Annotated in this window: 40 protein-coding genes and 1 pseudogene; 23 read left to right on the top strand and 18 right to left on the bottom strand. The window is 72.0% G+C overall.

The features are described from left to right. Positions 1-318 precede the first annotated feature (318 nt). Genes Air01nite_RS32340 through Air01nite_RS32325 form a run of 4 tightly spaced genes read right to left on the bottom strand, consistent with a single transcriptional unit; the run spans position 319 to position 4,145 of the window. On the bottom strand, positions 319-1,392 hold the full coding sequence (locus tag Air01nite_RS32340; protein WP_203707149.1) for a zinc-dependent alcohol dehydrogenase family protein: 1,074 nt from the start codon (positions 1,390-1,392) through the stop codon (positions 319-321). Positions 1,393-1,442: 50 nt separating this feature from the next. Then, positions 1,443-2,018: a TIGR03086 family metal-binding protein gene (locus Air01nite_RS32335; protein ID WP_203707148.1), complete on the bottom strand. Its 576-nt coding sequence runs from the start codon at positions 2,016-2,018 to the stop codon at positions 1,443-1,445. 45 nt (positions 2,019-2,063) lie between these two features. Then, positions 2,064-3,266 (bottom strand): MFS transporter, encoded by a 1,203-nt coding sequence (locus tag Air01nite_RS32330; protein WP_203707147.1) that lies wholly within the window; start codon positions 3,264-3,266, stop codon positions 2,064-2,066. A 15-nt stretch (positions 3,267-3,281) separates the two neighbouring features. Next, positions 3,282-4,145, bottom strand: coding sequence for a hypothetical protein (locus Air01nite_RS32325; protein WP_203707146.1), 864 nt, complete (start codon positions 4,143-4,145; stop codon positions 3,282-3,284). Between the two features lie 279 nt (positions 4,146-4,424). On the opposite strand from Air01nite_RS32325, the gene Air01nite_RS32320 reads away from it, so the two are divergent. Further along, entirely contained in the window at positions 4,425-4,709 is a 285-nt protein-coding gene (locus Air01nite_RS32320) for a helix-turn-helix domain-containing protein (RefSeq protein ID WP_203707145.1), read from the top strand. A gap of 61 nt (positions 4,710-4,770) precedes the next feature. Then, on the top strand, positions 4,771-5,604 hold the full coding sequence (locus Air01nite_RS32315) for a metal-dependent hydrolase (protein ID WP_203707144.1): 834 nt from the start codon (positions 4,771-4,773) through the stop codon (positions 5,602-5,604). Here the strand turns inward: Air01nite_RS32315 and Air01nite_RS32310 are convergent. Then, positions 5,592-6,521 carry an SMP-30/gluconolactonase/LRE family protein gene (locus tag Air01nite_RS32310; protein ID WP_203707143.1) on the bottom strand — a complete coding sequence of 310 codons (930 nt, stop codon included), beginning with the start codon at positions 6,519-6,521 and terminating at the stop codon, positions 5,592-5,594. The two genes, Air01nite_RS32315 and Air01nite_RS32310, sit on opposite strands and share 13 nt — an antisense overlap. A gap of 59 nt (positions 6,522-6,580) precedes the next feature. Between Air01nite_RS32310 and Air01nite_RS32305 the strand changes: the two genes are divergently transcribed. Next, the gene (locus Air01nite_RS32305) at positions 6,581-7,021 is read left to right on the top strand and encodes an Lrp/AsnC family transcriptional regulator (RefSeq protein ID WP_203707142.1); all 441 of its coding nucleotides are present in this window, start codon (positions 6,581-6,583) and stop codon (positions 7,019-7,021) included. 50 nt (positions 7,022-7,071) lie between these two features. After that, on the top strand, positions 7,072-7,764 hold the full coding sequence (locus tag Air01nite_RS32300; protein ID WP_203707141.1) for a hypothetical protein: 693 nt from the start codon (positions 7,072-7,074) through the stop codon (positions 7,762-7,764). Here the strand turns inward: Air01nite_RS32300 and Air01nite_RS32295 are convergent, their stop codons facing one another. Both Air01nite_RS32295 and Air01nite_RS32290 read right to left on the bottom strand, forming a co-directional pair. Further along, the gene (locus Air01nite_RS32295) at positions 7,765-8,655 is read right to left on the bottom strand and encodes an SRPBCC family protein (protein WP_239091110.1); all 891 of its coding nucleotides are present in this window, start codon (positions 8,653-8,655) and stop codon (positions 7,765-7,767) included. Then, positions 8,652-8,987 carry a hypothetical protein gene (locus Air01nite_RS32290; protein WP_203707140.1) on the bottom strand — a complete coding sequence of 112 codons (336 nt, stop codon included), beginning with the start codon at positions 8,985-8,987 and terminating at the stop codon, positions 8,652-8,654. The genes Air01nite_RS32295 and Air01nite_RS32290 overlap by 4 nt, the downstream gene beginning before the upstream one ends. A 133-nt stretch (positions 8,988-9,120) precedes the next feature. On the opposite strand from Air01nite_RS32290, the gene Air01nite_RS32285 reads away from it, so the two are divergent. Continuing rightward, positions 9,121-9,780 carry an HAD family hydrolase gene (locus Air01nite_RS32285; protein ID WP_203707139.1) on the top strand — a complete coding sequence of 220 codons (660 nt, stop codon included), beginning with the start codon at positions 9,121-9,123 and terminating at the stop codon, positions 9,778-9,780. Here Air01nite_RS32285 and Air01nite_RS32280 read toward each other — a convergent pair. Beyond that, complete coding sequence (locus Air01nite_RS32280; RefSeq protein WP_203707138.1) at positions 9,752-10,228, bottom strand: NUDIX domain-containing protein; 477 nt, start codon at positions 10,226-10,228, stop codon at positions 9,752-9,754. The two genes, Air01nite_RS32285 and Air01nite_RS32280, sit on opposite strands and share 29 nt — an antisense overlap. Before the next feature lie 119 nt (positions 10,229-10,347). On the opposite strand from Air01nite_RS32280, the gene Air01nite_RS32270 reads away from it, so the two are divergent. From Air01nite_RS32270 to Air01nite_RS32240, 7 genes and pseudogenes are all read left to right on the top strand, one after another. Then, positions 10,348-12,105 (top strand): chitinase, encoded by a 1,758-nt coding sequence (locus tag Air01nite_RS32270; RefSeq protein WP_239091109.1) that lies wholly within the window; start codon positions 10,348-10,350, stop codon positions 12,103-12,105. 103 nt (positions 12,106-12,208) lie between these two features. Next, on the top strand, positions 12,209-13,927 hold the full coding sequence (locus Air01nite_RS32265) for a PHP domain-containing protein (protein ID WP_203707137.1): 1,719 nt from the start codon (positions 12,209-12,211) through the stop codon (positions 13,925-13,927). A 1-nt stretch (position 13,928) separates the two neighbouring features. Beyond that, positions 13,929-14,438: a hypothetical protein gene (locus tag Air01nite_RS32260; protein ID WP_203707136.1), complete on the top strand. Its 510-nt coding sequence runs from the start codon at positions 13,929-13,931 to the stop codon at positions 14,436-14,438. A 114-nt stretch (positions 14,439-14,552) separates the two neighbouring features. Continuing rightward, a pseudogene (locus Air01nite_RS32255) lies at positions 14,553-15,218 on the top strand (ABC transporter ATP-binding protein); the annotation flags it as partial. A 67-nt stretch (positions 15,219-15,285) separates the two neighbouring features. Continuing rightward, positions 15,286-16,032: an ABC transporter permease gene (locus Air01nite_RS32250; protein ID WP_203707134.1), complete on the top strand. Its 747-nt coding sequence runs from the start codon at positions 15,286-15,288 to the stop codon at positions 16,030-16,032. 9 nt (positions 16,033-16,041) lie between these two features. Continuing rightward, entirely contained in the window at positions 16,042-17,280 is a 1,239-nt protein-coding gene (locus Air01nite_RS32245; protein WP_239091108.1) for a sensor histidine kinase, read from the top strand. Further along, positions 17,277-17,906, top strand: coding sequence for a response regulator (locus Air01nite_RS32240; protein ID WP_203707133.1), 630 nt, complete (start codon positions 17,277-17,279; stop codon positions 17,904-17,906). The genes Air01nite_RS32245 and Air01nite_RS32240 overlap by 4 nt, the downstream gene beginning before the upstream one ends. Before the next feature lie 99 nt (positions 17,907-18,005). On the opposite strand, the gene Air01nite_RS32235 is transcribed toward Air01nite_RS32240, so the two are convergent. The 3 genes from Air01nite_RS32235 to Air01nite_RS32225 are packed head-to-tail and all read right to left on the bottom strand — an operon-like array spanning position 18,006 to position 21,731. After that, on the bottom strand, positions 18,006-18,371 hold the full coding sequence (locus Air01nite_RS32235) for a DsrE family protein (protein WP_203707132.1): 366 nt from the start codon (positions 18,369-18,371) through the stop codon (positions 18,006-18,008). Positions 18,372-18,405: 34 nt separating this feature from the next. After that, a complete protein-coding gene (locus Air01nite_RS32230) occupies positions 18,406-20,976 on the bottom strand; it encodes an AAA family ATPase (protein WP_203707131.1) in 2,571 nt (856 codons plus the stop codon). Positions 20,977-21,020: 44 nt separating this feature from the next. Further along, positions 21,021-21,731: an aldo/keto reductase gene (locus tag Air01nite_RS32225; RefSeq protein ID WP_203707130.1), complete on the bottom strand. Its 711-nt coding sequence runs from the start codon at positions 21,729-21,731 to the stop codon at positions 21,021-21,023. A 76-nt stretch (positions 21,732-21,807) separates the two neighbouring features. Between Air01nite_RS32225 and Air01nite_RS32220 the strand changes: the two genes are divergently transcribed. Then, on the top strand, positions 21,808-22,806 hold the full coding sequence (locus Air01nite_RS32220; protein WP_203707129.1) for a LysR family transcriptional regulator: 999 nt from the start codon (positions 21,808-21,810) through the stop codon (positions 22,804-22,806). A 407-nt stretch (positions 22,807-23,213) separates the two neighbouring features. Here Air01nite_RS32220 and Air01nite_RS32215 read toward each other — a convergent pair whose 3' ends face one another. Beyond that, positions 23,214-23,564, bottom strand: a complete 351-nt coding sequence (locus Air01nite_RS32215) for a VOC family protein (RefSeq protein ID WP_203707128.1) — start codon at positions 23,562-23,564, stop codon at positions 23,214-23,216. A gap of 75 nt (positions 23,565-23,639) precedes the next feature. On the opposite strand from Air01nite_RS32215, the gene Air01nite_RS32210 reads away from it, so the two are divergent. Beyond that, on the top strand, positions 23,640-24,443 hold the full coding sequence (locus Air01nite_RS32210; protein WP_203707127.1) for a helix-turn-helix domain-containing protein: 804 nt from the start codon (positions 23,640-23,642) through the stop codon (positions 24,441-24,443). Positions 24,444-24,795: 352 nt separating this feature from the next. Here the strand turns inward: Air01nite_RS32210 and Air01nite_RS32205 are convergent, their stop codons facing one another. From Air01nite_RS32205 to Air01nite_RS32180, 6 genes are all read right to left on the bottom strand, one after another. Further along, entirely contained in the window at positions 24,796-24,936 is a 141-nt protein-coding gene (locus Air01nite_RS32205) for a hypothetical protein (protein ID WP_203707126.1), read from the bottom strand. 37 nt (positions 24,937-24,973) lie between these two features. Continuing rightward, on the bottom strand, positions 24,974-25,771 hold the full coding sequence (locus Air01nite_RS32200; RefSeq protein WP_203707125.1) for a hypothetical protein: 798 nt from the start codon (positions 25,769-25,771) through the stop codon (positions 24,974-24,976). Then, positions 25,768-26,529, bottom strand: coding sequence for a carbohydrate ABC transporter permease (locus Air01nite_RS32195; protein WP_239091111.1), 762 nt, complete (start codon positions 26,527-26,529; stop codon positions 25,768-25,770). Before Air01nite_RS32195 ends, Air01nite_RS32200 begins: the two co-directional genes overlap by 4 nt. An 80-nt stretch (positions 26,530-26,609) precedes the next feature. Then, positions 26,610-27,593: a carbohydrate ABC transporter permease gene (locus tag Air01nite_RS32190; RefSeq protein ID WP_239091107.1), complete on the bottom strand. Its 984-nt coding sequence runs from the start codon at positions 27,591-27,593 to the stop codon at positions 26,610-26,612. Positions 27,594-27,596: 3 nt separating this feature from the next. Then, the gene (locus Air01nite_RS32185) at positions 27,597-28,955 is read right to left on the bottom strand and encodes an ABC transporter substrate-binding protein (protein WP_203707123.1); all 1,359 of its coding nucleotides are present in this window, start codon (positions 28,953-28,955) and stop codon (positions 27,597-27,599) included. A gap of 6 nt (positions 28,956-28,961) precedes the next feature. Next, a complete protein-coding gene (locus Air01nite_RS32180) occupies positions 28,962-30,014 on the bottom strand; it encodes a LacI family DNA-binding transcriptional regulator (protein WP_203707122.1) in 1,053 nt (350 codons plus the stop codon). A gap of 240 nt (positions 30,015-30,254) precedes the next feature. On the opposite strand from Air01nite_RS32180, the gene Air01nite_RS32175 reads away from it, so the two are divergent. The 9 genes from Air01nite_RS32175 (at position 30,255) to Air01nite_RS32135 (ending at position 44,762) form a co-directional block, all read left to right on the top strand. Further along, positions 30,255-31,568 carry a Gfo/Idh/MocA family protein gene (locus Air01nite_RS32175; protein ID WP_203707121.1) on the top strand — a complete coding sequence of 438 codons (1,314 nt, stop codon included), beginning with the start codon at positions 30,255-30,257 and terminating at the stop codon, positions 31,566-31,568. 14 nt (positions 31,569-31,582) lie between these two features. Beyond that, on the top strand, positions 31,583-32,992 hold the full coding sequence (gene uxaC, locus Air01nite_RS32170; RefSeq protein WP_203707120.1) for a glucuronate isomerase: 1,410 nt from the start codon (positions 31,583-31,585) through the stop codon (positions 32,990-32,992). Continuing rightward, the gene (locus tag Air01nite_RS32165) at positions 32,989-34,275 is read left to right on the top strand and encodes an enolase C-terminal domain-like protein (protein ID WP_203707119.1); all 1,287 of its coding nucleotides are present in this window, start codon (positions 32,989-32,991) and stop codon (positions 34,273-34,275) included. Before uxaC ends, Air01nite_RS32165 begins: the two co-directional genes overlap by 4 nt. Beyond that, the gene (locus tag Air01nite_RS32160; protein WP_203707118.1) at positions 34,272-35,735 is read left to right on the top strand and encodes a mannitol dehydrogenase family protein; all 1,464 of its coding nucleotides are present in this window, start codon (positions 34,272-34,274) and stop codon (positions 35,733-35,735) included. The genes Air01nite_RS32165 and Air01nite_RS32160 overlap by 4 nt, the downstream gene beginning before the upstream one ends. Continuing rightward, entirely contained in the window at positions 35,732-36,949 is a 1,218-nt protein-coding gene (locus tag Air01nite_RS32155; protein WP_203707117.1) for a Gfo/Idh/MocA family protein, read from the top strand. Before Air01nite_RS32160 ends, Air01nite_RS32155 begins: the two co-directional genes overlap by 4 nt. 154 nt (positions 36,950-37,103) lie before the next feature. Beyond that, entirely contained in the window at positions 37,104-38,414 is a 1,311-nt protein-coding gene (locus tag Air01nite_RS32150) for a pectate lyase family protein (protein ID WP_203707116.1), read from the top strand. Between the two features lie 76 nt (positions 38,415-38,490). After that, on the top strand, positions 38,491-40,092 hold the full coding sequence (locus Air01nite_RS32145; protein ID WP_239091106.1) for a pectate lyase family protein: 1,602 nt from the start codon (positions 38,491-38,493) through the stop codon (positions 40,090-40,092). A gap of 11 nt (positions 40,093-40,103) precedes the next feature. After that, positions 40,104-41,654, top strand: a complete 1,551-nt coding sequence (locus tag Air01nite_RS32140) for a pectate lyase family protein (RefSeq protein ID WP_203707115.1) — start codon at positions 40,104-40,106, stop codon at positions 41,652-41,654. A gap of 117 nt (positions 41,655-41,771) precedes the next feature. Next, positions 41,772-44,762, top strand: a complete 2,991-nt coding sequence (locus Air01nite_RS32135; protein ID WP_203707114.1) for an AfsR/SARP family transcriptional regulator — start codon at positions 41,772-41,774, stop codon at positions 44,760-44,762.

Genomic DNA, 44,762 nt, shown 5'->3' with positions numbered 1-44,762 from the left:
GGGTGCGGGCGACCGCCGGGGTCGAGGCGCTCGCGAGTGATCGTGTGCGGCGGGTCGGGTCGGTTGGACGCGCGAGGCGTGATCGTGTGCGGCTGGTCGTGTTTCCGCGCGGCGAGTCGAGCAGACCCGGTGCACACGATCATCGGTGTGGCCCCCGACCTTCTAGATGAGCCACACATGATCATGGTCTGGATCGCGGCCCGTCTGATAGCACCGATCTTTGGAATGGATCGTCCAGGTGCCACGACGGACCTGGCAGCGCAGCGGAGCGGAGCGGTGTCTCGCGGGAGGAGCGGTCCGGACCGACGCGGACCCGAGTCAGGAACCAGAACTTGACCTTGACGTCGGTCTGATGAGGCGGATGCCGTTGACCGGGGCGCGGACCATCGACATCAGTGCCGCCGGGGCCTCGTCCAGGGTCAGGTGGTCGGTGACCAGCTCGTCGGGGCGCAGGGTGCCGGCCTCGATGAGGCGGAGCATCTCCGGGAACGCGTGTGCCGGCATGCCGTGGCTGCCGAGCAGTTCCAGCTCGTACGCGATCACCCGGTCCATCGGCAGCGCGGGCCGGCCCGTGACCGCGGGCAGCAGGCCGACCTGGACGTGGCGGCCCCGGCGGCGCAGGCACTCGATCGAGGTGACGCAGGTGACCGAGGAGCCCAGCGCGTCCAGCGACAGGTGGGCGCCGCCGCCCGTGCGGTCGCGGATGGCCGCCGCCACGTCGGCCGGGCCGCCCGGGATCGCGGAGGCGTCGACGATCTCGCTGGCGCCCGCGAGGCGGGCCAGCTCCAGGGCGCGCGGGGCGATGTCCACCGCGACCACCCGGGCGCCGGCGGCCGCGGCGACCATCACCGCGGACAGGCCCACGCCGCCGCAGCCATGCACGGCCACCCACTCGCCCGGCGCGACCCGGCCCTGGTGGACCACCGCCCGGAACGCCGTGCCGAACCGGCAGCCGAGGCTGACCGCCGCTTCGTCGCTGACCGTGTCCGGCAGGCCGACCAGGTTGACGTCGGCGTGCTCGATGGCGACCAGCTCGGCGAACGAGCCCCACCGGGTGAAACCCGGCTGGCTCTGGTTTTCGCAGACCTGCTGGTCGCCGGCCAGGCAGCTCGGGCAGCTGCCGCAGGCGCAGATGAACGGCACCGTGATCCGGTCGCCTGGCCGCCACCGCGTGACGCCCGAGCCGATCTCGGTGATCACACCGGCGAACTCGTGGCCGGGCACGTGCGGCGGCACGATGTCGGGGTCGTGGCCGCGCCAGCCGTGCCAGTCGCTGCGGCACAGGCCCGTCACCGACACGCTCACCACCGCGCCACCGGGCGGCGGTGTCGGGTCGGGAAGGTCGCTGACCTGGGGAGGAGAGCCGAAGGCCTCGTAGTAGACGGCACGCACCGCGTCAGGTTACGCCGTGCGCGAGCCGTCCTCAGCTATGGCGGGACGTGTCAGGTGGTCCACCGCGGGTCGCGGCCGAACGCGGCGATCAGCCGGTCCTGCGTGCCGGCGCCGGCGGGCACCTCGACCGCCGCCGCGATCGCGCCGCCGGCCCGGTAGCCGGCCTCGTTGGCCGGGAACCACTCGGCCACCTCGCGGACCAGGTCCGCGTCGAGGTCGCGGTCGGCGCCGGTCGCCGCGGCCAGGTCCCAGCCGTGCACGACGTGGTCCGCGAGCAGTTGGCGCAGGTACTCCTCGGTCGGTGTCATGCCGAACGACAGCTCCACGGTCCGGTTGAGCGCACCCGGCGCGCTCGCCGCGGCCACCGACTCGGCGGCCGCGTCCCGGGCCGAGGTGACCGGGTCGGCGCCCAGCAGGTCGCCCTCGAACCGGTCGCCGATCGAGCCCAGGCTCGCCCCGTTGATCAGCGGCACCGACCAGCGGTCCTCGTAGACCAGGTGGTTGACCAGCTCCCGCACGGTCCAGTCGGTGCACGGGGTCGGGTCGTCCCACTGGTCGGGGCGGATCCGGGCCACCTGGTCACCGAATTCGCCCAGCGCGCGGCGGTAGGCGGCGATGAGCTCCATAAGCCCGATTCTGCTCCGTCGCGCGCCGCGGGTGTGCCGATCGCCTCAATCGGGGGACACGCGCAGCGCGCCGCGGGCGCTCCAGGCGAGCAGGGCGCCGAGCGCTACCGCGCCGACCGCGCAGGCGCCGGCGATGGTCAGGCCGTCGGGGGTGCCGAGCACCGGGGCGAGGGCGGTGCCGGCCAGCGCCGACCCGGCCGCGAAGCCGAGATAGACCGAGGTGTTGGCCCAGGTGAACGCCTCGGCCCGGGACTCGTCGGGCACGAGCTGCGCGACCAGCGTGAACTCCAGCGTGGTGGTCGGCGCGATGAACAGGCCGGCGAACAGCAGCAGCAGGGCCAGCGACCACAGGTTCTGCTGGAGCAGGATCACGCCGAAGCCGGCGACGTTGCCGAGCATGAGGATCCCGTACTGGCGCCACGGCGGGGTGCGGAACGTCCGGCTGGCGTACCAGAGGCCGCCGGCGATCGAGCCCGCGCTCCACACCGCGATCAGCAGCCCGGCCTGGTGGGCGTGCCCCTCCAGCGCCGCGTGCGCCGGGATGGCCACCTCCAGCAGGCCGTACGCGATCGAGGCCAGGCCCGCGACCGCGAGCACGACCAGCATTCCGGCGGACCGCAACGGACTCACCCGCCGCCGGTTCGGCGGGGGAGCGGGCCAGCCCCGGCGGACAGGGCCGGCGGTGGCCAGGCCGATCGAGCCGACGACGGTCACCGCGGCCGCCACGAGCGTCGCCACGTACGCGTCGGCGACCGCGGTGATCAGCCCGACCACCGCCGGCCCGACCACGTAGGTCAGGTCGACGGCGATCGCGTCCAGGGCGTACGCGGTGCGCATCTGTTCGGGGCCCCTGGTGATGCGGGGCAGCACCGCGCGGGTGACCGGGTCGATCGGCGGGTTGACCGCGCCGGCCAGCCCGGCCAGCAGGATCGCGAGCCAGGCCGGGCCGCCGCCCCGCAACGCCAGCACCAGGCCGACCAGCAGCCCCGCCTGGGCAAGGCCGCACCAGACGAGCACGCCCACCGCCCGGCCACGGTCGGCCAGCCGGCCCAGCACGGGGCCGACGAAGGCGGTCAGCGCCGAGTTGGCCGCCGTGGCCAGGCCGGCGGCGCCGTACGAGCCGGTGCCGGCCGCGACCACCAGCACGAACAGCAGCGTCAGCATCCCGATCGGCAGGCGGCCGACCAGCGAGGGCACGGCGATCCGGAGGACACCCGGGGTGCGCAGCAGGTCGCGGTAGCGACGCAAGCCCTCGCGCAAGGCTCAGCCGGCGAGGTTGCGCAGCTGGAGCAGCTCGTCGGCGGCGTGGTCGAGCAGGTCGGCGGGGTGGTCGCGGAGGATGCGCGGGGTGGCCAGCAACGTGTCGTGCCGGCCCGGCGGGCCGGCCAGCACCGGCCAGAGCCCGACGTTGGCGCAGTTCTCCACGGCCTCCGCCGCCCAGCCGGGCGGGTCCACCATGGACACGAAACCGCCGCCCTCGATCGAGAGGATCAGGTGGGTGGCGACCAGCGCGGTGGTCAGCGCCACCTCGTCGCCGTCGGCGCCGGCCCGGGTGCGGTTCTCCACCCAGACCCGCAGCCGCAGCGCCGGGCGGGGCGCCGGCACGGGCTGGGCGCTCACGTTGAGCATCGCGCACAGCGGCCGGCGGTGGCGGACCACCTGGCCGACCAGGCGGCCGCGGGTGTCGTGCAGTTCGGTGCGGGCGAAGCCGCCCGAGACCCGCACGGTCTGCCGGGTGCCGGCGGCGGGCAGCGTCGCGTCGTCGACCTCGACGAGTTGCTCGTGCTCGACCGGCTCGTCGCAGGAGACGAGCGCGACGCCGTCGACGTCGAGCGAGCCGACCGGCTTGAACCGGCCCAGGTCGGGCAGCCAACGGTAGACACTGCGGCGCTGGACCTGCAGGAACCGCAGCAGCACCCGCAGCCGGACCGGCCCGCCGCCCTCGACCAGGCACTCGGTCTGCGCGACGGCCGACAGCGACTCGTCGGCGGCGGCGAGGTCGGCCGGCATCAGCATGCCGAACTGCCACCGGCCCGGGTCCCGGTGGCCGGCGGCCCGGTAGGGCCGCAGCACCGGTCCCGCGCAGAGGACGGTGTCGGCGATGGCCCGGGCCGCGTCGATGTCCATGTGCGCTGCTGCACCTCTGCTTCTGTGGCGCGATCAATGGATCCGGCGGAGATCCCACGGGGCAGCGCGGTGGTGGTGCGGGGTTTGTTTGGGCAAAAGCGATCATGTCGGCTGTTTCGGCCAGCATAGGCCGGGCGCGGGTCGTCGCTCAAGAGCGGTCCACTGTGTTGCCCGGACGCCCGTTCACCCGCACGGATGACCAGCGCGGTCACCGCTTGCGGCACTCCCCGATGCCGCGAAAACTAGGCCGCGTTCCGTAGTGGGAAGGCGGCGATCGTCGTGAACGCGCCGGACGACCTGGCGAGTGACCGCACCGCCGAGCGGGCGTGGATCTGCGCCCGCCGCATCCGTGAGCGGCGACGGCAGCTCGACCTCACGCAGTCCGACCTCGCCGACCTGCTGGCCCGGCGGGGCCTGGCGCTGACCAACCGCACGGTGAGCGCGATGGAGAACGGCCGCCGGCTCGACCTGGGCAAGCTGCCCGACCTCGCGGAAGCGCTGACCTGCTCGGTCACCTACCTGCTGGGCCTGACCCGGGATCCCGCGCGCTGGGAGCCGGACTGAGAGAGATTCTCGCGTGTGTCGTGGCGGGGCCGGCTGGCGGGCGCCGCTGATACTTGGCTCCATGATGGGCAAGTCGCACGCGCTCTCCGGAGCCGTTGGTTGGTTGGGTGGTTGCGCCGGCATGGTCGCATGGGGACATTCGGTCTCGCCGGTGTCGGTTGTGGCCGGTGCGGCGGTGTCGGCCGGGTTCGCGCTGCTACCCGACATCGACCACCCGAGCTCGACGGTCTCGCGTACGCTCGGCCCGATCACCCGGCTGATCTCCCGTGGCGTGTCCGACGCCGCCGCCGCGTTCGGCAAGGCCACGTGCGACCACTGTGACCGCCGCCCCGGTCAGGGCGGGCACCGCCTGGTCACGCACACCGTGCCGTTCGCGGTCGGCATCACCGCCGCGGCCGCGCTGGCCGGCCACCTCTGGGGCGTCTCCGTCAGCATCTTCATCGTCGGGTTCGCGGTCTGGCTGGCGACGCACACGGCGCTGCGCCCCAACACCCGCGCCGAGATCGTCGACGCGCTGATCCCGGGCCAGGTGCGCGGCAAGCGGGCGCGGAAATACACGGCGGCGCTCGGCTCGGTGATCGCCGCCGTGGTGTTCGCGGTCGCCGTGCGCGAGGTGGCCGCGCCCGGGGCGAGCTGGTGGTGGGTGGGTCTCGCGGCCGGCTGGGGCACGCTCGCGCACTCGCTCGGCGACTCGCTCACCCACTGGGGCAGCCCGCTGTTCTGGCCGGTCCGCCTGCGCGGCTGCACGTGGCGCACGGTGGGCACGCCGCGGTTCATGCGGTTCCGGGCCGGCGGCCCGGTCGAGCGCTGGCTGATCGCACCGGTCATGGCCCTGGTCGGCCTGGCCGCGGCCTATGTGCTGCTGGCGCCGGTGGCCAGCGGCTATCTGGGATAGCGCGCGCCGTTGAAGTTGACCCGCAGCGTGTAGACCGACGTGGTCGCCGTGATGAACAGGTGGTTGAGCTGCGGGCCGCCGAACGTCAGGTTGCTGACGATCTCGGGCACGAGCAGCTTGCCGAGCAGGTCGCCCTCGGGGGAGAAGCAGTGCAGGCCGTCGTGCGCGGCGGCCCAGACCCGGCCCCTGGCGTCGACCCGCAGCCCGTCGAACGAGCCGTTGTCGCAGGTGGCGAAGACGTCGCCGCCCATCAGGTTGGTGCTCTCGGCGACGGTGAACTTGCGGATGTGCTTGCGCCGCGTGTCGGCGATGTAGATGGTCTGCTCGTCGGCGCTGAACGCCAGCCCGTTGGGGCGCTCGAAGTCGTCGGCGACCATCCGGACCTCGCCGTTGATCGGGTCGACCCGGTAGACGTGGCAGCCGTCCTGCTCCTGCTCGGCCTGGTTGCCCTCGTAGTCGGTGGTGATGCCGTAGCTCGGGTCGGTGAACCAGACCGTGCCGTCGGCCCGCTCGATCACGTCGTTGGGGCTGTTGAACCGCTTGCCCCGGTAGCGCTCGGCGACCACGGTGATCGCGCCGTCGGGCTCGGTGCGGGTGACGCGGCGGTTGCCCTGCTCGCAGCTGATCAGCCGCCCGGCGCGGTCGACGGTGTGGCCGTTGGTGTAGCCCGCCGGCTGCCGCAGCGCCCCCACCGCGCCCGTGGTCTCGTCCCAGCGCAGCAGGCGGTCGTTGGGGATGTCGCTGAAGACCAGGTAGCGCCCGGCGGGAAAGTAGGCCGGGCCCTCGGTCCAGCGCCCGTTGGCGAACAGCCGCTCGAGGAAGGCGTCGCCGTCGGTGCGGCCGAAACGCTCGTCGAGCGACTCGAACCTGGCCGGGACCTGATCGACCTCACGTCGAACGTCGTATGGCGTCAGCATGCCCGTACCGTATCCTGTTCGTTGGTTGAAGCAAAGGCCGGATGAAAGTCGGGATCTGGATGGATCAGGCGGATGCGATTCTGCTCACCGAGCTGCAGCGCGACGCGGCGCAGCCCTACGCGGCGCTGGCGGCCGCCGCCGGGTTGTCAACGGCGGCAACCCATGAGCGGGTACGCAAGCTGCGCGAACGAGGCGTCATCCGGCGCACCACGATCGAGGTCGACCCGGCCGCCGTCGGCACGCCGGTGCTCGCGTTCGTGCTGGTCCGCAGCGAGCGCTGGGTCGGCGACGCGGATACGCGCGACGCGCTGGCGGCGATCGAGGAGATCGAGGAGGCCCACGTGATCGCCGGCACGGCGTCGCTGTTGCTCAAGATCCGCACGGCGGGGACGGTGGAGTTGCAGGACGTGCTGCGCCGGCTGCACGGGGTCGGCAGCACGGAGACGATCGTGGTGCTGGAGTCGTTCTTCGCGCGCCCCGTCCGCATCACCCGCACCTAGCTGGCGCGAAGCGGGGGTGTGCAGGGGTCGATCCCTGAAATGCTGAAATCATGGCAGAAAATGGGGTACGTCCGCCCGATCGTCAGCCCGACGGGCACCAGGAGGACGTCTTCCTCGACGTCCCCAAGCTGGAGGTCGAGAAGGTCGCGGTCGACGTGGCCAACCTGCGGGCCCGGGTGTCGCTCAACGCCCACGTGCTCAACCTGCTGCACCTCGACGTGGGTGTGGACGCGGCGATCGACCAGGTGCACCTCGAGATCGAGGGCGTCGAGGCGGCGGCACAGCTGAGGGTCCGGCTGGAGAACGTCGCGCACATGATCGAGCGGGTGCTGGACACCGTGGACGACCATCCGGAGATCATCGGGCCGCTGGTGGAGAACGCCGGCACGGCGGTGGGCCGCCTCGGCAGCGGCGCCGGTGAGGCGACCCGCGAGGTCGGCTACGGCGCGGGCGAGGCGACCAGGGAGATCGGCGGCGGCGCCGCGCACGCGACCCGCGAGATCGCCGGCGACGTCGGCCAGTTCAGCGACGCGGTCGGGGAGGGCGCGGGCGACGCGACCCGTTCGGTCGGTGGTGTCGCCGAACAGGCCGGACAAGCGGGCAAGCAGGTCACCGAACACGCGGCGGAGGCCGACCTCGGTGCCGTCGACCAACCCGACATCTCCGCCCGGGCGACCGTCGCCGCGGACCGCGCGCCGCGCCGCAACCGGGGCCTGCCCCGGCGCAAACCGCGGGAGTGGTAGCTAGGAGGAGCCGCTCTTCGCCGTCTCCTTCTGCGCAGGCTGCTCCTCCGGGGTCTTGGTCTTGTCGCCCTCGTCGCCGGCGCGGTCGTCCTGCTGGACCACCTCGCCGTCGCGGATCTCGCCACGCCAGCCCTTGACGTCGTCCGGGTTGAGGATCGTCTCGCGCATCACGTGCCGGACGAAGTGCTTCAGTTCCAGCCGCGCTCGGCGGCCCGGCGCCCGCCACAGGTTGCCGGTCTGTTCGACGAAGCCCTGCGGGTGGTACTCGAGGACAACCAGGATCCGGGTCAGGTCAGGTGTGACCTCGTGGAAGGTGACGGTGCCGTCGACCGCGCCCTTGTCGCCCTTGGACGACCAGACGATCCGCTCGTCGGGCACCTGCTCGGTGATGGTCGACTCCCAGGTGCGGTGCGACCAGAACACCTGGGCCTTCCACTTCATCTTCTCCTCGGACTCCTGCTCGATGTCCTCCACCTTCTTCATGAAGCTGGGGAACGTCTTGAACTCGGTCCACTGGTTGTAGGCGACCGAGACCGGCACGCCGACCTCGATCGACTCGACGATGTTGGTGACCTTGAGGTCGTTCTTGCCGTTGCCCCTGCCGAGGGCCTTCTTGACCTCTTCCCGGCCACCGGTCAGCCCGGCGCGCCCGACCGCCTTGACCGGCGACTCGCCGCCCTGGAGACTTTCGAGACCCTTCGCCACGGCGGCCTGGCGGGGACCGCCCTCGCCGCTGCCGGCGTAGTCGCTGAGCCGGTCGGTCACCTCGTCCATCCGCTCGTTGACGACGGACATCGCGCGGTCGGCCAGCGCACCGGCCATGTCCTGCAGCCCCGCGACCAACTTGCCGGTGATCGTGCCGTGGCCGTTGCCGTTCGTACCCTGGCTCACTTGTCTTCCCCTCCGGAACCCCGCATGGCGGCCGCCCGCTCGGTGAGCCGGTCACCGACCCGGTCGGCGGAGCGCGCGAACGCGCTGATCGCGGCCGACTTGCCGGCGCTGCCGAGCTTGCCGGCCAGGCCGTGGCTGTGCCCCTTGGCCTCGCCGCCCGATCCGTTGCCGCTGTGCCCGTCACCGCTGTGCCCGTTCCCGCTCTGGCCGCGTGCGGCCATGCGACCGCCCGCCGCGGCGGCGCCGAGCATGAGTGCCGTGCGAAGCTTGTGTTGCCGGCCGAGCACGTACCCGACGCCCATCGCCAGCGCTGCGCTCCCACCAGGCTTCATGACGCGTCCTTCCCTCGGCGGATGCCCATCCGTGGCCGCTTACCCACGAGCCAAGGGACGAAACGCGGCTTACGTCACGATGGCAACCTTTGTCGATTATGGTCAATCTCTGAGGCGACGATAAAGTCCTGAGGTGCCACGCAACGCTCTGATCTTCGACCTCTTCAACACGCTCGTTCCCGGCGCCGACGCCGAGCGCGACCGGGTCCTGGAGCGAATGGCCGAGGTGGTCGGCGTGGACGCCGCCGCCTTCGTCCGCGCCCACCACGAGACCTGGTCGGACCGGCTGGTCCGGTGGGACGCGGCCGAGACCGTGCGGATCCTCGCGGGCCGATTGGGTGCCCGCCCGACGCCGGCGGAGGTCGACCACGCGGTGCGGCTCCGCCGCGATCTGGGTGCGGAACTGCTCGCGAACGTCACGCCGCCGACGCTTGCGGCCCTGGACGCCCTGCGCGCCCGCGGTCACCGACTGGCGCTCTGCAGCAACACCACGGCCGAGACCGCCGACCTGTGGCCGGCAAGTCCGCTGGCGACCCGGTTCGCCGCGGCGGCGTTCTCGCCGCAGGTCCGCGCGGCCAAGCCGGACCCGCTGATCTACCACGCCGCCGCGGATGCCCTGGGTGTGCGCCCGGACCGATGCTGGTTCGTCGGCGACGGAGCCGACGGTGAGTTGGCCGGCGCGGCGGCGGTCGGCATGGCGGTGATCCGCACGACGGAGTTCCAGGACACCGACCCGACCTGGCCGGGTGAGCCGATCGCGGCTATCAGCGAGTTGGTTGACCGCTTGCGGTGAGGTCGGGCGCCAGGTGCACGAGGTAGCGGGACTGGTCGAGCCAGCTCGTGCGCAGCAGGGGGCCCGCGTCGGCCAGTGGGACGAAGCGGCAGGCGACCGGTAGGCCCGTGTCCCAGGCGGTCGGGTCGCCGATCATCGTGTGGGTCCAGGCGTTCCGGGGCTCGTCGGTGGTCAGGTGGAAGTAGAGGGCGATGAACGGATAGCCGTTGGTGTAGTGGCCCAGCTCCGTGCCGACCAGGCCGGCGTGGGTGAGCGTCCCGGCGATGCCGGTCTCCTCGACCGCCTCGCGGACCGCGCCGTGGTCCGGGCGTTCGCCCGGGTCGACGCCGCCGCCGGGCACGTGGTGTCCCTGGTCCGGTCGGCTGGGGTAGTGGAAGACCAGCAGTTCCAGGCCCGACGGGCCGGTGCGGGTCACATAGGACGAGGCCCGTACGCGCGGCTTCTTCACCGCTCGGGTCTACCCCGGCACCGCCGCCGCGGGCAATCAGGTTTCCCCGGAGGAGGGGCTGGACAGGAACAGTTAACAGTCTTAATAATTGGGCATCCATCGATATGTGGAGGCCCGCAATGCGTCGTACCCGATCGATCGTCATGGGTTTGGTCGCCGTCCTGGCCGCCGCCGGCGGTGCCGTCGCGGTCGCCTCCAGCGCCGCCGCGGCCGGGCCGACCGCCACCTTCACCAAGGTGTCCGACTGGGGTTCCGGCTGGGAGGGCCGCTACACCGTCAGCAACGGCGGCACGACGGCGATCACCTCGTGGGCCGTCGCGTTCGACCTGCCGGCCGGTGCGAACATCAACACCTTCTGGGACGCGGACATGACGCGGTCCGGGCAGCGGTTCACGTTCCGCAGCAAGTCCTGGAACGGGAACGTCGCGCCGGGTGCCTCGGTCTCCTTCGGGTTCAACGGGTCCGGCGCCGCCACGCCGACCAACTGCACGCTCAACGGGGCCTCCTGCGGCGGTGGCGGGCCGACCACACCGCCGACCTCCAACCCGCCGACGTCCAACCCGCCCAACCCGACCGTGCCGGGCGCGCCGAGCGCGCTGCGGGTCACCGGCACCACCAGCAGTTCGATTTCGCTCGCGTGGAACGCACCGACCGGCACCGTCACCGGCTACCGCGTCTACGAGGGCACCGCGGTCCGGGCCACGGTCACCGGCACCAGCGCCACGATCAGCGGGCTCGGCGCCAACACGACGCACACGTACGCCGTCGCCGCGTACAACGGCGTCGGTGAGGGTCCGCGCAGTGCCACGGTGACCGGCACGACCAACGGCACCACCCCGCCGCCGACCGGCCTGCCCAAGCACGCGCTGATCGGCTACCTGCACGCCAGCTTCGCCAACGGCTCCGGCTACCTGCGGATGGCCGACGTGCCGGCCGACTGGGACATCATCAACCTGGCGTTCGGCGAGCCGACCAGCGTGACGTCCGGTGACATCCGGTTCCAGCTCTGCCCGGCCAGCGAGTGCCCGGGCGTCGAGAGCGAGGCCGACTTCATCGCCGCGATCCGGGCCAAGCAGGCCGCCGGCAAGAAGGTGCTCATCTCGATCGGTGGCCAGAACGGCCAGGTGCAGCTCACCACGACCGCGGCCCGGGACCGGTTCGTCAGCTCCGTCGCCGCCATCATCGACCGGTACGGCCTCGACGGGCTCGACATCGACTTCGAAGGTCACTCGCTGTCGCTGAACACCGGCGACACCGACTTCCGCAACCCGACCACGCCGGTGATCGTCAACCTCATCTCGGCGGTGCGGACGCTCAAGCAGCGGTACGGGTCGCGCTTCGTCCTGACGATGGCGCCCGAGACGTTCTTCGTGCAGCTCGGCTACCAGTACTACGGCTCCGGGCCGTGGGGCGGGCAGGACCCGCGCGCCGGCTCGTACCTGCCGGTGATCCACGCCCTGCGCGACGACATCACCGTGCTGCACGTGCAGGACTACAACTCCGGCCCGATCATGGGCCTCGACAACCAGTACCACACCATGGGCGGCGCGGACTTCCACATCGCGATGACCGACATGCTGCTCGCCGGCTTCCCGGTCGCCGGCAACACCGCCAACGTCTTCGCGCCGCTGCGCGAGGACCAGATCGCGTTCGGCACGCCGTCGTCGGTCAGCGCCGGCAACGGGTACGTGGCACCGGCGGGCGTGCAGCAGGCGGTCAACTGCCTGGTGCGGGGCCAGAGCTGCGGCGGATACGCACCGCGCAGCGGGACGAACCCGAACTTCCGGGGCCTGATGACGTGGAGCATCAACTGGGACCGCTACTACGGCGACGAGTTCCGTCTCGCGCACGAGCCGTTCCTCAACTCCTTGCCATAGCTAACGAACTCCCAAAGTTCATGTAAGGAGCGTTCAGGTAACACGTGACGTTCTCCACCCTCCGTGATGTTGGCCGACGGCACGCCATACACCAGGAGGACACATGGGCCACGGCCATGGGCACCACCATCACCACGACGAGGTCGGGATCGGCGGCAGCGACCTGCCCGCCGCTCTCGACCTGTCGACCCCGGACGAGGAGCTTCGCCCCGAGGACCGCAGCCGGCGCGCCTTCCTGCGCCGGGCCGGCCTGCTCGGCGCGGGCGTAGCCGCCGCCGGCGCGTTCGCCGGCGCTGGTGCCGGCGCCGTCCCCGCCGCCGCCAACGGCAAGGACGACGACAAGCACGACGACGACAACGGCGGCAGCTTCAAGTGGCTCGCCGGTGACCACCACATCCACACCCGCTTCAGCAGCGACGCGATGTACCGGGTCCTCGACCAGGTGCAGCACGGCCGGGCGTACGGCCTGGACTGGATGGTCATCACCGACCACGGCAGCGAGGCGCACGCCAAGATCGGTGTCGACGTCGTCAACCCGGAGATCCTCGCCGCCCGTGAGGCGCTCAAGGACACCCTGATCTTCCAGGGTCTCGAGTGGAACATCCCCGCGGCCGAGCACGGCACCGTGTTCGTGCACCCGGGCAAGAACGAGGTTGCGGTTCTCAAGCAGTTCGAGAACGACTACGACTCGAGCGTCAAGGGCGCCGGCGCCAACACGCCGGCCAACGAGGCGCTGGCCATCGCCGGCCTCAACTTCCTCAGCGACGCCGTCAAGCGCGGCAAGGTCGAGCACGCGCTGTTCCTGGCCAACCACCCGGCCCGCAACGGCATCGACTCGCCGCACGAGGTCCGTGGCTGGCGCGACGCGGCTCCGGGCATCGCGATCGGTTGGGAGGGCGCACCCGGCCACCAGGCCGCCGGTCTGTCCACCGCCAACGGCGGCCCGGGCAGCGCCCGTGGCTTCTACGGCAACAGCCCGTCGGCCAACTCGTTCCCGTACCCGCTGGAGAGCTACCGCACCTGGGGTGGCTTCGACTGGTTCACCTCGACCGTCGGCGGCCTGTGGGACAGCCTGCTCGCCGAGGGCAAGCCGTGGTGGATCACCGCCAACTCGGACGCGCACACCATCTTCCTGGAGACCGCGGTCCGGGGCAGCACCGACTTCAACGCCCTGGGTTACTACCTCGACCCGGTGCACGGCGGCAAGGTCAACACCACCAACGGTGACTTCTGGCCCGGCTACTACAGCAAGACCCACGTCGGCGCCACCACCGACTCCTACAAGGCGGTCATGGACGGCCTGCGCCTCGGCCGGGTCTGGGTCGACCACGGCGGCCTGCTCGCCGGCCTCGACATGCGGGTCCGCAAGGCCGGCGACCGGTCGCGCGACGGCGGCACCCCGCTGGGTGGCAGCGTCTCGGTCCGCAAGGGCACCGCGCTCGAGCTGGTCATCACCATCGACCTGGCGACGCTGCCCAACTGGGCGGAGTTCGTGCCGCAGCTGGCCCGGGTCGACGTGATCCGCGGCAAGGTCACCGGCAAGGTGCAGGACAAGGACACCTTCAGCACCCCGAACACGCGCGTCGAGAAGTCGTTCGAGGTCGGCAAGGGCCAGAAGAAGGTCTCCTTCACGTACGCGCTCGGTCGCGCCGAGGCCGACTACTACGTGCGGGTCCGGGGCACCGACGGCAACCGCAGCGCGCCGGGCTACCTGGGCGTGTCGGTCGACCCGCAGGGACCGGCCATCGACGTTGTCGGTGACGCCGACCCGTGGGCCGACCTGTGGTTCTACACCAACCCCATCTTCGTCGAGACCTACTGAGATGAGCATCCACGTCGGACTCGACCGCGGGGACAAGGATGTGCGGGAGGCGGAGCACTGGCTCGTCGAGCGACTCGGCGAGCATCGGGACCGCGTCGTCGCCTGCACACACCTGTTGCGCGTGCCGAGCCCGCACGTGGCGTTCAGCATCGCGGTGCCGTCGGGGGTCGAGCTGGACCTGCCAGCCGTCCCCGACGGCCTCGTCGCCGCGGCGGCCCTGGCCCGGGAGGAGCATCTCTCGGGCCAGGGCGGCCGGGCGTTCGCCTATCCGGGCAAGGACGCCTGCGTCGGCACGCTGAGCGTCGCGGACCTGTTGGACCGCAGCGCGATCGAGCGGGTCACGGTGATGGGCGGCGCCCCCGCAATGCCGGAGACGTTGATCGAGACGCGGGACCATGTGCGTCCTTTGTGGATGAACGGCAAGCTGACCCTGGTCACCCTGCCCCACACCGGCGGCCGCATCGCACCGTTCGAGATGCCGGAAGAGATCCCCTGCTGCGCGCTCCACTAGCCTCGGCTGACCCGCATCAACCGATCGGTTGACTCGCGGAATCCACCACGGCCGGGTCGCCCGTCGCCGGCTGGTCGGTGCCCGGCGGCGCCCCGCGTTGGGACCGTTGACGGCATGACAACGGTCATCGAGGTTCAAGAGCTGCACAAGCGGTACGGCGACACGGTCGCCGTGGCGGACGTCTCGTTCCGCGTCGACGAGGGCGAGATCTTCGGGATCCTGGGGTCGAACGGCGCGGGCAAGACCACGACGGTCGAGTGCGTCGAAGGGTTGCGCCGGGCCGACGGCGGGACGATCCGGGTGCTCGGGCTCGACCCGGTGCGCGACCGCGCGGAGCTGACCCAGCAACTGGGCGTCCAGCTCCAGGACGCGCACCTGCCCGAGAAGCTGAGGGTCGGTGAGGCGCTCGACCTCTACCGGTCCTTCTACCGCACGCCCGCCGACCCGGCGGCGCTGATGGCGGCGCTCGGGCTCGACGAGATCCGGGGCACCCGGTTCGGCAAGCTCTCGGGCGGCCAGCAGCAGCGGCTCTCGATCGCGCTCGCGCTGATCGGCAACCCGCGGGTCGCGGTGCTCGACGAGCTCACCACCGGGCTCGACCCCCGCGCCCGGCGGGAGACCTGGCGGCTGATCGAGGACGTCCGGGCCCGCGGGGTCACGATCCTGCTGGTCACCCACTTCATGGACGAGGCCGAGCGGCTCTGCGACCGGGTCGCGGTGATCGAGGCCGGCCGGGTGGTGGCCGTCGACAGCCCCGCCGCGCTGACCAAGCGCGCCGCCGCCGAGCTCGGCGTCGAACGGGCCACGCTGGAGGACGCCTTCGTGGCGCTGACCGGGGAGCACGCCGATGTCCACTGACGCGCTGCGGCGGCTCACCGCCACCGAGTTCACCCTGTTCCTGCGCGACAAGGTCGGGCCGATCTTCGGCGTGCTGTTCCCGACCGCGCTGCTGTGCGTGTTCGGCAACATCGACTTCTTCACCGATCCGGCGAACGGCATCGACGGGCAGCCGCTGCTCCACACGTACACGCCGATCCTCGTGGGTTTCGTCATCGCGATGCTGGCGCTCAACACGCTCCCGCCGACGCTGGCGAGCTACCGGGAGCAGGGCGTGCTGCGCCGCCTGCGCACCACTCCGGTCGGCCCGGCCCGCGTGCTGGGAGCGCAGTTCGCGATCTGCCTCGCCACCGCCGTGGTGTCGGTGATCCTGCTGCTGGCGGTGGCGCGGCTCGCGTTCGACGTGCCGCTGCCTCGCCAACCCTTCGCGTTCGCGTTGAGCGCGCTGCTCGCCGCGCTCGCGCTGATCGGCATCGCGGTGCTGGTCGCGGCGGTCACGCCGACCGCGAAGGCGGCCAACGCGATCGGGTCCGTGCTGTTCTACGTGATGATGTTCTTCGCCGGGCTGTGGCTGCCGATCCAGGCGATGCCCGCGGTGCTGCGACACGTGAGCGAGGCCACACCGCTCGGCGCGGCCGTCCAGGCGCTGAGCGACGCCGGCGCGGGCCACTGGCCACCGGCGTGGCGGCTGCTGCTGCTCGCGGGGTACGTGGTGGTGACCGCGCTGCTCGGCATCCGTCTCTTCCGGTGGGAGTAGGTTCCAACCATGCCGAACGCGATGCCGTGGGAGGCCGTGGACCCGGGCACACTTCGGTGGGCCCGGTGGGCGAACCTGGCGCCGTACGCGCTGCTGGCGATCCTGGGCGGTTTCAGCCCGCTGCTGACCGACTCGACCGCCGAGACCCGGATGGTCCTCGGGCTGTGCCTGCTCGCGGCGGTCTGGGTGTTCTGCCTCTACACGATTCGGCCCGCCTGGCGGGTGCGGCCGGTGCTGATGGCGGTGTTCTTCGTCGGCTTCTACGCGATCCTGCTCATGCTGGTCCTGATCGCGCCCTGGTTCGGTTTCCTCACGCCGGCGGGCTACTTCTTCGCGTTCAGCGTGCTGCGGTGGCCGTGGCGGATCCCCGGGGTGTTCGCGGTCGCCGTCTCGGCCGGCATCGCCCAGGCGTCCGGAATCGCCTTCTCCGGTGCTGAGATCGGTTGGTACGCCGCGATCATCCTGATCAACGCCGTGCCGATGTGCGCGTTCGCCTGGATCGACTGGCACTCCGACCTCGAGCAGGGCGAGCGGGCCCGCGCCCTGGTCGCGCTGAGCGAGGCCAACCGGCGGCTGGAGGCCACGCTGGCCGAGAACGCGGCGCTGCACGAGCGGCTGCTGACCCAGGCCCGGCACGCCGGTGTCCACGACGAGCGCCAGCGGATGGCCGGCGAGATCCACGACACGTTGGCGCAGGGGCTGACCGGCATCATCACCCAGCTCCAGGCGGCCGAGCAGGCGGCCGTCGAGCCCGACCGGTGGCGGCGGCACCTGGCCGCGGCCACCGACCTGGCCCGGGAGAGCCTGCGTGAGGCCCGCCGGTCGGTGCACGCCCTGCGGCCCGAGCCGTTGCGCGGTGCCCGGCTGGCCGACGCGCTGGCCGGGGTGGCGGAGCAGTGGTCGGCCCGGCACGGCATTCCGGTCGAGGTGACCACCACCGGCGACGAGCGGCCGACGTCGCCGGAGGCGGAGTTGGCGTTGCTGCGTACCGCCCAGGAGGCCCTGGCCAACGTCGCGGCGCACGCCGGCGCGCGGCGGGTGGGCCTGACGCTGTCCTATCTGGACGGCTCGGTGGCACTCGACGTGCGCGACGACGGCTGCGGCTTCGACCCGGCCCGGCCACCGGTGTCGGCCGGCGGCTACGGGCTGCTGGCCATGCGGCAACGGATCGAGGGGCTCTCCGGGACCCTGCAGGTCGAGTCGGAGCCGGCCGCCGGCACGGCGATCTCGGCGGCGGTGCCGGCATGATCTCGCTGCTGGTCGTGGACGACCATCCGGTTGTACGCAACGGTCTGACCGGCATGTTCGCCAGCGACCCGGAGTTCGAGGTGGTCGGCGAGGCCGGTGACGGCGACGAGGCCGTGCGGCTGGCCCGGGCGCTGCGGCCCGACGTGATCCTGATGGACCTGCGGATGCCCGGCACCGACGGCGTCACCGCGATCGGCGAGCTGGCCCGGCTCGGCGTGCGCAGCCACGTGCTGGTGCTGACGACGTACGACACCGACAGCTACGTGGTGCCGGCGATCGAGGCGGGCGCGACCGGCTACCTGCTCAAGGACGCGCCGCGCGACGAGTTGCTGCGCGCGGTGCGGGCGGCGGCCCGGGGCGAGTCGGTGCTCGCGCCCGCGGTGGCCGGCCGGTTGATGCACCGCGTCCGCGCGCCCGGCGCCGGGCCGTTGAGCCAGCGGGAGCTGACCGTGCTGGAGTTGGTCGCGGCCGGCAAGACCAACCGGGAGGCGGCCGCGGCGCTGTTCATCAGCGAGGCGACGGTCAAGACGCACCTGCTCAACATCTATTCGAAGCTGGGCGTGAGCGACCGGGCGGCCGCGGTCGCCGAGGCGTTCCATCGCGGCCTGTTGACACCTAAGGGATGACCGCCGCCTCCTGGGGGAGAGGCGGCGGCCCGGTGGTCGCTCGGCTTTGCGGAGAGAAGCGGCCGCCGCACATGGGTACGCACGACGACCGCACCGGGTTCAGTAGCTGAACGTCGTCGCGCCCTCGTCGCCGATCCACTGCCACATCGGCACCGTGCCGCCCAGCTCCGCGTTCTCGACCAGGTCGCCCTTGTCGAGCTTGCGGGAGTCGAAGCAGATCGGGCAGACGAGCAGCTTGCCGCCGGCCGCGGCGTAGCGCCGGGTCAGGTCGGCCAGCGGCGGGCAGCCGTCGCAGGCGACGCCGGTCGCGACACCGTCCGTGGCGAGCCGGGTCGCCTCCTTGGTCAGGAACATCAGCGTCGGCCGGCCCTGCTCGGCGGCACCGACGGCGACCAGGAACGCGACGGTGACCTTCTCCGGGTCCTCGAGCCCCGTGACCAGGCTGACTACGGCCTTTCCAGGCATGTTTCCCCCTCGGGTAACGGTTACGCCGTCGACGCTAGGCAGCCGAACCGTTCCGGGAATGGGGAGAAATCCCTAACTTGCGTGCGCGGGCCGCCGCCTGCCCGCGACTGGTCACGTCGAGCCGGGCCAGCACGGCGGAGACGTGATGGTCGACGGTCTTGGGCGCGAGCCGCAGCCGCAACGCGATGTCGGCGTTCGACAGGCCGTCGGCGATCAGCCCGAGCACCTCAGCCTGGCGGGGGGTGAGCCCGGCCGGGTGGCCGGCGGTCTCCCGGCGTGGGCCGCGGGGGATGCCGCGGACGCCGCGCCGGCGCAGGTCGCCGCGGAGCCAGTCGGCCGCCTGGGGGGCGCCGAGCGCGTCGAGCCCGCGGACCGCCTCGGTGGCGGTCTTGCCCAGGGCCAGCGCCTCCAGTCGCAGGAAGTGGCCGCCGCGCCGGTCCCACTCCGCGGCCGCTGACTGCCAGTCGCCGTCGATCATCCAGCGGTACGGCGCGAGCGCGTCCGCGGGCGCGTGTGCTTCTCCGGTGGCCTGCCAGAGCCGGAACGCCAGCTCACCGCTGTGCGGCGGGGCGTGCTCGCGGGTGGCCCGGTCGAGGGCGTGCCGGATTTCGGTGGCTGCCCGCTCCGGTTCGCCGTACCAGACGAAATGCTCGGCCCGCGCGCTCTTGGTCGGTGCGACCCACTGCAGCTCGCGGGACGGGCCGGCGTGGCGGTCGGCCTCGTCGAGGTGTTCGCGGGAGCGCTCGCGGTCGCCGCGGGCGCCGTGGACGCGGCCGAGCACGACCAGCGCCGGCACCCGGCCGATGCCGCCCTGAGCGGGCAGGCGCAGTGACTCCTCGGCGTCCGCGATCGCGCCGGCCCAGTCGCCGGCCTGGAACCTGACCCCGGCCCGGGTGCCCAGCAGGCACTGCAGGTAGCCGGCGAGGTCCTGCTCGCGCGCGTGCTCGACGGCGCGGTCGAGCGCCGGTGTGGCCTCGGTGAACCGCGCCTGCTCGGCGAGCACGCCGGCGAGGTTGAGCAGCGCCCGGGTCGCCTGGTCGGCGTAGCCCGCCGCGGCCGCGGCCGCGTGCGCCGCCTCCAGGACGGCCCGGCCGTCCGGCCGGTCGAGCTGCATCGCCGACGTGCCGCCGTTGATCATCGCGTGGATCGCGGTCTCGTGGTCGCCGCACTCCTCCGCCAGGGCGCGGGCCCGCTCGCCCAGGTCGATCGACTCGGCGAAGGCGTAGTCGAACATCTTGAGCCCGGAGAGGTTGCTGTAGGCCATCGCCAGCTCGCGGCCCGGCCGCTGTGCCGCGAGCACCTCGACCGCCCGGTCCGCCGCGGTGCGGGCCAGCGTGCCCTCGCCGGACCACCAGGCGATCCGGGAGAGCCAGCGCCAGGCGGCGCCGAGCGGCACGGGATCGCCTTGCCGTTGCCGGATCGCGATCGCGGTGTGCAGCGGGGCGAGTCCGTCGGCGGCGGCGCCGGCGAGGTAGGCCGCGACCGCGAAGCGTTCCAGGAGGGCGGCCCGCTCGGGTGGCGGGAGGCGGTCGGCGTGAGCGGCGGCGGCCCGGTAGTGCTCGGCGGCCTCGCGCCGGGCGCCCTGCCGAGCGGCGGCGGTGGCGGCGATCTGTCCCCAGTGGAGCACGGCGTCGACGTCCTGCGCGGCGCGGGCGTGGTGCACGAGCCGGCCGGGGTCGGTGCCGTCCTGGCCGGCCAGGGTTTCGAGGACCGTCTGGTGGAGGGCCGCCCGCTCGCGAGGTGCGAGCGCGTCCTCAACCGCGGTGCGCAGCAGCTCGTGTCGGTAGGCCACCCCGTCGCCGGCCGTTACGAGGACGCCGCCGGCCACGCAGCGGTCGATCTGGTCGTCGCGGCCGGCTAGGAGCGCCTTCTCGGCGCGGGTCGGGACGACGGCGACCAGGTGGGCCAGGTCGCGGGCCTTCGGCGGCAGGGTGTTCAGGCGGTCGAGGATCAGGCCGCGTACCCCCGCCGGTGCGGTGTCGCCTTTCGTTGCGAGCAGCTCGGTGAGCAGGAGGGGGTTGCCGCCGGTCAGGGCGAGAACGCGGTGGGCGTCGCGGCCGGCCCGGTTGGCCTCTGCCTCGACCCGCGCGGCCGAGAGCGGGGCGAGCCGGATGCGGGTGCCGCGCAGGGCGCCCAGCACCCGGTGCAGCGGGTGGCCGGTGCCGATCTCGTCGTCGCGGTAGGTGACCACGAGCAGTGCGGGGTGCTGGGCGATCCTTCTGCCTAGGAGCACGAGCAGGTCGAGGGTGCCGTCGTCGGCCCAGTGGGCGTCCTCGACGACCAGCACTGGTCGCGTCACGGGGTGGTCCAGCTCGTCGAGCAGCGCGGCGAGGATCTCCTCGGGCTGGGCACCTGCCGCGAGCCGTTTCGCCAGGGTGCCGCCCGTTTGCCGGGCGATGTCGTGCAGAGGACCGAGCGCTCGCGGCGTGACCAGCGGGTCGCACCATCCCCAGTGGAACCGAGCTCGGGCCGCACGTCGGGCGAACTCGCTCACCAGCGCCGACTTGCCGACGCCGGCCTCGCCACAGACGAGCGCGACCCCGCCGCCGGCCCGCATCAGCTCGTCGAGCACCCGCAGCGGCGCCGCCCGCTCCCACAGCTCCACGTGCCGATGGTCCCACCGCGCGCGGCGTACCCATGTCCGGTTGATTACAGTGTGCAGTTCTCTTCCAGGTGGTCCAGGCGGGAGGTGCCCGGGATCGGCACGATCACCGGGGACCGGGCCAGGAGCCAGGACAGGGCTTCTCTGCTGTGTACGCCCTTTGCGAGGGGCGCCCACGGGATGTAGGCGATGCCGTGGCGGGTGCAGTGGTCGACGACCTCGTCGTCCTGGCGCTCGTGCAGGTTGTAGCGGTTCTGGACGCTGACGATGGGGGTGATCCTCCGGGCCTCCTCGATCTGTTCGACGGTCACCTGGGAGAGCCCGACGTGCCGCACCACGCCGTCGTCCTGGAGCTGCTTGAGCGCGCCGACCTGGTCGCTGAGCGGGACGGCGGGGTCGACCCGGTGGAGCTGGTAGAGGTCGATCCGGTCGCGGCGCAGGCGCTTGCGGCTCAGCAGTGCCTGCTGGCGCAGGTATTCGGGGCGGCCCAGCGGGATCCATCGGCGGCCGAGGTTGACGTGGCCGCCCTTGGTCGCGATCACCACCGGCTCGTGGGCGCCGACGGTGTCGCCGATCAGGGTCTCGTTGTCGCCGAGGTCGTACGAGTCGGCGGTGTCGACGAAGTCGATGCCCAGCTCGAGGGCGCGGCGGAGGATCTTCTGGCCGTCGGCCCGGTCGCGGCCCGGCCCGGTCAGGCGCATCGCGCCGAAGCCCAGGCGGTGGACGGTGAGGTCGCCGCCGATCGTGATGGTGTCCATGGCTGTCGAGGCTGCCGCCGGTCGACTGTTCAGCACAAGCGACACTTTGTCGACCTGACCGCGTAGCATCTCTACGATGTTGGTCCTGGAGCGGCTGCGGGTGCTGCACGCCGTCGCGGCCGCCGGGTCGGTGGTCGGCGCGGCGCGCACCCTGCACGTGACCACGTCGGCGGTGTCGCAGCAGATCGCCCGGCTCGAGCGTGAGGTCGGGCAGCCGCTGGTCGAGCGGCACGGGCGGGGCATCCGGCTGACCGGCGCCGGTGCGGTGCTGGCCGCGCACGCGGAGGCCCTGCTCGATCATGCGGAGCGGGTGTCGGCGTCGCTGGAGGCGTTGCGGGGAGCGGTGACGGGGCGGCTGACCGTTTCCGCGTTCGCGACGGCGGCGCGGGGGTTGTTGCCGCTGGCGTTGGCGGCGCTGCGGGCTTCGTACCCCTTGTTGACCGTCTCGATGGTCGAGCAGGAACCACACGAGGCGGTGCCGTTGCTGGCGCGTGGGCTCGTCGATGTCGCGGTCGTGCAGGACTGGGCGTCCGATCCGCTGGTCGTGCCGGCCGGTCTGGCCCGGCGGCATTTGCTCGTCGACCCGTTCGACGTGGCCCTGCCCGTTTCGCACCCGCTGGCGGACCGGTCCGTGGTCTCGCTCGCCTCACTGGCCACTATGGACTGGATCGGCTGGAGTGCCGGGCAGATCTGTCATGACTGGCTGGTGGTGACGCTGCGTTCGCTGGGTGCGGCGCCGCGGATCGTGCACACGGCGTCGGAGCACGCCACCCAGCTCGCGTTGGTCGCGGCCGGGCTCGGTGCGGCGGTCATCCCGCGGTTGGGACGCGGGCCGCTGCCGGCCGGGGTGCGGTGTGTGCCGATCTCGCCGGCGCCGTCGCGCCGGGTGTTCGCGTTGTGGCGGTCGAGCGCCGGGCTGCGGCCGTCAGTCGTCGCGCTCGTCGACCAGTTGGAGCAGGCCGTGGGTGAACCAGAGGCGGTGGCGGTCGGTCTCGACCAGCCAGCGGGTGGGCACGTCGGGGTTGACCTGGCGGGCGTCGGGCCAGCTCTGCAGGGTGTCGGCGACGACGCATGACCACGGCGCCGGGTCGTCCGGCAGGTCGGGTCGCGGGGTGTCCGGTGCGCGGACCAGGGTGCTGTCGATGACGACGTTGGCGGCGCCGATGATGGCCTGCCAGCGCAGGTCGGGCCAGAGGGGGAGCCGCCAGTGCGCGACGGAGGCGGTGACGTCGCCGAGGCGCACCGTCTCGCGGTGGTCTTCCGGGCCCAGCACCGCGTGCAGGAGGTCGAGGCCGCGCGGCGCCCGGGTGGAGTGGAGCATGGTCTGCCAGCGGTTGAAGGCCTTGAGGTAGTCGGTCTTGGTGGCGCCGAGCCGGGTGTACGCGGTCCTGACCAGCTCAGGCTGGTAGTCGGCCATGCGCCGCAGGAGGGTGAGGGTGAACTCCCGGCGCGCGAACCCGTACACCCGGTCGACGTTAGCTCTCAGCTGACCAGGCAGAACGGGTGCCCCTCGGGGTCGGTGAGCACGACCCAGCTGTCGCCGGGCTGGAACTCGGGCTTCTGGGCGCCGAGGCCCAGCGCCGTCTCCACGGCGGCGTCGAGGTTCGTGACGTTCAGGTCGAGGTGGGCGTGCTTGGCCGGGTCGGGCCAGCCGGGTCCGCGGTAGTCCGCGACCCGTTGGAAGCCGAGCTTGATCGGCCCGTTGCCGAGGTGGTGGAAGTCCTCGTCCTGGTAGCTGACCTCCCACCCGGTGAGCTGTGCGTAGAAGGCCGCCAACTTGGCGGGATCGGCGGCGTCGAAAACGATCGTGGCGATCGTGGCTGGTGCGTTCATGCCGCCTAGCCTCCGGCGTGGCGCTGGCTTCGGGCTTGAAGATTCTTGTCGTACGTGGGTCGTAGCGTGCGTGGCATGCGAGAGGGTCGCGTTGTCGCCGCCGGGCGGGGGTTCACGGTCCGGTCGGTGACCTGCACCGACGACCACGCGCGCTGGTCAGCGGCGGAGACCCGCGGCGGCCACGCGGTCGTCCTGCCGCGGCGGGGGCGCTTCCGTCGGCTGGTCGACGGGGTGGCGGTCGACCTGGACCCGACGGTCGGCTATGTGACGGTCCCGGACGCCGAGGCGCGGTTCGCCCACCCTTTGGGCGGGGACGCCTGCACGGCGGTCGCCGTTTCCCCGTCGCTGTGGCACGACGTGGCGGGCGACCGGCGACCGCGGGCAGGGGTCTACGTCGACGGCCGTCTGGATCTGGCCCACCGCCGACTCCTCCGTGCCGCTTCGGGGTTTGACGGTGATTTTCGGCTGGTCGAGGAGTTGGTGAACCTCCTGGGGCTGGCGGCGCGGCGGGCCTGTTCTTCGCCGGTGCCGGCTGATGCCCGCGGCTCGGCTGCTGACCGTGCCGTGGTGTCCCGGGCCCGCGCGGTGATCGGGGCCGATGGCCCGGCGGCCCGCGGTCTGCTGTCGCTGGCCACGCACCTGGCGGTGTCGCCTTATCGGCTGAGCCGGGCTTTCAGCCGGGAGATGGGGGTGTCTTTGACGCACTACCGCAATCGGGTCCGCGTCGGCCGGGCCCTCGACCGACTATCGGACGGCGACACCGACGGCGCCCGCCTGGCGGCGGACCTGGGCTTCGCGGACCAGGCCCACCTGTGCCGCACCATCCGCGCCCACCTGGACCACACCCCAACGGAGGTGCGATTGCTGTTGACGGGTTAATGGCGGCTCCCAGACAGGCGTGCGCGAGGCGTCGCGGCACTCGTCGTGCGCCTGCGGCGAGACAGTTGCGCCGCAGGCTCCGCAATTGCCTCGGTCACCCCGCCGCCGTCGGTCGCCGGCTTTGGTTGGGCGGCGCGGTTGTTCTGGGTGGCGTGCGTGGGCTTCGGGGCAGCCTTGGCCCGGCGGGTTTCGGCACCGACTGCCAGGTCATGACCGGCGCGTCGGTCGTGGCGAAGGGCGGCCGCGCAGCCGGCGCTCGCCCGGGCGCGCCTCGGGTTGAGGCAAGGCGCATCGATCAAGCGCTCCCTGAGCCGCGCACCGCCCGAGCGCACCGGAACACACCGTGGCGGTGTCATTGCCGGGATAGGCCGGGGGTCGGTGTCGGCGCCAGGCGGCGGGCGACGACGTGCGCCGCGTAGAGGGCGTAGCCGCCCAGGCACGCGGCGAGGATCGGGTGGACCAGGACTGCAAGCGGCGGGGCGACGGTGACCAAAGCTGGCACGGTTGCCGGCCGCATGGCGGTGGCGCAGTTACCGGTGGGATGGGCCGGGTGTCGGTGCCAGGCGGCGGGTGACCACGTGCGCCGCGTATAGGGCGTAGCCGACCAGGCACGCGGCGAGGATCGGGTGGACCAGCACCGCGAGCAGCGCGGCTAGGGCGACCACGCCTGCCGCCGCTGCGACCGTTGCGGGGCGCATGGCGGCGGCGTCTCGGGCCGCGCGGCGCCAGACGCCGGCTTTGGGGTTGGTGGCCGGCTCGCGGGCTTGGCCGTTCGTCTCGGCGCAGCGCTCACGCGTCGCGACGGCGACCGCGACGGATGCCGTTGACGAGTCCGCCACGGCGGCTACCTCCGCCTCGACGGCGTGCCCTGCGGCGGGGGTGTCGGCGGACGTTCCGGCGGCGTGCGTATTGGCGGCGCCGGGTGCGGGCGTGGAGAAGGCATTCGTGAGGTGGGTGCCGAGGTTGACCAGGGCCAGTGCGGCGTAGCCGGCCGCGGCCGCGGCGATTATCGCTGTGAGGCCGAGGATGGCGGCGCCGCCGGGGACCGTGCCGCGCGACAGCGCGGTCAGGTTCACAATCAGCAGCCAGGTCGCGGTTGCGGCGGCGACGGTGGCCGCGGCGCCCGGTAGGAGGGTGCGGCGGAAGACCGTGACCACCGCTCGGGGGCGGGGCCAGCGGTCGTGGGTCAGGAAATGGTGGATCGCGAAGCTTGCCGTGGCGAACGCCGCGCCGGTCGTGAGGACCGGCAGCGACGTTGCCACCAGCAGGAGGCCCAGGACCGCTACGTCGGTGGCTACGCGGACCGTGTCGCGCCAGTCGGGCTTCATCCCTTCAGGCCGCTCGTGTTGATGCCCTCCACCAGGAGGCGCTGGAAGGCCACGAAGAACAGGAAGACCGGGACCAGCGACAGCAGCGACATCGCGAACATCGGGCCTACCGCGCTTTCGCTGGTGGAGTCGATGAAGAGCGTGAGGGCTACCGGGACCGTGTAGTCCTGTAGGTCCGACAGGAAGACCAACTGGCGGAAGAAGTCGTTCCACGTCCAGATGAACGAGAAGATCGCCGTCGTGACCAGGGCCGGGCGGCTCAGGGGGACGATCACGTGGGCGAAGACCGTGTACGGGGACGCGCCGTCGATCTTTGCCGCCTCGTCCAGTTCGTAGGGGATACCGCGCATGAACTGGACCATCAGGAAGACGAAGAACGCCTCCGTGGCCAGGAACTGGGGGACCAGCAGCGGCAGGTAGGGCCAGGGCTCGCCTACCCAACCCAGCTGCTTGAACAGCACGTACTGCGGGATGATCAAGACGTGGCCCGGCAGCAGCAGCGTGCCGATCATGATGGCGAACCAGAACTTGCGCATCCGGAAGCGGAGGCGGGCGAAGGCATAGGCCGCCAGGAGGCAGGAGATCGCGTTGCCCACCACGGTCAGCAGAGCCACCATCGCGCTGTTCGCGAAGAAGCGGCCGAAGCTCACGTCGAAGTTCTGCCAACCCTCCCGGAAGTTCGACGGCGTGAACACGTCCGGCCACAGGCCGATGTTCGTCGCGATCTCCTCGCGCGACTTGAACGACGTGCCGACCATCCACAGCAGCGGATACAGCACCACCGCCAGGATGGCGACCAGGATGACCAGGCGCACCAGGGTGCGACCGCGTGGAAGCGTCACCGGTCCTCCCCGTCCGAGTAGTGGACCCAGAACCGCCCGGTGGAGAACAGCACCACCGTGATCAGGGCGATCGCCACCAGGAACACCCATGCCATCGCCGACGCGTAACCCATCTGCAGCTCGGTGAAGCCCTTGATATAGAGGTTGAGCGTGTACATCAGGGTCGAGTCCACCGGCCCGCCGGTGCCGTTGCTCAGCACGAACGCCGCCGTGAAGCCCTGGAAGCCGTTGATCGTCTCCAGCACCAGGTTGAAGAAGATGACCGGCGACAGCATCGGCAGCGTCACCGCCCGGAACTGGCGCCACGCGTTGGCACCGTCGACCGACGCGGCCTCGTAGAGCTCCACCGGGATCTGTTTCAGACCGGCCAGGAAGATCACCATCGGCGCGCCGAACTGCCAGATCGCCAGCGCCATCAGCGTCTCCAGCGCCCAGCGCGGGTCGTTGACCCACGGTGCGCCGGTGATGCCGAACAGGCCGAGCAGCGAGTTGAACGCGCCGTCCCGGTTGAACATGTTGACCCAGACGATCGCCAGCGCGACGCTCCCGCCCAGCAGCGACGGCAGGTAGAACAAGCCCCGGAACAGCCCGACACCCCGGAACGCCCGGTTGAGCAGCAGCGCGACGCCTAACGCCGCCGCCAGCTTCAACGGCACCGCGACCAGCGCGAACGTGACCGTCACCCGGACCGCGTGCCAGAAGGACGGGTCCGCGGTGAACATCGTGCGGTAGTTGTCGAACCCGATCCACTCGACAGCGGAGAGGTCGGTGAGCGCGTCGTAGTTGGTGAAGCTCAGGTAGAGCGACAGCAGCATCGGGATCGCGGTGATCCCCATGAGACCCAGCAACCACGGTGACAGGAAGACGTAGCCGGCGATGTTCTCCCGGCGGCGCGGGCCACCCCGGCCCCGCCGACTGGCGGGACCGGGGGAGGCGGAGCCGGCGGGCCGGGCCGCCGGCGGCGCGGTGCTGATCGCCAACGGTCAGGCCCCGATCGCGGCCTGGCAGGCGGCGAAGTACGCCTTGGCGGCGTCGGCCGGTGACTTGCGGCCGAACTGCACCTCTTCGGCTGCCTTGATCAGCTCGGAGCGCACCTTGCTGTGCCCCTTGAGCGGCACCTGCGGCGACGCGCCGAACTTCGTACCCAGCTCGGTCTGCACCGCGATGGACTGCTTCATGTTGGCGTCCGACACCGAGTCCGAGACGGCCTTGCGGATGTCCAGGTTGGACGGCAGACCACGGTCGGTGCCGAGCACCTTGGCGGCCTCGGGGTCGTTCGACAGGAAGTTGATGACGTCGACCGCCACGTCCTTGTTGTCGGTGCCGCGGAACACGGAGAAGTACATCGACGCCCGGGCCCACTGCGCACTCGGGTCACCCGGGTACGCGACCACGCCCAGTTCGTCCTTGGTGTTCTTCTTCAGCTCCGGCATCTGGTTGGCCCACACCCAGGAGGTCCCGGCCTTGCCGGTCACCACGAGCTGCTTGCTGATGTCGGTCACGTTGCCCTCGTGGATCACGTCGGGCGTCGGGGTCGCACCGGCCGACCGGGCGCCCTGCCACAACGTGAACCACGCCGCCACGTCCTGCTCAGTGAAGCCGAGCGCCTTGTCCTTGTAGAGGTCCTTGCCCTGCTGCCGCAGCCACACCCAGAACGCCTTGTAGTCGGCGCTCGGGTCCTGCGTGCCGGGCACCTTGGCGACCTTGGACACGTTGGCCGCCCAGGCGATGTGGTCCTCCCAGGACTGCCCGGTCGTCGGCGCGGGCAGACTGAACTTGTCGAGCAGCGTCTTGTTGAACACCAGGCCCTGGGTGTTCTCGCCGAACGCGACGCCGGCCAGCTTGCCCTCGACGACGCCGTAGTTCCACAGCGACTCCGGGAACTTCGACAGGTCGAGCTTGCCACTGTCCTTGTAGGACATCAGGTCCAACGTGACGTTCCGCGACGCGTACTCGGTGAGATAGTTGTCGTCGATCTGGAAGATGTCCGGCGCGTCGCCGCCGGCGGTCAGGGTGGCCAGCTTGTCGAAGTAGCCCTGGTTGGCCTGCCAGGTCTTCTTGAAGGTGACGTTGGGGTGCTTCTTGGTGTAGAGCGCCAGCGCGTCCTCGGTCAGCTTCGCGCGGCCCTCCGCGCCCCACCAGAAGATGGACAGCTCGACCGGCTTGTTGGGATCGGCGGCGGCTTCCGAGCCACCGTCGTCGCCGCAGGCCGCGGCGGTCAGTGCGAGCGGGATGACGACCAGGGCGGCCAGCAGGCGTCGCCGCAGGCCAGGCCCCGAAAAGGCGGTACGGTGGTGGCGCGTGGTCGGCTCGACCGCACGCGGGGATGGTGCGCGGTGCATGTGCGCTCACTCCTTGGCGTAGGAGGCGACCTCTCCGGGGGCGGGAGCGACCACGTCGCCCGGGTCCGCATGGCTGTGCGGGCCCGGGCCCGGCCCCGTCGAGTCGCGGATGACCAGCTCGGTCTGCAGGGTTACCTGTGCGGTGGTGCGGCGGTCGTCGCCGTGCGCGAGGAGCATGTCGACGGCCGCCCGTCCGGCGGCGGCGGTTGGGGTCGCCACCGTCGTCAGCTTGGGGCGGGTGAGGCGGCTCAGCGCGATGTCGTCGATGCCAACCACGCTGATGTCTTCCGGGACCCGGCGGCCGTGAACGGAAAGGCCTTCGATCAGGCCGATGGCCATGAGGTCGTTGTACGCGAGGACGGCCGTCACCCCGGACCGGACGATCTGCTCGGCGACCGCCATGCCGCCGTCCTCGGTGGGCTGGTTGGGCCCGATGACCGTCAGCTCCGCGTCGCTGGCCCGCGCCGCCGACATGGCCGACCGGCGGATCTCCCGGCTGGTCCACGACCCGCGCGGGCCGGAGACCAGGGCGAGATGCCGGTGGCCGAGCCGGCTGAGGTGGTCGACGGCGAGCCGGGCACCTTGGGCGACGTCCATCACCACGGTCGGCAGGCCGGTGAGCTGGCGGTTGACCACCACCAGCGGCACCTCGCGGCTGAGCTGCTCGATCAGGCTGTTGCTCATCCGCGGGCTGCAGAGCAGGACCCCGTCGACCTGTTTGGCCAGGGCGCGGACCAGGTCCTCCTCGACGCTCGCGTCCTCGTTGGTGTCGGTGACGAAGATGTGGTAGTCCCGCTGGCGGGCCTGGCTCTCGGCGGCCTTGATCAGCGGGGGGAAGAACGGGTTCGCGATGTCGGCCACGATCAGGCCGATGTTGTGCGTGCGCCCGGTGATCAGCGCCCGGGCCGCGCGGTTGGGGCGGTAGCCGAGGTGCTCGGCACAGGCCAGCACCCGGCTGCGGGTCTCCGGGTTGACCAGGTGCGGCGCCGAGAACGTGCGCGAGACCGTGGAGATGTGCACCCCGGACTCGCGCGCGACGTCGCGGATGGTGGCTGGCACGCGGCGATCCTCTCGGCTTCGGGGCCCCCTTCTGCTGTGGTGGCCGTCACTCAAGTGCGCCAATTAATGCAAACGGTTGCGTGGCTGTCAACGGTCAGTTGTTGCGACTCGGTTGCGGAGGCGCTCCGACTAGGCGGTTGCGGCCGGCAAAACCGGTAATAGTGGACAAGACATTGACGGCCACGGTGGCCGCATGGATAGTTTCGTGCAAACGTTTGCACCGCGCGAAGGGGTTGGTCGATGCCTCAGGAACGACGTCGCTACGCGTTGGTCGGCGCCGGTGCCCGGGCCGGCATGTTCCTGCGCGCCCTGGCCGTCGACCACGCCGACCGCGCGGTCGTGGCGGCCCTGGCCGACGTCAACCACACGCGGATGGCGGCGCACAACCGCTGGCTCGGCGAGCTGGGCGCCGCCCCGGCCAAGCAATATGACGCGGCCGACTTTGCCACGATGCTCGAGGCCGAGCAGATCGACGAGGTGCTGGTCACCACCGTCGACGCGACGCACGCCGACTACATCGTGGCGGCCCTGCGGGCCGGCTGCGACGTGGTGACCGAGAAGCCGATGACCACCGACGTCGACGGCTGCCGGCGGATCCTGGCAACAGAGAAAGAGACCGGCCACCGGGTACGGGTGGCGTTCAACTACCGCTACAACCCCCTGCACGAGGCCTTCCGCGAGACGCTGAGGGAGATCGGCGAGATCGGCTCCGTCCACTTCGAGTGGTTGCTCGACGTGCGGCACGGCGCCGACTACTTCCGCCGCTGGCATCGCGACGCGGCCAACTCCGGCGGCCTGCTCGTGCACAAGTCCGGCCACCACTTCGACCTGGTCAACTGGTGGCTCGACGCGACGCCCGTCACCGTCTTCGCGCAGGGCCGGCGGTTCTTCTACGGCCCCGACGGAAAGCGGCACGGCTACGCCCGCGACTACGCCCGCGGCCACGGCGCCCCGCAGGCCGCGGACGACCCGTTCGCCCTCCAACTCGGCGACAACCCGCTGCTGCGCGCCCTCTACCTCGACGCCGAGGACGAGGACGGCTACCTGCGGGACCAGAACGTGTTCGCGCCCGGTGTCACCATCGACGACGACCTGGCCGTGCTGGTCCGCTACGACACGGGCGCGACGATGACCTACCACCTCACCGCGTACGCGCCGTGGGAGGGTTATCGCGTCATGGTCAACGGCAGCCGCGGCCGGCTGGAGCTCGAGGTCGTCGAGAGCGACCACGTCAGCCCCGCCGGCGCGAGCGAGGTCAAGGGTGCCGCCGTGCACGGCGAGGTGGCCGCGGCCGAGCGCGGCCACGCGCGGCTGACCGTCCACCCGTTCTGGGCACCCGCCCGCGAGGTGCCGGTGCCCGGTTACCGCCGCGGCGGCCACGGTGGCGCCGACGCGCGGATGACCGCCGTGCTGTTCGGCGGCGCGACCGACCCCATGGACCGCTCGGCCACCGCCCGCGACGGCGCGAACGCGCTGCTCACCGGGCTGGCCGCCAACCGCTCGATGGCGACCGGCGCGCCGGTCACCGCCACCGACCTGCTCGATCCGACCTGACCGCGAGGGAGTGCATGTCCGACCTGCTGTTTCCGGCCGAGCCGGGTCAACGGGCGATCGCCCGCGAGCTGTACGGGCTCGCGCGTGACCTGCCGCTGATCTCGCCGCACGGCCATGTGGACCCCGCCGTCCTGGCCGACGACGAGCCGTTTCCCGACCCCGCCCGGCTGATCATCGTGCCGGACCACTACCTGACCCGGATGCTGCTCAGCCAGGGCATTCCGCCGGCCCGCCTCGGCGTGCCGACCCGCGACGGCGAGCCGGCCGAGACCGACGGCCGGGCGATCTGGCGGCTGTTCGTCGACCACTGGCACCTGTTCCGCGGCACGCCGTCGCGGCTCTGGCTGGAGCGGACCTTCGAGACCGTCTTCGGCGTCACCACCCGGCTGACGCCGAAGACCGCCGACGAGGTGTACGACGCGCTCGCCGCGAAGCTGGCCACCCCCGACTTCCGGCCGCGGGCGCTGTTCGAGCGCTTCAACATCGAGGTGCTGGCCACCACCGAGTCACCGCTGGACGACCTGGCCGCGCACGCCAAGCTCGCCGCCGACGGCTGGGGCGGCCGGGTGATCACCACGTTCCGCCCCGACGACGTGGTCGACATGGAGTTCGAGGGCTGGGCCGACCGGGTCGCCCGGCTCGGCGAGGTGGCCGGCGAGGACACTGGCACCTACCGCGGCTACCTGGCCGCCCTGCGCTCACGCCGCGCGGCCTTCGTCGCGGCCGGCGCGACCTCCAGCGACCACGGCCACCCGACGGCCCGCACGGCCCGCCTGACCCCGGCGGAGGCGGCGAGCCTGTTCGCCCGCGGCCTGCGGGGCGAGGCCGACGCCGCCGACGCCGAGACCTTCCGCGCCCACATGCTGATCGAGTTCGCCCGCATGTCCATCGAGGACGGTCTCGTGATGCAGCTGCACCCGGGCGCCGTGCGCAACCACAACCGGTGGCTGCACGCGACACACGGCCGGGACGTGGGCGGCGACATCCCGCAGGCGACGGAATATCTGCACGCCCTGACCCCGCTGCTCGACGCGTACGGCAACGACCCCCGCCTGCGCCTGGTCGTCTACACGCTCGACGAGTACACGTTCACCCGCGAACTGGCACCCATCGCGGGCGGCTACGCCGCCGTCTACCTCGGCGCACCCTGGTGGTTCCTGGACTCGCCCGAGGTGCTGCGCCGGTTCCGCGAGGCGGTCACCGAGAGCGCCGGCTTCTACAACACCGCCGGCTTCGTCGACGACACCCGGGCGTTCTGCTCGATCCCCGTGCGGCACGACGTGGCCCGCCGGGTCGACGCCGGCTACCTCGCCCGGCTGGTCGCCGAGCACCGGCTGCCCTTCGACGAGGCCGCCGAGACCATCGTGGACCTCGCCTACCGGTTGCCGAAGCGGGTCTTCCGGCTGGAAGGAGACCCGGCGTGACCACCATCCGCGCCGTCGAGGTGCACGACGTGCGGTTCCCGACCGCCGACACGGGCGACGGCTCCGACGCCATCAACCGCGGCGACTACTCGGCGACCTATGTGGAGCTGCGCACCGACGGGGACCTCACCGGCGCCGGCTTCACCTTCACCAACGGTCGCGGCAACGAGATCACCTGCGCCGCGGTCGAGGCGCTGTCCCGGCACGTCACCGGCCGGACGCTGGCGGAGATCGCCGCCGAGCCCGTCGCGTTCTGGCGCTCGCTGACCGCCGACCCGCAGCTGCGCTGGCTGGGCCCGGAGAAAGGCGTCATCCACATGGCCACCGGCGCCCTGGTCAACGCGGTCTGGGACCTGCGGGCCAAGGCCGCCGGCGTGCCGCTGTGGCGTCTGCTCGCCGAGATGCCGACGGACGAGCTCGTCGCGAACGTCGACTTCCACCACATCACCGACGCGCTCACCCCGGACGACGCGGCGGCCATCCTCGACAACGGTCAGAAGGGGTACGCGGAGCGGCTGGCGCTGGTCGAGCGGGAGGGCTTCCCGTCCTACACCACGTCGGTCGGCTGGCTGGGCTACCCGGACGACAAGGTACGGGCGCTGACCCGCGCCGCGTACGCCGAGGGTTGGCGGGCCATGAAGATGAAGGTCGGCGGCGACCTCGAGGACGACGTGCGCCGGGCCCGGATCATCCGGGACGAGATCGGCCCGGACGCGCTGCTGATGATGGACGCCAACCAGGTCTGGGACGTCGACCAGGCGATCGCCGCGATGGCCCGGCTGGCCGAGGTCGACCCCTACTGGATCGAGGAGCCGACCCACGCCGACGACGTGCTCGGCCACGCCCGCGTCCAGCGCGCGGTCGCGCCGATCAGGGTGGCCACCGGCGAGGTCGCGGCCAACCGGGTGATCTTCAAGCAGCTCCTCCAGGCCGACGCGATCGGCGTCATGCAGATCGACGCCTGCCGGGTCGGCGGCGTCAACGAGGTGCTCGCCGAGCTGCTGCTGGCCGCGAAGTTCGGTGTGCCGGTCTGCCCGCACGCCGGCGGCGTCGGCCTCTGCGAGCTGGTGCAGCACCTGGCCTTCTTCGACTTCCTGCGGGTCGGCACGGCACTCGAGGGACGGATGGTGGAATACGTGGATCACCTGCACGAGCACTTCGTCGACCCCGTGCGCACGAGCGGCGGCCGCTATCTGCTGCCCACCGCACCGGGCTACAGCGCCACGATGAAACCCGAGTCGGTGGAACGGTTCTCGTTCCCGGACGGGCCGGTGTGGCGATGACCCCGCTGCTCGGGCTCGGCTCGCTGCGGCGGCTGCCCGTGGAGAGCCGGCCGCTCGTGCGCCCCGGCACGGTGCCGGCCGGCATCGTGCACATCGGACTCGGTGCGTTCCACCGCGCGCACCAGGCGGTCTACACCGAGGAGGCGGTCGCGGCGGCCGGCGGCGAATGGGGGATCGTCGGCGTCGCGCCCCGCTCGACCGACGTCGTCGCTGCGCTGCGGGCCCAGGACCTGCTCTACAGCGTCAGCGACATGTCCGCCGACGGCGCGCGGGCGCGGGTGGTCGGCGCGTTCGCCGGCGCCCGGACCGCCGCGGCCGATCCGGAGGCTGTGGTCGCGTTGCTGGCCGACCCGGCGATCCGGGTGGTGACGCTGTGCGTCACGGAGAAGGCCTATCGGCTCGACCCGGCGACCGGCCGGCTACTGGACGACCCCGCGCTGGACGCCGACCTGCGCGGCGACCGGCCGCCGACGACGGTGCCGGGGCTGCTGTTCCGCGGCCTGGTCGCCCGCTCCCGTGCCGACGCCGGCCCGATCGCGATCGTGAGCTGCGACAACTTCTCCTCCAACGGGCGCCGCACCAGCGGCATGCTCGAGGCGGCGTTCAACCGTGCCGGGCAGGACGACGAGTGGCTGCGCGCCAACGTCCGCTGCCCCGGCACGATGGTCGACCGGATCGTGCCGGCCTCGACGGATGCCAGCCGGGCCGTGGCGGCCGCGGTGCTGGGCGTGCGCGACGAGGCCGCGGTCTACGGCGAGCCCTACCGGCAATGGGTGATCGAGGACGACTTCCCGGGCGGGCGGCCGGCCTGGGAGGCGGCCGGCGCGGTGCTGACCGACGACGCCGGGCCCTGGGAGCGGCTCAAGCTGCGCGCCCTCAACGGGGTGCACTCGGGTATGGCCTACCTGGGCGTGCTGGCGGGCCGGGCGACGATCGCCGACGCGCACCGGATGCCTGGCCTGGCCGACGCGATGCGCCGGTTCGTCGCCGAGGACATCGCCCCCAGCTTCACCCCACCGGACGGCGTCTCCGTCGTCGAATATGGCGAGTTGGCGCTGGAGCGGTTCGCGAACCCGGCGATCGCCCACCGCACCACCCAGGTCGCCATGGACGGCACGCAGAAGCTGCCGCAGCGGGTGCTGGAGACGATCCGCGATCGCCGGGCGGCCGGCGCGGCTCCCCGCTGGGGAGCGCTGGTCGTGGCGGCGTGGATGCGCTATGCCCGCGGCATCGCCGACGACGGCCGGACGCTGGAGCTGGACGACCCGCTGGCCGCCCAGATCCGCGCCGCGGTCGCGGCGGCTCCGTCCACTCCGGACGGACTCGCCGGTGCGCTGTTCGGCCTCACCGCCGTCTTCCCGGCGGAGCTGGCCGGCGACGAGACCGTGCGGGAGCTGGTCGTCGACTGGCTGACCGAGTTCGACAAGCACGGCGTCGAGTCCACGTTGGCCGGCGCATGACCGTCCGGGTCGCGCTGATCGGTGCCAACGGCCACGGCCGCTGGCACCGGCGGCGGCTGGCCCCGAGACACGAGTCGGGTGCGATCGCGTTCGTCGGCATCGCCGAGCCGAACCCGCTCGACCCGGACCCGCCGGTCCCGCCCGGAACCCGGCTCTTCCCCGACCACCACACGCTGCTCGCCGAGACCCGCCCCGACGTCGTGGTGATCTGCACACCACCGGGCACCCACCTGCCGATCGCGCTGGACGCCCTGGCCGCCCGCTGCGACCTGCTGCTGGAGAAGCCGCCGCTGCTGTCGCTGGCTGACCACACCAGGCTGGTCGCGGCGCTGGCCGAAGCCGGCCGGTCCTGCCAGGTGGGCTTCCAGGCGCTGGCGTCGGCGGCCTACGACGAGCTGTGCGCTGCCGTCGAGGGCGGCGCCCTCGGCACGGTCACGGGCATCGCGGCGGTCGCTTCCTGGCAGCGCGACGACGCGTACTACGCCCGGTCGCCCTGGGCGGGCAGGCGCGCGGTGGACGGCGCTCTGATCAATCCACTCGGCCACGCGGTCATGCAGTCCCTGGCCCTCGCCGACAGGGTTTGCTCTGCTTCCAGATACGCACCGCTGGTCACCGGGGGTGGTGCGTATCTGGATGCAGAGCAAAGCGTGCCGAAAACCCTCGAGGTGGAGCGCTACCGGACGCGGCCGATCGAGAGTGACGACACGGCCGTGCTCCGGTTGACCGGCCAGGGGCGCCCGCCGGTGGTCGTCGCCGTCACGCTGGCCGGCGAGGAGCTCATCCCCGGGGAGATCACCGTCACCGGGACGCGGGGGAGTGCGACGCTGGAGTACCCGACCGACCGCCTCCGGCTGCCCGGCGACCCCGGGATGCGCGAGGTGCCCGGCCGGGTCGACCTGCTCGACAACCTGCTCGCGCACCGCGCCGACCGGGCCGGCGTGCCGCTGCGGGCAGCACTGGCGGCCACCGCGGGCTTCACCGCGGTGGTCGAGGCGCTCGGCGCGGCGCCCGCGCCGGCGGCGCTCGGCGACGGAGTCGTCGCCGACCTCGGCGCCGGGCCGCAGCGGGTCCGCTCGATCCGCGGCATCAACGGCGTGCTCCGCCGGGCCGCGGAGCAGCACGCGCTGCCGTCGGAGCTGGGCGTGCCGTGGGCCCATCCGCCGCACACGGAAAACAGTCTGCAAACAACAGGGCCGGGCACCGCCCGGAAATAGGGCAACAGCCACTTGCCCGACCGTTTCGACGGTCGGGCGGATCGCCGTCGGCGCCATTCGCTGCAACATTCCTGCATATCGAAAGCATTGACTTCGATAATGACCAATACCTATGTTTCACAATAGGTATCCAGGTTGTGATCGGAGTGTGTCAATGCGATTTCGAGGTCTCGCCGCCGGCGTGGCCGGCGTGCTTGTCATCGCCGTCGCGGCACCCGCCGCGGCGGCGTCCGTGCCGCTCAGCGAGCGGGTCGCCCGGCAAATGCTGCCCGCCGGCGACGGTTGGGCGGCCGAGGGGACCGGCACGACCGGCGGTGCGGCGGCCGCGCCGGAAAACGTGTTCCACGTGACCAACCGCGACGAACTCGCGGCCGCCGTCGCCGGCACGACACCGGCGATCGTCTTCGTCCGCGGCACCATTCGTGGAAATGCCGACGCCGCCGGTGCGCCGCTGTCGTGCGAACAGTTCGCCGACCCGGCGTACTCCCTCGACGCGTTTCTCGCCGCTTTTGACCCGGCGGTCTGGGGTCGCGTCGCGCCCAGCGGGCCGCTGGAGGAGGCGCGGGTGCGTTCGGCCGCCAACCAGAGCGCCCGGGTGCGGGTCAACGTCGGCTCCAACAAGACCATCATCGGCCTCGGCGACGCCCGGCTGAACGGGGTCTTCCTCCGGCTCGACGGCAGCTCCAATGTGATCATCCGGAACATCACCCACGAGGACGCCCGCGACTGCTTCCCGGTCTGGTCCCCGACCGATGGCGAGACCGGCAACTGGAACGCGGCGTACGACAACATCTGGATCCGCAACTCGCACCACGTCTGGGTCGACCACAACACGTTCACCGACGCCGACAACCCGGACGCGGCGCAGCCGCTGCGCTTCGGCCGGCCGTACCAGGTGCACGACGGGCAGGTCGACATCACCAACGGCAGCAACTACGTGACGGTCTCCTACAACCGGTTCACCAACCACGACAAGACCATGCTGATCGGCTCGACCAACACGCCGGGCGCCGACGTGGGCGCGCTGAAGGTGACGCTGCACCACAACGAGTTCGACGGCAGCGTGCAGCGCGCGCCGCGGGTGCGGTTCGGCCAGGTCGACGTCTACAACAACCTCTACCGGGTGCCGGTGGCGGACCCCTACGAGTACAGCTGGGGCGTCGGCGTGCAGTCGGCCATCTACGCCGAGAACAACTACGTCGCGCTCGGCGCCGCCGTGCCGCCGGACTCGTTCGTCTTCGACTGGGGTGGCACCGTGCTCTCCGAGAAGGGCACGTGGGTCCGCTCCGGGTGGTCGCTGCCGAAGCCGGTCAACCTGCTCGCCGCCTACAACTCGGCGCACGACCCGGACATCGCGCCGGACGCCGGCTGGACGCCCAGCCTGCGCGCCGGTCCCGTCCTGCCCGCTCCGGCGGCGGCGCTGGTCGTCGAGCTGTGCGCGGGCGCCCGTCGGTTGTCCATCTAGGCCGGTGCGGGAGGCGTTTTCAGCCCGGGCTTCCCGCACCTTCAGAGATCGACAAACATCGATCAAAGGAGGATCCGTGTCACCCAACCCAGCCTGGCGATCACGTCGCCGCGGCCTGCTGCTGGCCTTCGGGGCCGGCATGGCCGCCGCGGCGCTGGTCCTCGGCCTGACCACCACGGGAGCAAGCGCCGCCACGCTGCTCTCCGACGACTTCGAGGACGGCAACTCGGCCGGGTGGACCACGAACGGAGGGAGCTGGACGGTCACCACCGACGGCTCCCGCGTGCTCCGCCAGAGCAGCACCAGCAGCGACGCCCGGGCCCTGGCGGGCACGGCGAGCTGGACCGACTACTCCGTGCAGGCCCGGGTCAGGCCGATCAGCTTCAACGGCAGCAACCGTTTCGCGGCCGTGCTCGCCCGGGTGCAGAGCAGCACCAGCTACTACTACCTGGCCCTGCGGTCCAACAACACCGTCGAGCTCAAGCGACTGGTCGGCGGTTCGTCGACCACACTGGACACCGCCTCCGTCGGCGTGAGCGCGGGCTCCTGGCACACGCTGCGGCTCGAGGTCACCGGTTCGACGTTGCGCGGTTACGTCAACGGCTCGCTGCTCACGGAGGCCAGCGACAGCAACTGGAGCAGCGGGCGGGTCGGCGTGGCCACCTTCTACACGACCGCGAGCTTCGACGACGTCGCGGTCACCACCGGCGCCGGACCGACGCCGACGCCGACGGCGACCCCGACGAATGTGCCGACCAACCCGCCGCAACCCAACGTGGCCGACGGCTGGGCTTCGGTGGACGCGTGGGGCCAGAACGGCACCAGCGGCGGCGCCGGCGGCCCGACCGTGACCGTGACCAGCGCGTCGGCGTTCCTGTCGGCGATCGCCCAACCCGGCCCGCGGATCGTCCAGGTGCAGGGCATGCTCACGCTGCCCGGCCCGATGCACGACGTGACGTCCGACAAGACGATCGTCGGGCTGGGCTCCGGCTCCGGCCTGACCGGCGGCGGCCTCAACATCGGCCTGCCGATCGACGACGACATCACCTCACCGCCGTCCGACGCGGTGCACAACGTGATCGTCCGCAACCTGAACTTCCGCGGCTGGCCGGACGACGCCATCAACGTGCAGATGTTCAGCCACCACGTGTGGATCGACCACAACACCTGGACGACCGGCACCGACGGCGGCGTCGACGTCAAGCGTGGCTCGTCGTACGTGACGATCTCCTACAACCACGCGGACGGCACCGACAAGAACATGCTGCTCGGCCACGACGACGACAACGGCGCGCAGGACACCGGCCGGTTGAAAGTGAGCTACCACCACAACTGGTTCGACGCCACCAACCAGCGCAACCCGCGCGTCCGGTTCGGCGACCAGGTGCACGTCTACAACAACTACTACAACGACACCGGCAACTACGGCGTCGCGTCCACCGAGAACGCCGGCGTGATCGTCGAGGGCAACGCGTTCGTGAACGTCGACGACCCGTTCCACCTGGGCGAGGCATCGTCCGGGCCGGGCCGGATCGTGGCCAGGAACAACTGCTTCACCAACTCCGGTGCGGGCGAAGCCGGCGGCAGCGTGTCCGCCGTCCCGTACCCGTACACCCTGCTGCCCTGCGCCCAGGTGCAGTCGACCGTGTCCGCGCAAGCCGGCACCGGCCGGATCTGAGGAGGAGAGTCATGAGCAGAACGGCACGCCGGGGCTTGCTCGCGGTCGTCGCGGGCGCCCTGGCCGCCATCGTGGTCGCGTTCGGGTTGGGCGGCGTCGCGCGGGCGGCGACGCTCTTCTCCGACGACTTCAACGACGGCGAGGCGAGCGGCTGGTCGAAGTCCGGCGGCGACTGGTCGGTGGTGACCGAGGGTTCACCGACCTTTACGCAGTCCAAGACAGACAGTGAGCTGGCCCGCGAGTTCGCCGGCCAGACGAGCTGGACCGCGTACTCGGTGCAGGCCCGGGTGAAGCCCCTGAGCTTCAACGGCAGCAACCGGCTCGTCGCGCTGGCGGCCCGGTCGTCGTCGGCCACCAAGATGTACCGGCTGGCGCTGACCAACGCCAATCGCGCCGAACTGCAGGCGGTCGACGGCTCGTCGGTGACGGTGATCGGCTCGGCGTCGCTGACCGTGTCCACCGGCACCTGGTACACGCTGCGGATCGACGCCAACGGCAGCACCGTCTCGGGCTTCGTCAACGGCACCCGGATCGCCTCGGGCAGCAACAGCGCACACAGCGCGGGCCGGATCGGCCTGGTGACGGTGTTCGCGTCGGCCCGGTTCGACGACGTGGTGGTCAGCTCGGACGCGTCGACGCCGCCGACCGGCAACCCGACCACGCCGCCGCCGACGAACCCGCCGACCGGTGGCCCGACCACGCCGCCGCAGACCGGCCTGGTCGGCTGGGCCACGCAGAACGGCGGCACGACCGGCGGCGGCAGCACCTCGGCCACGACGGTCACCAGCGCGTCCGCGCTCACCAGCGCGGTCGGTGCCACCGGCGCCGCGGTGATCAGGGTCAGCGGCACGATCTCGTGCTCGGGCATGATCCGGGTGCGGTCCAACAAGACGATCCTCGGCAACTCGGGCGCGACGATCGCTGGCTGCGGCTTCACCGTCAACGGCGACCGCAACGTCATCATCCGCAACCTGTCGTTCCGCGACTGGGACGACGACGCCATCAACGTCGAGCAGTCGGCGACCAACATCTGGGTCGACCACAACAGCTTCACCAACGGGTACGACGGCGCGGTCGACGTCAAGCGCGGCTCCGACTTCGTCACGGTCTCCTGGAACCGGGTGTACGGCCACGACAAGTCGATGCTGCTCGGCCACTCCGACGACAACGCGTCACAGGACGTCGGGCACCTGCGGGTCTCCTACCACCACAACTGGTTCGACGGCTCCGGAACCCGGCATCCGCGGGTGCGCTTCGGCAACCCGGTGCACGTCTACAACAACTACTACTACAACAACGAGTACGGCGTCGCGTCCACGATGGACGCGGGTGTGCTGGTCGAGGGCAACTACTTCGAGAACGTCGACGAGCCCACCCTCGTGGGCTACGCGGACTCGGACCCGGGCGCCCTCGTGCAGCGCAACAACGTGTTCGTCGGCAGCGGCACACCGCAGAGCGCCGGCAGCACGTCGTCGATCCCGTACTCCTACCAGCTCGACAACGCGAACAACGTGAAGTCGATCGTCACCTCGGGTGCCGGCGCGGGCCGGATCAACCCCTGACCTCGATGCGATGACGGGGGCGGCCGCAACGGCCGCCCCCGTCCCGACCGTCGGTACCGTTCCCGTACCGGTCGAAGGGCATTAAATTGACCACCCGACGAGACACAACGTCAGGAGGTGGTCACGCAGGTGGAGTTCCGCTTGCTCGGCTCGCTCGAAGTCCAGGCGGACGGGCGCCGACTCGTCGTCGGTGGCGTCCGGTCCCAACTCGTCCTGGTCGGTCTGTTGCTCGCCGCCGGCCGCACCGTGAGCGTCGACGAACTCGTCGAGCTGGTGTGGGACACCGAGCCGCCCACCACGGCACGTAAGCAGTTGCAGACGGTCGTGTCCCGGCTGCGGCGCCTCTTCGCCACGCATCCGGGTGCGGTGTTGTCCACCGACCCGGCCGGGTACCGCCTTGACGTCGACCGCGCGCGAACCGACCTGGGACGGTTCACGACCGGGCTGGCGACGGCGCGGGCGCTGGTGACCGGCGGCGACCTGACCGGCGCCGCGGCGGCGTTCCGCGCCGCGCTCGCCCTCTGGCGCGGGCCCGCGCTCGTCGGCCTGCCGGGCCAGGCGGTCGCGCTGCACGCGCACCGGCTCGACGAGCTGCGCCTGGCCGCGCTTGAGGAGTGCGGCGAGGTGGAGCTGCGCCTCGGCCGGCACCGCCAGGTGCTGCCGGAGCTGCAGACCCTCGCGGGCGCCCATCCGCTCCGGGAGCGGATCACCGGCCTGCTGATGCGGGCTCTCGCCGCCGACGGACGGCACGCCGAGGCGATCACCGTCTACCACGAGCGGGCCGCGACCCTGCGTGACGAACTCGGCGTGGAGCCCGGCCCGGAGCTCCGGGCGGTGTACCTGACGACCATCGGGGGCGACGGTCACACCGTCGTGGCGCCCGCACCCGAGCCGCCGCCGCCCCGGGCCCTGCCCCGACCGCCCCGGCGACTCGTCGGCCGTGACCGCCTGCTGGCCGAGCTCACCGATGACGTGCGGCCACGCCTGCTGTTGATCGACGGGATGCCGGGCGTCGGCAAGTCGGCCCTCGCGATCACGCTCGCCTATCGGCTCGCCGCCGGTGCGCGGGACGGCCAGCTCTACATCGACCTGCACGGCCACAGCGAACGCGCGCCGGCGAGCCGGTACGACGCCCTCGGCACGCTGCTGGAGCAGGTGCGGCCGGCGCCGGACGCGATGCCCGACACCGAGGCGGGCCGGCTGGCCGGGTGGCACGCGGGCATGGCCGCCCGGGGTGGGGTGGTGGTGCTGGACAACGCGGCGAGCGCCGAGCAGGTCGAGCCGCTGCTCCCGGCCGGGGCCGGCTGGGTCACCATCGTCACCAGCCGGCACCGGCTCGCCCCGATCGACGGCGCGCGCCAGCTATCGTTGCCGCCCTTGGACCTGGCCGACGGCGTCGACCTGCTGCGCCAGAGCGCCGGTCGGCACGATGCCGAGGTGACCGAGGGCCAGCGCGAGGTGGTCCGGCTGTGCGGGCGGCTGCCCCTGGCCATCCGGCTCGCCGGCCACCGGCTCAAGCATCGCCCACACTGGACCTTCGAGATGCTGGCCGACCAGCTGCGTGACGCGCCTGCGCCGCTGCACGTGTCGGCCGAGCGGCACAGCGTCGCGGCCGCGTTCGCGTGGTCCTACCGGCAGTTGACGGCCGAGGAGCAGCTGCTGTTCCGGCGGGTCGGGCTGCACCCGTCCGGCCACTTCGAGGACTGGGCGGCGGCGGCCCTGGCCGACCTGCCCGTCGACGAGACGCGGCGGCTGCTCGACCAGTTGGTCGAGGTCAACCTCGTCGAGGCCGACGTGCCGGGCCGGTTCCGGATGCACGACCTGCTCCAGGCATTCGCGGCCACCCTGGTCGACGAGCCCGAGCGGGGCGCCGCCGTCGACCGGATGCTCGACCACTACCTGCGCACCACGGCGGACGCGAACCGGCACCGCGAGTTCGGCGACAACGTGGAACACCCGATGCTGAACCTGACCGGCCGGCCGTTCACCGACGAGCACGACCGGCTCGCCTGGATGCGCACGTACTGGCCGACCGTCGCGGCGGTCGCCGACCTCGCCCACCGCAGCGGCGCGCACCTGCACGCCTGCCTGCTGTTCCGCGCCGCCAGCCCGTTCACCCTCGGCCACGGCCACAACGCCACGGCCGTCCAGCTCGGGCAGCAGGCGCTGGAGTCCGCGCGCCGGCTCGGCACGGACGACCTGCGCGCGATGTGCCACCGCATCATCGCCGGTCACCTGCTGCGCCTCGGTCACCACAGCGCCTGCCGGGCGCACCTCGGCCGGGCCGCCGACCTGTATCACCGCCTCGGCGACGCCCGGCTGTTGAGCACCGTGTACGCGAACCTCAGCGTGGTGTCCCGGTACGAGGGCCGGCTGAGCGAGGCGTTGGACAGCGCGCTCACCGCCGAGACGTACGCCGCCGCGGCCGGTACCCCGGGCCGGCTGGCCTACGCACGGCTGCAGGCCGGCACCGCGGCCCGGTACCTCGGCCGGTACGAGGTCGCACTCCGGCATCTCCGCCGCACCGCGACGGCGGTCTGGCCGCACCACCGCGTCGGCCTGGGCAGCGCGCTCATGGAGCTCGGATGTGTGCACCGGGACCTCGGCCATCCGCGGGTCGCCGCGCTCCTGCTGCGCCGGGCCGCCGCCCTGAAACGACAGGGCTCCAACATCGCCAGTGCGGTGGAGGCCTCCAGCGAGTACGGGCGGCTGCTGGTGACCACCGGCGATCCGGAGTCGGCGCTGCGGATCCAGCAGGCCGTGTACGACACGGTCCGCGAGCTGCGCGACGGCTTCTTCGAGCCGGCCATCGGCAACGACATCGGCGAGACTCTCACCGCGCTCGGCCGGACCGTGGAGGCCGGCGCCGCGCACGAGACGGCGCTGCGGCAGGCGAAGGAGCGCCGGCTGCGGTACGAGGAGGCGCGGGCGTGGGCCGGGCTTGCCGCCGCGTTGCGCCGCACCGACCCCGGGCGGGCCGAGTCGGCCGCCGCGACCGCGTACGACCTGTTCATCGGCGCCGGCATGCGCCCGGAGGAAGCCAGCGCCGCCCTGTCGGGAGGCCGGAGAGCCGGTGCCCAACTGGACGACGGGAGGGCCCCCTGCTGA

Source organism: Asanoa iriomotensis, assembly GCF_016862515.1.
GTDB lineage: Bacteria > Actinomycetota > Actinomycetes > Mycobacteriales > Micromonosporaceae > Asanoa > Asanoa iriomotensis.
Note: the sequence above shows the minus strand (reverse complement) of the source record. Positions and strands in the feature narration are given on the sequence as shown.

Excerpts from the sequence above, each read along its gene's own strand:
- Air01nite_RS32335 (WP_203707148.1), bottom strand. The coding sequence starts at position 2,018 with ATGGAGCTCATCGCCGCCTACCGCCGCGCGCTGGGCGAATTCGGTGAC.
- Air01nite_RS32325 (WP_203707146.1), bottom strand. The coding sequence starts at position 4,145 with ATGGACATCGACGCGGCCCGGGCCATCGCCGACACCGTCCTCTGCGCG.
- Air01nite_RS32315 (WP_203707144.1), top strand. The coding sequence starts at position 4,771 with ATGATGGGCAAGTCGCACGCGCTCTCCGGAGCCGTTGGTTGGTTGGGT.
- Air01nite_RS32310 (WP_203707143.1), bottom strand. The coding sequence starts at position 6,521 with ATGCTGACGCCATACGACGTTCGACGTGAGGTCGATCAGGTCCCGGCC.
- Air01nite_RS32305 (WP_203707142.1), top strand. The coding sequence starts at position 6,581 with ATGGATCAGGCGGATGCGATTCTGCTCACCGAGCTGCAGCGCGACGCG.
- Air01nite_RS32300 (WP_203707141.1), top strand. The coding sequence starts at position 7,072 with ATGGCAGAAAATGGGGTACGTCCGCCCGATCGTCAGCCCGACGGGCAC.
- Air01nite_RS32290 (WP_203707140.1), bottom strand. The coding sequence starts at position 8,987 with ATGAAGCCTGGTGGGAGCGCAGCGCTGGCGATGGGCGTCGGGTACGTG.
- Air01nite_RS32270 (WP_239091109.1), top strand. The coding sequence starts at position 10,348 with ATGCGTCGTACCCGATCGATCGTCATGGGTTTGGTCGCCGTCCTGGCC.
- Air01nite_RS32265 (WP_203707137.1), top strand. The coding sequence starts at position 12,209 with ATGGGCCACGGCCATGGGCACCACCATCACCACGACGAGGTCGGGATC.
- Air01nite_RS32260 (WP_203707136.1), top strand. The coding sequence starts at position 13,929 with ATGAGCATCCACGTCGGACTCGACCGCGGGGACAAGGATGTGCGGGAG.
- Air01nite_RS32250 (WP_203707134.1), top strand. The coding sequence starts at position 15,286 with ATGTCCACTGACGCGCTGCGGCGGCTCACCGCCACCGAGTTCACCCTG.
- Air01nite_RS32245 (WP_239091108.1), top strand. The coding sequence starts at position 16,042 with ATGCCGAACGCGATGCCGTGGGAGGCCGTGGACCCGGGCACACTTCGG.
- Air01nite_RS32240 (WP_203707133.1), top strand. The coding sequence starts at position 17,277 with ATGATCTCGCTGCTGGTCGTGGACGACCATCCGGTTGTACGCAACGGT.
- Air01nite_RS32235 (WP_203707132.1), bottom strand. The coding sequence starts at position 18,371 with ATGCCTGGAAAGGCCGTAGTCAGCCTGGTCACGGGGCTCGAGGACCCG.
- Air01nite_RS32225 (WP_203707130.1), bottom strand. The coding sequence starts at position 21,731 with ATGGACACCATCACGATCGGCGGCGACCTCACCGTCCACCGCCTGGGC.
- Air01nite_RS32220 (WP_203707129.1), top strand. The coding sequence starts at position 21,808 with ATGTTGGTCCTGGAGCGGCTGCGGGTGCTGCACGCCGTCGCGGCCGCC.
- Air01nite_RS32215 (WP_203707128.1), bottom strand. The coding sequence starts at position 23,564 with ATGAACGCACCAGCCACGATCGCCACGATCGTTTTCGACGCCGCCGAT.
- Air01nite_RS32210 (WP_203707127.1), top strand. The coding sequence starts at position 23,640 with ATGCGAGAGGGTCGCGTTGTCGCCGCCGGGCGGGGGTTCACGGTCCGG.
- Air01nite_RS32200 (WP_203707125.1), bottom strand. The coding sequence starts at position 25,771 with ATGAAGCCCGACTGGCGCGACACGGTCCGCGTAGCCACCGACGTAGCG.
- Air01nite_RS32195 (WP_239091111.1), bottom strand. The coding sequence starts at position 26,529 with ATGGTCGGCACGTCGTTCAAGTCGCGCGAGGAGATCGCGACGAACATC.
- Air01nite_RS32185 (WP_203707123.1), bottom strand. The coding sequence starts at position 28,955 with ATGCACCGCGCACCATCCCCGCGTGCGGTCGAGCCGACCACGCGCCAC.
- Air01nite_RS32175 (WP_203707121.1), top strand. The coding sequence starts at position 30,255 with ATGCCTCAGGAACGACGTCGCTACGCGTTGGTCGGCGCCGGTGCCCGG.
- uxaC (WP_203707120.1), top strand. The coding sequence starts at position 31,583 with ATGTCCGACCTGCTGTTTCCGGCCGAGCCGGGTCAACGGGCGATCGCC.
- Air01nite_RS32160 (WP_203707118.1), top strand. The coding sequence starts at position 34,272 with ATGACCCCGCTGCTCGGGCTCGGCTCGCTGCGGCGGCTGCCCGTGGAG.
- Air01nite_RS32155 (WP_203707117.1), top strand. The coding sequence starts at position 35,732 with ATGACCGTCCGGGTCGCGCTGATCGGTGCCAACGGCCACGGCCGCTGG.
- Air01nite_RS32150 (WP_203707116.1), top strand. The coding sequence starts at position 37,104 with ATGCGATTTCGAGGTCTCGCCGCCGGCGTGGCCGGCGTGCTTGTCATC.
- Air01nite_RS32140 (WP_203707115.1), top strand. The coding sequence starts at position 40,104 with ATGAGCAGAACGGCACGCCGGGGCTTGCTCGCGGTCGTCGCGGGCGCC.